At 44.5% G+C, this 47,292-nt stretch carries 32 protein-coding genes and 1 pseudogene; 22 read left to right on the top strand and 11 right to left on the bottom strand.

Annotated features, from left to right (window positions below):
* Positions 1 to 79: 79 nt before the first annotated feature.
* From ACJB0T_RS19720 to ACJB0T_RS19670, 11 genes are all read left to right on the top strand, one after another.
* Complete coding sequence (locus ACJB0T_RS19720; RefSeq protein ID WP_479290642.1) at positions 80 to 1,033, top strand: DNA/RNA helicase domain-containing protein; 954 nt, start codon at positions 80 to 82, stop codon at positions 1,031 to 1,033.
* A 46-nt stretch (positions 1,034 to 1,079) separates the two neighbouring features.
* On the top strand, positions 1,080 to 2,333 hold the full coding sequence (locus ACJB0T_RS19715; RefSeq protein ID WP_479290641.1) for a DUF6361 family protein: 1,254 nt from the start codon (positions 1,080 to 1,082) through the stop codon (positions 2,331 to 2,333).
* Positions 2,317 to 4,140, top strand: coding sequence for a phospholipase D family protein (locus tag ACJB0T_RS19710; RefSeq protein WP_479290640.1), 1,824 nt, complete (start codon positions 2,317 to 2,319; stop codon positions 4,138 to 4,140). The genes ACJB0T_RS19715 and ACJB0T_RS19710 overlap by 17 nt, the downstream gene beginning before the upstream one ends.
* Before the next feature lie 38 nt (positions 4,141 to 4,178).
* Complete coding sequence (locus ACJB0T_RS19705) at positions 4,179 to 7,421, top strand: C-terminal helicase domain-containing protein (protein ID WP_479290639.1); 3,243 nt, start codon at positions 4,179 to 4,181, stop codon at positions 7,419 to 7,421.
* A 153-nt stretch (positions 7,422 to 7,574) separates the two neighbouring features.
* The gene (gene mads1, locus ACJB0T_RS19700; protein ID WP_039469248.1) at positions 7,575 to 7,751 is read left to right on the top strand and encodes a methylation-associated defense system helix-turn-helix domain-containing protein MAD1; all 177 of its coding nucleotides are present in this window, start codon (positions 7,575 to 7,577) and stop codon (positions 7,749 to 7,751) included.
* A 131-nt stretch (positions 7,752 to 7,882) separates the two neighbouring features.
* Positions 7,883 to 9,880 (top strand): type I restriction-modification system subunit M, encoded by a 1,998-nt coding sequence (locus ACJB0T_RS19695; protein ID WP_479290638.1) that lies wholly within the window; start codon positions 7,883 to 7,885, stop codon positions 9,878 to 9,880.
* The gene (locus ACJB0T_RS19690) at positions 9,877 to 11,181 is read left to right on the top strand and encodes a restriction endonuclease subunit S (RefSeq protein WP_479290637.1); all 1,305 of its coding nucleotides are present in this window, start codon (positions 9,877 to 9,879) and stop codon (positions 11,179 to 11,181) included. Before ACJB0T_RS19695 ends, ACJB0T_RS19690 begins: the two co-directional genes overlap by 4 nt.
* Complete coding sequence (locus ACJB0T_RS19685) at positions 11,181 to 14,396, top strand: type I restriction endonuclease subunit R (RefSeq protein WP_479290636.1); 3,216 nt, start codon at positions 11,181 to 11,183, stop codon at positions 14,394 to 14,396. The genes ACJB0T_RS19690 and ACJB0T_RS19685 overlap by 1 nt, the downstream gene beginning before the upstream one ends.
* Before the next feature lie 57 nt (positions 14,397 to 14,453).
* Positions 14,454 to 16,994 carry an N-6 DNA methylase gene (locus tag ACJB0T_RS19680; RefSeq protein WP_479290635.1) on the top strand — a complete coding sequence of 847 codons (2,541 nt, stop codon included), beginning with the start codon at positions 14,454 to 14,456 and terminating at the stop codon, positions 16,992 to 16,994.
* Entirely contained in the window at positions 16,978 to 17,775 is a 798-nt protein-coding gene (locus tag ACJB0T_RS19675) for a retron system putative HNH endonuclease (RefSeq protein WP_479290634.1), read from the top strand. Before ACJB0T_RS19680 ends, ACJB0T_RS19675 begins: the two co-directional genes overlap by 17 nt.
* A 264-nt stretch (positions 17,776 to 18,039) precedes the next feature.
* Positions 18,040 to 18,615, top strand: a complete 576-nt coding sequence (locus ACJB0T_RS19670) for a site-specific integrase (protein WP_479290633.1) — start codon at positions 18,040 to 18,042, stop codon at positions 18,613 to 18,615.
* 3 nt (positions 18,616 to 18,618) lie between these two features.
* On the opposite strand, the gene ACJB0T_RS19665 is transcribed toward ACJB0T_RS19670, so the two are convergent.
* Positions 18,619 to 19,790, bottom strand: a protein-coding gene (locus tag ACJB0T_RS19665; RefSeq protein ID WP_479290632.1) for an IS3 family transposase whose coding sequence is annotated in 2 segments (ribosomal slippage) — positions 18,619 to 19,514 and positions 19,514 to 19,790 — 1,173 coding nt in all. Because the reading frame shifts where the segments join, the coding sequence is not laid out codon by codon here.
* A gap of 641 nt (positions 19,791 to 20,431) precedes the next feature.
* Positions 20,432 to 21,364 carry a LysR family transcriptional regulator gene (locus tag ACJB0T_RS19660; protein WP_479290631.1) on the bottom strand — a complete coding sequence of 311 codons (933 nt, stop codon included), beginning with the start codon at positions 21,362 to 21,364 and terminating at the stop codon, positions 20,432 to 20,434.
* Between the two features lie 111 nt (positions 21,365 to 21,475).
* Here ACJB0T_RS19660 and ACJB0T_RS19655 point away from each other — a divergent pair, with 111 nt between their 5' ends.
* From ACJB0T_RS19655 to ACJB0T_RS19645, 3 genes are all read left to right on the top strand, one after another.
* The gene (locus ACJB0T_RS19655) at positions 21,476 to 23,209 is read left to right on the top strand and encodes an amidohydrolase (protein ID WP_479290630.1); all 1,734 of its coding nucleotides are present in this window, start codon (positions 21,476 to 21,478) and stop codon (positions 23,207 to 23,209) included.
* Between the two features lie 286 nt (positions 23,210 to 23,495).
* Positions 23,496 to 25,229, top strand: a complete 1,734-nt coding sequence (locus ACJB0T_RS19650; RefSeq protein WP_479290629.1) for an amidohydrolase — start codon at positions 23,496 to 23,498, stop codon at positions 25,227 to 25,229.
* Positions 25,230 to 25,367: 138 nt separating this feature from the next.
* The gene (locus ACJB0T_RS19645; protein WP_495292926.1) at positions 25,368 to 25,754 is read left to right on the top strand and encodes a hypothetical protein; all 387 of its coding nucleotides are present in this window, start codon (positions 25,368 to 25,370) and stop codon (positions 25,752 to 25,754) included.
* A gap of 108 nt (positions 25,755 to 25,862) precedes the next feature.
* Here ACJB0T_RS19645 and ACJB0T_RS19640 read toward each other — a convergent pair.
* The 5 genes and pseudogenes from ACJB0T_RS19640 to ACJB0T_RS19620 form a co-directional block, all read right to left on the bottom strand.
* Positions 25,863 to 26,317 (bottom strand): annotated as a pseudogene (locus tag ACJB0T_RS19640) (septal ring lytic transglycosylase RlpA family protein).
* A gap of 465 nt (positions 26,318 to 26,782) precedes the next feature.
* A complete protein-coding gene (locus tag ACJB0T_RS19635) occupies positions 26,783 to 28,420 on the bottom strand; it encodes an MFS transporter (RefSeq protein ID WP_479290627.1) in 1,638 nt (545 codons plus the stop codon).
* Positions 28,421 to 28,500: 80 nt separating this feature from the next.
* The gene (locus tag ACJB0T_RS19630) at positions 28,501 to 30,120 is read right to left on the bottom strand and encodes an MFS transporter (protein ID WP_479290626.1); all 1,620 of its coding nucleotides are present in this window, start codon (positions 30,118 to 30,120) and stop codon (positions 28,501 to 28,503) included.
* A gap of 171 nt (positions 30,121 to 30,291) precedes the next feature.
* The gene (locus ACJB0T_RS19625; RefSeq protein WP_479290625.1) at positions 30,292 to 30,774 is read right to left on the bottom strand and encodes a hypothetical protein; all 483 of its coding nucleotides are present in this window, start codon (positions 30,772 to 30,774) and stop codon (positions 30,292 to 30,294) included.
* Positions 30,756 to 31,478, bottom strand: coding sequence for a winged helix-turn-helix domain-containing protein (locus ACJB0T_RS19620; protein WP_479290624.1), 723 nt, complete (start codon positions 31,476 to 31,478; stop codon positions 30,756 to 30,758). The genes ACJB0T_RS19625 and ACJB0T_RS19620 overlap by 19 nt, the downstream gene beginning before the upstream one ends.
* Positions 31,479 to 31,968: 490 nt before the next feature.
* On the opposite strand from ACJB0T_RS19620, the gene ACJB0T_RS19615 reads away from it, so the two are divergent.
* From ACJB0T_RS19615 to ACJB0T_RS19580, 8 genes are all read left to right on the top strand, one after another.
* The gene (locus ACJB0T_RS19615) at positions 31,969 to 32,814 is read left to right on the top strand and encodes a hypothetical protein (protein WP_479290623.1); all 846 of its coding nucleotides are present in this window, start codon (positions 31,969 to 31,971) and stop codon (positions 32,812 to 32,814) included.
* 272 nt (positions 32,815 to 33,086) lie between these two features.
* Positions 33,087 to 33,368 (top strand): IS66 family insertion sequence element accessory protein TnpA, encoded by a 282-nt coding sequence (gene tnpA / locus ACJB0T_RS19610; RefSeq protein ID WP_479290622.1) that lies wholly within the window; start codon positions 33,087 to 33,089, stop codon positions 33,366 to 33,368.
* On the top strand, positions 33,368 to 33,703 hold the full coding sequence (tnpB, locus tag ACJB0T_RS19605) for an IS66 family insertion sequence element accessory protein TnpB (RefSeq protein ID WP_479290621.1): 336 nt from the start codon (positions 33,368 to 33,370) through the stop codon (positions 33,701 to 33,703). Before tnpA ends, tnpB begins: the two co-directional genes overlap by 1 nt.
* A 65-nt stretch (positions 33,704 to 33,768) precedes the next feature.
* On the top strand, positions 33,769 to 35,286 hold the full coding sequence (tnpC, locus tag ACJB0T_RS19600; RefSeq protein ID WP_479290620.1) for an IS66 family transposase: 1,518 nt from the start codon (positions 33,769 to 33,771) through the stop codon (positions 35,284 to 35,286).
* Between the two features lie 389 nt (positions 35,287 to 35,675).
* Complete coding sequence (locus tag ACJB0T_RS19595; protein ID WP_479290619.1) at positions 35,676 to 36,953, top strand: MksB family condensin complex protein; 1,278 nt, start codon at positions 35,676 to 35,678, stop codon at positions 36,951 to 36,953.
* Positions 36,943 to 37,512 (top strand): condensin complex protein MksE, encoded by a 570-nt coding sequence (locus ACJB0T_RS19590; protein WP_479290618.1) that lies wholly within the window; start codon positions 36,943 to 36,945, stop codon positions 37,510 to 37,512. The genes ACJB0T_RS19595 and ACJB0T_RS19590 overlap by 11 nt, the downstream gene beginning before the upstream one ends.
* Positions 37,506 to 40,295 (top strand): Mks condensin complex protein MksF, encoded by a 2,790-nt coding sequence (locus tag ACJB0T_RS19585; RefSeq protein ID WP_479290617.1) that lies wholly within the window; start codon positions 37,506 to 37,508, stop codon positions 40,293 to 40,295. The genes ACJB0T_RS19590 and ACJB0T_RS19585 overlap by 7 nt, the downstream gene beginning before the upstream one ends.
* Positions 40,292 to 41,209 (top strand): DUF7281 domain-containing protein, encoded by a 918-nt coding sequence (locus ACJB0T_RS19580; protein ID WP_479290616.1) that lies wholly within the window; start codon positions 40,292 to 40,294, stop codon positions 41,207 to 41,209. The genes ACJB0T_RS19585 and ACJB0T_RS19580 overlap by 4 nt, the downstream gene beginning before the upstream one ends.
* 74 nt (positions 41,210 to 41,283) lie before the next feature.
* Here the strand turns inward: ACJB0T_RS19580 and ACJB0T_RS19575 are convergent, their stop codons facing one another.
* From ACJB0T_RS19575 to rplI, 4 genes are all read right to left on the bottom strand, one after another.
* Positions 41,284 to 44,190, bottom strand: a complete 2,907-nt coding sequence (locus ACJB0T_RS19575) for a DEAD/DEAH box helicase family protein (RefSeq protein WP_479290615.1) — start codon at positions 44,188 to 44,190, stop codon at positions 41,284 to 41,286.
* Positions 44,191 to 44,211: 21 nt separating this feature from the next.
* Positions 44,212 to 44,793 (bottom strand): class I SAM-dependent DNA methyltransferase, encoded by a 582-nt coding sequence (locus tag ACJB0T_RS19570; protein ID WP_479292279.1) that lies wholly within the window; start codon positions 44,791 to 44,793, stop codon positions 44,212 to 44,214.
* A 231-nt stretch (positions 44,794 to 45,024) separates the two neighbouring features.
* The gene (locus ACJB0T_RS19565; RefSeq protein ID WP_479290614.1) at positions 45,025 to 46,704 is read right to left on the bottom strand and encodes a pseudouridine synthase; all 1,680 of its coding nucleotides are present in this window, start codon (positions 46,702 to 46,704) and stop codon (positions 45,025 to 45,027) included.
* A 175-nt stretch (positions 46,705 to 46,879) separates the two neighbouring features.
* The coding region (rplI, locus tag ACJB0T_RS19560; protein ID WP_495292925.1) for a 50S ribosomal protein L9 at positions 46,880 to 47,292 on the bottom strand (413 nt) is incomplete at its 5' end.

Here is a 47,292-nt window from a genome sequence, read left to right as displayed (position 1 = left end):
CTTCGGCTAGAGCCACCTCGACATGCTTACGCAAGCTATGCTCCCGTAAGCTCACGATAAGGTCATTGATGGTCGAGTGATGCTCCAAGACCTGCTCCCTTTCAAGAAGGATCTGAAGCGCTCACTAAATTCACGCAGAGAGACTTTTGTCGTATTTGATGAAGCACAGCGAGCGTGGGACAAAGCAAGCCCTAGAGAATCACAATCACCGTCTGAGTTAATGTTGTTTTGTAACTGGCTTGCTTGTCAACCGTTTGGAGTGTTGGTGCTTTTGGTAGGAGATGGTCAAGCGATCCATCGCAATGAGATGCAGTTAGATCAGATGCTAGCAGACCTAGATGCAGCAATAAGAGCGCAAAACGGCAAAGTCATCCCTATTATGCCATCGCTGCACGCCAGTAAAATGCAACTCGTTACGCCAATTAAGAAAGACGTGTATAACCTTAAAACGCCCATTCGGCAGGCCTATACAGAGAGTTTAGACAAGTGGATTGAAGCGGTTCTGTCTAACAATTCTGACCAAGCTCAAAAAGTCGCTTTAGATATTCAGGCTTACTACCCATTGCGACTGACTCAAAACCAGCAAACTGCTGAAACTTATGCTCTGGGTGTACAACAAACTATGCACGAAGGAAACAAGCTTCAAGATGCCTTTAGAACAGGCTGGTTGATGTCCAGCCAAGGTGGCAAGTTTATTGAGGAAGTCCAGAAAGACAAATACAAACCAGGTAAACATATTGGCCCTTGGTACGTTGAGCCGCCAAGTTCTGCAAATTCATGTTGTCAATTTGAAGCGGCTTGTACTGAGTTTAGTTGTCAAGGTTTAGAACTATCACTTGCTCTGTTTAACTGGGGACAGGATATGGTCTATCGCAATGGAAAGCTGGTGGCTGAAGACCGGCGCCAGTACGAACATTTCACAGAGGGTAGTTATAGAGTATTGCTCAGTCGTGGGCGTAGTGGTTTGGTCATAAAGTGTGATGACCAGGAAACGTTCGAATACCTGAAACAATGTGGTATGCAGGAACTTTAAGTGACTGTTGCTAGACAAAAAATTAATATAAAGATGTGAGCGAGTAGTGAGCCGAAAAAAAAGTCTAATTGGCTGGATAGATTTTTCATCCACAGAGCGAGAGCGTGTATCTCAAGTGTTATCCATGTTACAAGAGAAAGGTACACTTGATGAGTTGGGTATAGGACAAATCAGGGATGCCTTTGCCGATCAGCTTTTTCCGGGTTTTTCTACTATCCAAACCCGCGCTAAGTACTTTGTCACTATCCCATATATCTTTCATGACTACCGTAAGTTAGAGCCTAATGAACGGCCTCTTCTGGCTGAATACATTAGCCAGCAAGAAGATAAATTAGCTAGGTGCTTAGTCGAAAACCATCGACATGATATGCCTGATGGGATCATTGGAAAAGAAAGCCTAGAGAAAGGAGTAGCTCGTAAGCCTTCTTCCGTCTACTGGAATGGACTGCGCCAGTTATCCATCGCTAAAACAGAACTGTCGTTAAGAGAGTTTGTTAATCAGTACCAAGAGCTAGCAAACAATAAGAGCGAAGCCCATATCGATGACGATGGACAGCATTCTGATATTGCGCAATTGATGACGAAACCCGATGGTTACAGTGAATCTTGGTTAAACCAAGTATCAATAAAGCTTACACGTAAAGAAGCTGAATTCCTTAAAAATAAACTACAGCTATCGAGTAAGATTGAACATAGTGTCCCCGCTCAGTTGTTTAAGCACAACCTTGTTGGTGAAGCTTTGCAAGTGGCTGATATGGATGTTCATAATGGTTGGCAGGCCGAAGCCCTTTATGAAAAATTAAAAGACTCTCCTATTTCCGAGCAAACGAAAACATGTTTTGAAAACGCGCTGGAATTTAGTTTTGTTCTTGAAGGCGCGCATATTCGTTACAACATCCTCATCGCCCAACGAGCCAAAAATATCGAACAGATTGAACAATGGAATGAAGAGTTTGATGTTTGGTTGAACCAAGCTCATAAACAGCCGACGAGCTTTGAACAGCATAGCATCGATAACTGGTATGAGTTTGCTTTTGGACCACATAAAAGCGCAAACAATCGCACACGTCAGTTTATCGAAAACTGGTGTAGCTTGATTCGCGAGAATGCCTCTGCAGATAAGATGGATGCATGTGTTAAGCAGCAAGCGATAGCGAATAAAGGGGCACGGTGTTTGCTGAAAAAAGCCCTCAGTGAAAACCAAAAGTGGGTTGGAATGCGCAAACTAGAATTTCGTTGGCCTTCTGCCAGAGTCATTTTACAAGATATCCAGGAGGGGCTAGATGTTAGTGCCGGATAAAAATCGCTTAGATTATGGCGAACAGCTTATCGTCCCTGAAGGTTATGAGCTCACTCATGCTATTGCCACGACGTATAGCTTGGACTTGAATACTTTACTGACAGTGCCTATTGCCATGTGTTTTGGCCATACCTTAGAAGGTTCGGTTGAGCACATGAGAATCGCGCTGTTGGAAGCGTTAGGAATGCTGGGAGATAAACTCACAGTTTTCTACCAACAAGGCAATATTAAGTTGCCAGATAAGTACAACAGCTTATTTGGCTTGTTGGAACGCAGCCTCGTGCCCGTAGTTCCAAACGCAGGAGAGTCAAATTCAGCGTTTTCGTCGTTTCACCCGAAATTGTGGTTACTGCGATTCGAAAGCCCAGATGAATACAAAAATGTGAAATACCGTTTGATAGTGTTGTCACGTAACTTAACGTTTGACCGCAGTTGGGATCTCAGCGCTGTCATTAACGGAGAATCAAGAGGGAAGCGCAAGCCAGCCAATCGTCCATTGATTGACTTTTTTGATGAGGTTTACCGTGGTTCTTCAACGCTTTCATTTGGTGATGTAATTGATCCAGAAGAGCTAGTTAGGGTGCATTGGGATAAACCAGATAACATCACTGAACTTGGTTTTCTCTCTACTGTTTTTGATAATGACAATAAACGACTGCATCCAATTCGTTTAGAGCATGGTAATCAAGCCATGCTTGCCGTATCACCTTTTATTCGAGGAGGTGGCAAAGTTGGTGCTTTAGATTGGCTTAGTAACTTTGCTCCTGATGACCAACGTTACTTATTTAGCCGCAAAGAAGAGCTTGATATGGCGGGCGAGAAAGCGTTGGAGGGTTGGCACTGTTATGCACTTAACGAACACCTCATCGATGCAGAAGAAAATGAGGAAATGGACCAGTCCCCATTTGTAGAAAACGACCTCAACTTGCATGCAAAGTTATTGGTTGTCGATGAAACTGATTCCACTTCTAGCTGGCACCTTGGTTCTGCGAATACAACTCAAGCAGCGATGGGAGACGTCTCCAATAGCCCGAGAAATAGTGAATTCATGCTTCGTTTAACGGGCTCTAAAGATCACATTGGTGTTCATTCACTGATTAAGCAATGGGTTAATGAGCATGGCACAGGCTTATTTACAAAACATGAGTTCAGCGAATTAGAAGAAACTGAAGGTGAAGGCTCTGATCGAGCACTTCGTCTATTAGAGTTCAGCCTAATTAGTACAGATTGGAAGCTCAACGTTGATATATGTGGTGATGATGAATATCAGCTGACCTTAAATGGGGCTCTGGTTGAGACTCCGGAGAGGTTTGACGTTAAGGTTTCGACATTGAGTGCATTACAGCCCCGAGCTCTAACTCCAGAGGTTATCTGGGATAGCCTTAAACCCTCCCAAATTAGTGCGCTAATCCACTTCGAAATATCTGAAAAGGATTCAGTGGTTAAGAATTTAGTCGTTCAAGCTGAAATAAAATTTAACTGTGAATTAGACCGTGGAAAGGCAATAACCAATGAATTGCTCGAGAATCGCTCGCAGTTTATGAGTTATATCGCCATGCTGTTACATATCGACCCAAGTAAGCAAGATTTGATGAACAATGCGGGCAAGGGAGACGGTGAGGGGGCTGGTGGTGTGTTCTTCACCAAAGACAGTGTGATCTACGAAAAGTTGATGCGAGCGGCTGCGTTAAGTCCGGATTTGTTAGAAAGAATTGATCGTTTACAGGCGCAAGTCGATGAAAAGATCATTCCAGATGAATTCAAGACATTATGGGGCGTCTTCTCGTCATTTGTACCATCCAAGTAGTTAATAAATAGTTGTAAAAATAAGAAGAACACGAAGTAATGACACAAGCGATCCGAGAGCAACTAAACGGTGTATTGACTGGCCTTAAAGATTTTCAAAAGGCAACGGTAGATCTCGTTATAGATAAGTATCAAATACCCGAACATAGCCACAGAATACTTGTAGCTGATGAAGTGGGGTTAGGAAAAACTATTGTCGCCAAAGGAGTCATCGCTCAATTACTGAAAAGACATGTAGGGTCCAACACGACTACACCGATGCGTGTCATCTATATCTGTTCCAACCTTGCATTGGCAGATGAGAATCGCCAAAAGCTGGCGCTATTTAATGGTGAAGATGCAAAGCGATGGGTGAAACCATCAACATTTGGGCGCTTGGTTGAACTGGCTCTAAAGCCGAAAAAATCTGAAATAAACGATGAGCACGTCATTGAAGTTTGTACGTTAACCCCTTCGACTTCTTTTACGTTGACTGCTGGATCGGGTAACTGCCGGGAAAGAGCGATCTTAGCGGTTCTATTGTCTCAAACGACGAACTTATGTGAAGTTGTGGAACCAATTCGTCAGCTATTCAAAACCAACCAGATTACCAAGGAGGGCCGATGGGAAAAAGAATTGGGGGAACTGGATAGGGATTTTGACACTGAACTGTCGGTGTTATTAGAGCTTGAAAGCAGCTTGAGCAAGCCTTGTGAATCTACTGTGTTAAGAGAACACTTTTCATCGCTTCAAGATGCAGCGCTCTACCTAGCTAATTGTTGGAACAATGACTCAGGCGAAACTGATAAGACTAGCCATCTATTTTACCATTTTAGAGTGGAGATTCGTCGACTGGTGGCGCGCTGTTGTGCTGGAAGCTTGCAAGCAGACTTGTTCATCCTAGACGAGTTCCAACGCTTTCAGTCTTTAACAGATCAAAGCTCCGATTCCGAAGAGTCGTTAATTGCTAGGCAGGTATTTAGTGATAAGGACAAAGTCAAAAAAGCAAAATCCAAAGTACTTTTGTTGTCGGCAACGCCTTTTAAAGCGATGACGACAATTAACGATGAGGACGATCAAAGCAGTCATCATGAACAATTGCATAAGTTACTCGATTTTCTATCGCACAATGACGTGGACTTTGTTTCTCAATACGAAATGAATCGTAATCTGCTTCATGGGGATATGTTAACCCTGTCGTCCGGCAATGCAGATTTTAAGTCTATCAGCGATACCAATGCGCGTTCAGTCGAAAAGTTACTGCGAGAATACATTGCCAGAACTGAGCGGAGCCAAATTAGCAAAGGCTTTGAGCAGCTTATTCATTCCAATGAACTATGTTGTGGTTCTGATTTTAGTGTTGAAGAAGTTCAAGGTTACCGAGCGATCGAAGCGTTAAACGCAGTGCTGCCTAAAGGGCGTGGAGGTGTGTCTCTTATCGAGTTCGCTAAGTCAGCACCTTGGGCTATCTCTTTCCTTAATGGTTATGCTTTTAAGGAACTGTACCACCGTAATATCAATAACCCTGATGTACGTAAGCTACTTGGAAAGCACCGAAGCAGAGAGCACACTCACGCTTGGCTCTCTCATGCGAACATTCAAAACTATAGATTGAACGTTGAACAAAGTGCCCCGAATGCAAAGATCAAAGCGTTAAGTAAAGTGATTTTCGAAGGTTCGCCAGAGAACTTGCTTTGGTCCCCACCTTGCAAACCTTACTACAAGTTTGACGGTGTATTTAAAGGGAATGAGAATTTTACCAAGACGCTGCTATTTTCATCGTGGGCGCTTGTGCCAAAGGCTTTAAGTTGCCTGTGGTCTTATGAGGCTGAACGTCGAGTAATAAAAGGGAAGGGTAAGAGGCCGCAGTACCATAATGATAAAAACGCTTCACCTTTACTTCGATTTGAAGGGAAATCAACTCTCAACGTATGGCATTTACTTTATCCTTGTAAATCGCTAGCTGAGGTGTCGTATTTGGGTGAGAGCCTAGATGAGGTATTGGCTCAACAAAGCATGTTAATCCAGAGTAAATTAGCTTGTTTAAAGCAATATGAAAGTGAAGAAAGGACCAGTAGCGATTGGTACGTGCTTGCTCCTATGCTGCTGGATCGACAAGCTGGGAAGACAGATCATTTCAAGAATTGGTTAGAGGTGATTGAGTCTCGCTTGAACACAGAAGGCCGTATTAAGCATTTTGCCAAAATTAAGCAGTACTTTGAGGGGAGTGAGCCATTATCTCTAGGTAAAATGCCAGATGACTTAGCCAGAGTGCTGGCATATTCAAGCGTAGCGAATCCTGCTACCTGCGCAATGAGGACCATTCAAACTCTATGGTCAGCTGGCATCTCTGAAGTCGACTTGGTGAGTTACTCTGTTCAGTTTGCTGAGCTTACAACCAGGCTGTTTAATCATGAATACACTATTCCCATTGTGAAACGTAACGTTAAACACACTCTGCTATCTGGACAGACGGCTTCACCGGCTTGGTATAAGGTCTTGGTCTATTGCGCACATGGTAACTACCAATCAATGCTGGATGAATACTGTCACTTACTTGCGACATCAGGCAGCGATGTTCATGCCGCAACAAGTAAGCTAGAGCATGCCATGGGAATACGAAGTTCATCCGAGCAGGTTCACTTCTGGGAGAATAGAACAAAAGCGAAAGATAAATGTTCATCGTCTATGCGTTGTCATTTTGCTGTCCCGCTCGGTAATCAAAAACTCAATGATGATAGCGGCTTGAAACGAGTAGTGAGCGTACGTGACGCGTTTAACTCCCCATTTCGACCATTTGTGTTGAGTTCGACATCAATAGGTCAAGAAGGGCTCGATTTTCATTGGTATTGCCGTCGAGTCGTTCATTGGAACTTACCCAACAACCCTATCGATATTGAGCAACGAGAAGGGCGGGTGAACAGGTATAAGTCGCTTGTTGTTCGTCAACGTATAGCAGAAAACCACACTCCAGATTTTGGCAACAAAGCGGATGTTTGGGAGCAGCTATTCGCACAAGCAGCCAATGATGATGCGAATAAAACGAGTGACTTAGAGCCGTTCTGGTTTACTCCTAATGGGAAGGCTCAAATTGAACGAATTGTGCCGACTTACCCAATGAGTAAGGAAGTTGCAAAATATGCGGAAGTGAAAAAAATACTGGTGCTCTATCGTTTAGCGTTTGGACAACCGAGACAGCAAGAGCTCTTGGAAAGCTTCACAGCCTGCGATATAGAAAGTGAAGAATTTAATCGAGTGAAGGACTCGTTGATCATCGACCTTGCCCCTTTGAATGCTATCTGATTTATCCCCACCAGCGAAAGCTGGTGGGGATGTGTATTTTTTCTATGCACTCAGTCTTGTATTGAGTTATCTCACATTGCCGATTCCTCAATTTTCTCATATTCTCTCACTATCGATTCTGACGAATAAAACCAATATGAGATAACACTCTGAATGGTAGACCAAATTTTAACCTTGAAAGAGGTGGCTGCTTACCTAAAGTTGGCCGAAAAAACAGCATATAGATTAGCAAGCGAAGGAAAGCTTCCTGGTTTCAAAGTCGGCGGTTCTTGGCGTTTCAAACGTGAAGACCTTGAGGCTTGGATCGAAAGTCAAAAGCCCAAAAACTAACTAGCGTGATCTGCAAATGCTGTGTCAGGTGATGTTTATTTTCCAGCGAATCAACTCATTGCAGACTGCACACAAATTAATATATTTCACCGCATGGCGGTGAGTCACATCAAAAATTTTCAGGTACCACAATGAAATTACAAGACAAAGAACAAAGCGCCAAACTATCCAGTGCTATTTGGCGTATGGCAGATGACCTATGGGGTGATTTCAAACACACCGATTTTGCACGCATCATACTGCCCTTTTTGCTACTGCGTCGTATTGAATGCGTGTTGGAACTCACTCGTGAAGAAGTACGCAAGTTCTATCTGGCCGAAAAACAATCGGGCATTGACCTTGGTTTAGTGTTGCCAGAAGTCGCGGGATTCGCCTTTTACAACACCAGTGAATACAGCCTGGAAACCTTAGGTGCGTCAGATACAGGCGACAACCTAGAGCGCTACATCAGCCAGTTCAGTAAAAACGTACGCACCATCTTTGATGAGTTTAAATTTGGTCAAACCATTGCCGATCTTGAAAAAGCCAAGCTGATCTACCGCATGGTGAGCTACTTTGCCAATCTCGACCTGCATCCTGATGTGGTCTCTGATCGCGTATTGTCCGACGCCTATGAAGAGCTAATCTTCAAGTTCGCTAGTTCGGTGAATGAAAAGGCAGGGGAATTCATGACCCCACGCGATGCCGTGCGGCTTGCCACCAAACTGGTGCTGGCGGCGGATGAAGATATCTTTAGTGAAAAGGGCGTGATCCGCACCATCTATGATCCAACCTGTGGTACGGGCGGCTTCCTTTCCGATGCGATCAGCCAAATTGAAGAGATGGGCAGCAGCGCCAAAGTGGTGCCTTTTGGTCAAGAGCTCGACCCCGCGACTCATGCTATGGCGCTGACCAACATGATGATCCGTGGCTTTGATGCCAACAACATCAAGCAAGGTAATACCCTATCAGACGATCAGTTGCGTGCCGACAAGTTCCACTATGGCCTTGCCAACCCTCCTTTTGGCATTAAGTGGGATAAAGCCAAAACCGAGGTGACTAAAGAACACAAAAACCTTGGCTACGCTGGTCGTTTTGGCCCCGGTTTACCAAGTATCTCTGATGGCTCCATGCTGTTTTTGCTGCACCTGGTTTCCAAAATGGAAGCACCAGAAAACGGGGGTGGCCGCGTCGGTATCGTGCTCTCTGGCTCGCCACTGTTTAACGGAGATGCAGGCTCAGGCCCATCAGAAATCCGTCGCTGGCTGCTCGAACAAGACTTGGTCGAAGCAATTGTTGCTCTGCCAACCGATATGTTCTTCAACACGGGCATTGGCACCTACATCTGGATTTTGTCCAACCATAAAGAACCAAGACGTAAGGATCAGGTGCAACTGATTAACTTGGCAGACATCTGGACGCCAATGCGTAAATCGCAAGGCAGCAAGCGCAAATATCTCAGTGATGTGCAGATCGACGATATTGTCCGTGCCTACGATAGCTTTGAAGCCAGTGACAACGGCCCTGTTTTTGAAAGCAAAGTGTTTAGCACCACCGATTTTGCCTACCGCAAAGTGACCATTCAGCGTCCGCTGCGCGCCAAACTCAATATTACTGAGAATGGTATCGCCCAGCTGAAAGACTTAGTGGCATTTCAAAAGCTCAAGCCAGAGCAACAAACCGCTTGGGTACAATACCTCACCGATAACCTTGGCCTTCAGCCTTATGAATGGGCTCATTTGGCAGCGAAACAAAATCACAACAAAGGAGACTTTGGTAAGTGCCCGAAAGCACTGGCTACGGCCTTAACTGCGTACTTTGTCAAAATTGATCCGCAATTCGAGCCTGCACTGGATGAAAAAGGCCAAGTAATCGCCGACCCGAAACTCAAAGACACTGAAAGCATTCCCTTTGATCGTGATGTTGAGGATTACTTTGCGCAAGAAGTACTGCCACATGTGCCCGATGCCTTTATTGATCACTCGGTGCGTGATGAAAAAGATGGTGAAGTGGGCATTGTCGGCTATGAAATTAACTTTAACCGCTATTTCTACCAGTACGTGCCACCACGCGAGTTGAGTGCGATTGACGGTGAGCTAAAAGCATGTGAAGCGCGCATTCAGGCACTGCTCAATGAGGTGGCGGAATGATGCGTCCGTACACTGAGTATCAGCAAAGTGATATTAGTTGGTTAGGTAAGGTTCCTAAGCATTGGACCAAGAACAAATTCAAGTTCCTACTAAACGAAAAAACGAAGACACAAAATTTAGAGCTACCTTGTGGTTCTATTAGTTTTGGGAACGTAGTGTTCAAAGATTCAGAACGTTTAAGCGAAGATACAAAGGCTGCATACCAAGAGGTATTGACTGGTGAGTTTCTCGTCAACCCTCTGAATCTGAACTATGACTTGAAGAGTTTGCGAACAGCGTTGGCAGATATTAACGTTATCGTTAGTTCAGGCTATATTGTCCTCAAATCGTTAGAAGTTGTTGATAAAGCCTATCTCAGATGGTTGCTTTATCTGTTTGATGTGCGCCATATGAAGACATTGGGTGCAGGGATCAGACAAACCATTTCTTTCAAAGATATCGCAGATTGTGCTGTTTACATCCCAAACGATTCAGAACAAAGAGCCATTGCGACATTCCTTGATCGCGAAACCCAGCGCATCGACAGTCTGATCGAAGAAAAACAGAACTTTATCAAGCTGCTCAAAGAAAAACGCCAAGCGCTGATCAGCCATGTGGTCACTAAGGGGCTTAACCCCGATGTGGAAATGCAGGATTCTGGTATCGAGTGGATTGGGCAAGTGCCGAAGCATTGGAAGTTAATTACTCACAACTATGTAATTAACAAAATAGAACAAGGCTGGAGTCCTCAAGCAGATAGTCGTCCTCCATCAGGGGCACAATGGGGAGTTACAAAGCTAAGCTCTGTAAAATCAGGAACTTTCTACCCTGATGAATGTAAAGCTCTTCTTGATGGGGACGATCCATCCAAAGGGTTAAAAGTTCAGGCTGATGACTTCTTAATTTCTCGGGCAAATACACCAGAGCTTGTTGGGGATGTTTGCGTCGTAGGAGATATTGGTGATAGGAATATTATCTTATGTGATTTGATCTACAAAGTATCCTACTCAGATGAAGTTTCTAATCGCTACATGATGTATTGGTTCTTGAGCTCTTCCGCAAGAGCTCAGATTAAATTGGATGCTAGAGGTTCTAGCATGACAATGGCGAAGATTTCTCAATCCCATATAAAGGCTTGGAAAATACCACTTCCAACATTATCTGAACAAGAATCCAGTGTGATTTACCTTGACAAGTCGCTTAGCAAAATAGACGAAGTATCTGTCGAAGTAGAACACTCAGTATCTTTGCTCAAAGAACGCCGTACATCACTGATCAGCGCAGCGGTAACAGGGAAAATCGACGTCAGGGAGGCGGTGTAATGGCAGCACATCATGAAGTGCATTTTGAACGATATATTACCGAGCAGTTGGTGAACAATGGCTGGAAAGAAGGCCACTCCAGCCACTATGACCAGCAACGCGCCATTTACCCGCAAGATGTTATGGACTGGGTACAGGCTACCCAACCTGATGCCTGGCACAAGCTGGATAAACTGCATGGCGCGAATATCGAGCAGGTGCTACTGGAGCGTTTAGAAAAAGCACTTGCCAGTAAAACAGGTGGCACCATTAATGTGTTGCGCAAAGGGTTTACCATTGCAGGTTGCGGCACCATTGCCATGGGCCAACGCAAACCCGAAGATGCGCGCAATGAAGAGCGTATTGCCCGTTATGAGCACAACATTTTGCGCGTGGTGCGCCAGCTAAAATATTGTCCGACCCACGAGTGGGAAATTGACTTGGTGTTCTTTATCAACGGCCTACCCGTAGCCACCGCCGAGCTAAAAACCGATTTCACCCAGTCGATAGAATCGGCTATTGCGCAGTACAAGCAAGACCGTTTGCCCGTTGATCCAAAAACCAAGCGCAAAGAGCCGCTGTTAACCTTTAAACGCGGTGCCGTGGTGCACTTTGCCATGTCAGATACTGAAATTGCCATGGCGACCAGACTGGCGGGCGAAAACACCTATTTTCTGCCCTTCAATAAAGGTCATGACGGCTCTATCTCTGATTTACCCGTGCACATCAACTTGCCAAGTGAAGATGGAGAGTACCCGGTCAGCTATTTCTGGCAAGAAATCGCCCAAAAAGATAACTGGCTGCGTATCTTCTATAGCTTTGTGTATGTCGAAACCAAAGAAGTCGCCGATAGCAATGGCAAAGTTCAGCGTAAAGAGACGCAGATTTTCCCCCGTTACCATCAGCTTGATGCGGTAAACAAGATGATTGACGATGCCCGCCAGAACGGTGCAGGCATGCAGTATCTTTGCGAGCACAGCGCAGGCTCAGGCAAAACCTCGACCATTGCGTGGACAGCCCATGATTTGATTCGTTTACGCAGCACCGATGGTAAAGCGGTCTTTAAATCCGTAATCATTGTGACTGACCGCACCGTGCTGGATTCGCAGTTGCAAGATGCGGTGCAACAGCTCGATCATCAATATGGGGTGATCAAGGCCATTGACCGCGAAAAGAGCAGCGAGTCGAAATCAAAACAGCTGACAGAAGCACTGCTAACAGGCACGCCGATCATTGTGGTGACGATTCAAACCTTCCCGTATGCGCTAGAAGCGATTCTGACCAATCAATCTTTGGCACAAAGTAACTTTGCGGTGATCATCGATGAGGCGCACACCTCACAAACTGGCTCTACCGCCAAAGGTTTACGCGCAGCGCTTACGTTAAACCTTAGCCCGGGGGAGTTGGAGCAAATGAGTATTGAGGACATTCTTACTAAGGTGCAAGAAGCGCGTGCCATGCCCAAGAACGTCTCGCACTTTGCTTTTACGGCAACACCCAAGCACAGCACTAAGATGTTATTTGGTCGCCCGAAAGACCCTAGCCAACCCGTGTCAGATGAAAACAAACCAGAATCGTTCCACCTCTATACCCAACGTCAGGCCATTGATGAAGGCTTTATTCTCGATGTGTTGGAGAATTACACCCACTACGATACGGCCTATAAAATTGGTGAGAACAACCTGGATGAGAAGCGCGTAGACAGCAAGCAAGCTCGTCGTGCATTGGCACGCTGGATGTCACTGCACCCAACCACGGTCAGCCAAAAAGTCGAATTCATTATTGAGCACTTCAAGGCCAATATCGCCCACCTTCTGGAAGGTGAAGCCAAAGCCATGGTGGTCACATCTGGCAGGCCGCAGGCGGTGAAATACAAGCTTGCCTTTGATAAGTACATCAAAAAGCATGGTATCGAAGGTATTCAAGCCTTGGTTGCCTTCTCAGGCAAAGTGCCCGGAAAAGATTTGGGTGATGAAGACAACCAAGACCCACTAGGGATTGATTTCGACAAAGAGTACACCGAGTACAACTTAAATCCCGACACACATGGGGCAGATCTGCGCCACGAGTTCGAGAAAGCCGAATATCGCGTCATGCTAGTCGCCAACAAGTTCCAAACAGGCTTTAACCAACCAAAGCTGGTTGCCATGTATTTGGATAAGAAGATCTCAGATGTAGAAGCGGTGCAAACCCTATCGCGCTTAAACCGCACCTACCCAGGCAAAAACACCACTTACGTGATTGATTTTGCTAATGAGCCGCAGACCATTCTCAATGCGTTCAAAAAGTACGACAAAGGCGCGCAGCTCAACGAAGTGCAAGATGTGAACGTCATCTATGACATCAAAGAGATTCTGGATGAGCAAAGCATCTACAACCATCAAGATTTAGAGTTGTTTAAACAAGCACGTGGTAAATCGATTCTCGGCCAGGCACCCGACAAAAAGTCACACGCACACAAAAAGCTGCTTGCTGCCACACAACGGCCTACCGATGTGTTCAATGTTAAGCTCAAAGAGCTGGTTGATGCTGCAAACCATTGGGATCAGCAATACAACAAAGCGCACCTTGCGGGTGATGAGAAAGCGGCGAACTACGCAGAATCGCAACGCAGTGAGTTCACCAAGCAGCGTGAAGCACTGATGCGTTTTAAGTCAGACTTGGCTCGATTTGTTAAGCACTACAGCTACATGGCGCAATTGATTGAGTTTGGTGATCCTGAACTGGAAAACTTTGCCGCGTTTGCCCACTTGCTATCACGTCGATTGAAAGGCGTAACACCAGAAAACATCGACCTCAGTGCACTGGTACTAGAAAAGTTCAAGATAAAGCCTTCTAAAGACGAGCATCCAGATGGCATCGCTTTACCGCTGACTCCGATTAAGCCAAACACTATTGATCCTAGCGACAGAGAGAAGGCATTTCTCGCAGATATTATCAAACGGTTAAATGAGCTGTTTGGCGATGTTGGCGATGAGCCTGGGCGTCGCAACTTTGCCAACGGCACAATTACCCGTGTCACTGAAAACCCGACTGTGGTAGAGCAGGTAGAAAAGCATGAGAAGTCGATTGCCCTCAAAGGCGACTTACCACAAGCGGTGAAGCAAGCCGTTGTGCAAGCTCTGCTGAAAGAAGGCGATATTGCTCGAACGCTACTCAAAGACCCACAGGTAATGGCAAGTTATGTTGAGCTGATTTTTGACATGATGAAGCAAAATAGCAGCGTGAATGAATAAAGAAAGCTTGGTTTACTAAGAGCTCTATACGTTAAACGTTAAGTAATGAGATAAAAAATGACATATCGTGATGAAGACCTGAAATTAGCTAAAGCCCAGGCTAGAGAAATATGGAAGATACTTGATTATGTTCGAGGGGCATCTCCTATATCGAACTATCGTTCATTAGCCTATTCAATTTTCTTCATACGTTATCTCCAATCAAACACTGGTCAGCATTTTGATGCACCAAGGTTTGATTCATTTAATGCTATTGCCCAATATTCTTACGAACTTATAAATCATGCTGTCCATCTAGGATTAATTCATCGTGATGTATCCAATTTTCTGTGTGATTACTTAGAAAACACATTACGTTCATTCGACAACATTGATGAGTCTTTTGTTCGTCATGCAATCAGAGACGGGCAATTAAATAGAAGTTCTTCCATAGCGTCACTTTCGCTATCTGAACTAGACTTACTCTTTGCTGAAAATGAAGGTAAATCAGGAAGTGAGTTTTACACTCCCAAAGATGTGAACCATTTGGTCACTGCGCTTGGATTGCGCTATCAACCAAAGTTAGTGTGCGACCCATTTGCAGGAGCTGGGAACACGGCATTTTCTTTTTCCAATGTAAGTGAAGAAAGAGTTTGTATAGATACTCAAGAAGTCAACAAGGACGCTTATTTTCAGCTAATAATAAGCCGAGTAATCAGGGGAATAAAAGGTAGAGACATTTTTGGTGATTCCTTATCGCAGCCTTTCTATCAGGAAAATGAATACGATCTAATTGTTTCCTTTCCTCCTTTTGGAATGAAAATCCCCAAATCATCTCGGGAAAATATCTACTATTCAATGCGTAATGAGTGGCTAGACGTAGCCAGAATTTTGCCAGAAAGTAGAAGTGATTGGTTTATAACGCTATCAATGCTGTCTGCCCTTACTGAGAGCGGTAAGCTTTTAGTCGGAATGTCTCTAGGTGCTTTAACGAGAACAGGCTCTGAAGCCAAAGTTCGCGAGTATTTAGTGTCTCAAGGAGTTATTGAACAGGTCATTTTATTACCTAAAAATATCCATTACTCGACTTCAATTCCGACAGTGCTTCTTGTTCTCAATTCAGGATTAGAAAATCATAACAACAGAAGCGTCAAGTTTGTCGATGCTTCGTTGTTTTATGAACCAGCTCGAGGTCGAAATATTCTTTCAGCCGACAATATAGATGCGATTGTTGAGGCTTGTGACAATGACGGCCGATTTAGTGTTAGCTTGCCCCCTCGGCAGATAGCAGAAAGACAATTTAACCTAGATCCTTCGCTTTACGTACGAAAAGACCTAAAAGTTAGCGAAGTCACTGTCAGCAACTTTAGGGGATACACGGATTTTAGAGTGCCAATGCATTCTTCTCTGAATGTCTTGGTTGGTGAAAATGGTGCCGGTAAAACTTCAATTTTAGAAGCGGTGGCTTGTGGTCTTGGTCCTTTTCTTACCGCTATGCCTGATGCAAAGGGAAAGCTGATAAAAAAATCGGATATTCATGTTAGTTCGAACGGGGTTGCGAGCCATGCTCGTATAGCGATTGAGACAACATCAAGTTTGAGCTGGGACCTTGTAGCTAAAGGGGCGGGGACTTCAGAGCCTCCGAAGATAGGAACGGCAGCATTAACTGGCTATGCCAGTCAGTTGGTTGATAGCCAATCTGAGTTTCCATTGATCGCCTACTATGGAACAAGTCGCGCCCTCACCCCAACAAGTTCTAAAGTAGCAATAAACCCCTTCGAAAAAGATATTCGTGGCGAAGGTTATGACTCTGCTCTAGATGCTAAGGTGAACTACGGCATTATAAAAAACTGGTTCTCGAAAATTGAAGTAGATGAACTTCGAAAGCGTGATGAGCTAAAACAACACAAGTTTATCCACCCGGCAAAGAAACTTGTCTCTGAAGCTGTTTATCAGATCGTAGAGCGAGCAACGAGCATAGAATTTGATAAAAACAGCAATGATGTTGTGGTGCATTGGAAAAATGAGAAGGATGAGTGTGTACAGCTTACCTTAGAGCAACTAAGCGAAGGCTATAGAAATATGGTTGCTTTAACAATCGACTTAATACGACGTGCCTATTTACTCAATCCCACTAGCAATGACCCATTAGCAGTGAATGGGATTGTTCTAATTGATGAGATTGAGCTCCACCTGCATCCGAGATGGCAACAGAAAGTTCTAAACGATCTGACCAGCTTGTTTAAGAACGTCCAATTTATTGTTACTACGCATAGCCCTCAAGTACTGACAACCGTTAATGTTGATTGTATTCGTATCGTGTCTGCCGATGCGAAAGAAGCAAAGCAATTAACCGGAACTAGCACTTATGGATCTGAAAGCTCACGAATGTTGGAAGATGTGTTAGGCGGTACTATTCGACCTCAACACCTTGAAATTGTCCAAAACTTAAATCGCTATACTGAGCTAGTCGAGTCTGACCAGTGGGACACTGAAGAAGCGTTAGAACTAAAAGAAGTGCTCTATAGGTGGGGCGGACAAACAGAAGCTGAGCTTCAAAAATTGGAAACTGAAATTCGAATTCGTGAGTTTGAGCGAGACAATGAAAACGATCAATAAAGGAGTAGAGCCGAATCGGCTAGGTGTATTTAGAGCGGCAAACCCTGACGCTTTATGGGAAAAAGATAAGAAAAATGATGAATTGATTGAAGAAGCTTTTCGTTGCTGCGGCGCAAGGTATCAGGAAACACAACAACAGTTACGGACAGATCAAGGCAATTTATGCGCATATTGTGAGCAAGACTTACTGTCTGGAACCAACGGTTCTTTGGATGACTGTCGTATTGAGCATTTTCATCCAAAATCGAAACGTGATCTGGGAGAACCTAACTGGGGGTTGACGTGGGATAACTTATTAGCCGTTTGTTGCGGTGGAAATCAAAGCGAAGTTGTTGAGCCAGATAAGAGATTTGATACTGAACCTGAAAACTATTCTTGTGATGTACCTAAAGGTGACAAAATTCTGGATGCGATTATCTTCAACCCGTTACATTTACCAGATGTCAATATTTGGAAGTTTTACCGTTCGACAGGTTTGATTGATGTAAACGAAAGGGTTTGTGAAGCTCAAGGGCTAGACGCTGAAATGGCGCGCCAAACAATTAAAGAACTAAATTTAAACTCTCCTCGGTTAATGAGGGCTCGAAAAGTGATTCTTGAAGACCTCAATAGGCGAATAACAGAAAGAGTAGGACGTGGTCTATCGATAGAGCAAGCTCGTAGCTCGTTAGCCGCATCTGTGCTTAGGAAAAATAGGGCTGGGGACTGGCCATCGTTTTTTAGTGCAACTCGCTCCTATTTAGGTCGTTCGGCAGAGGCTGTTTTAACTCAGCCTCTTTAAATACTCTTGAACTGCTTAGTTCCAGCAATATGAAATCCATCTGCTTTATTACATAGGCTTAAAGTTCAAGAGATTTCTGTAAGCAATACCTATGGTAATACTTTGTTGGTTTATTTTCATTTAACTTATCTAATATCAATGGGTTAATTGGTTAAGTCTGCTGTCTCACTCCCGCCACATTCTAAGAGGTCTGATTTATCAGGCCTTTTTTCATATCTGCACAAAAGCAATGCATCTCTGGAAGTACACAAAAGAGTACACACGATGCAAGCACCACTCTATCGAAAAGCCAATTATTTAGTTCTTTCTAATACCGGTATCTATACCTTCCGTTGGAGTCTAAGAGCGGATAACAAGCACTATCAGCCCAAACTAAGTCTCAAAACTCGCAACTACTTGGAAGCGATGAAGCAGGCATCAGTGTTAGCTATTCAAATCTCATCTCTACACAATCCTACCATTGAAGATATTAGGGCAATCTATAGCGATTTTTCTGGTAAACAGAAGAAGCAAAGCACCTTGTTAAAGGGGATTGATATCACCAACTACTTGTCTGATTTAAGCGTTAAGAGCCAAGCAGAGTATCGAAATTGCTGGGTTAGCTTTGTCTCTAGTCTATCTCATTCATCGACTTTAGAGAGTATCAGGCAAGCTCATATCGAGCAGTGGAAAGAAACTCAAACCTGTAGCCTTACTACTATGAAGAAAAAGCTACGTCTTATATCTAGCTGTTTTAGTAAGTTAGGTCAGAAGGTTGACCAAGATTGGTTTAAATTGAAGGTGGAGAAGAAGCCAGTTAGACCAAAGAGAGCCTTAAGCGATACCGAGCTGAAACTGTAGTGGTCAACAAATTCCGGACACTAATTTAAGCCGATTTTCGGCAGTAACTGGCGACAGCCCATCATTTGCTTGATGAGGCCGTTGCCTATTGTAGTAATCCATCAAGTAATAGCTGATATCCCTCTTTGCCTGATTTTGGGTCAAGTACCCCGTTGCTGGTATCCATTCGGTTTTCAGGCTTCTAAATAGCCTTTCCATAGGAGCATTGTCCCAGCAGTTACCTCGACGACTCATGCTCTGAGTGAAGCGATATCGCCAAAGCCTTTGACGGTATTTTAGGCTGCTGTATTGGCTTCCTTGGTCTGAGTGGAACATCACGTCGTTAGGTTGGCCTCGTTGTTCCCAAGCCATATCCAAGGCTTTGCAGGTCAACTCTGCATTCGGTTTGTCTGATAGTGCCCAACCAACTACACGGCGGCTAAATAAGTCGAGCACAACAGCTAGATAACTCCACTTTGAACCGGACCAGATGTAAGTAATATCACCACACCAAACTTCATTTGGTGTGGTAACAGAGAACTCACGCTTCAATCTATTGGGGATATCTGGTCGCTCTAACTTAGCCTGCTTATAGCGATGCGAGCCTGGTTGTTTGCTTATCAGTTCGGCTTCTTGCATAAGTTTGCGTACTTTAAAGCGTCCGACATCGAAGCCTTCAGACTGCAGCATAGAAGCAAGAGTCCGGCTACCAGCAGCGCCACGACTCATGTTAAAGAGCTGCTTAACTCGGCTGACTAACCGAATGCGACTCGCATCCGGCTTTCGTTTTTTAAACTCGTAGTAGCAGGAAGACGCGACATCAAACAGCTCACAAAGAATTTTGACCGGTTCATGCTCCCTCAACTGGTCAATTAGCGAGAACGTTCGAGTTCGTCCGACATTAAGAGAGCTGTAGCTTATTTTAGTATGGATTTTTCTCTTTCTAAGCGATTAATCCTAGCTTCTAACTCTTGGATCTTCTGCTGTTCTGGCGTCAGAGCTTTGACCGTTGGCGTTTCTCCGCCACGCTCAATCTTGAGTTGATCGACCCAGCGTCGTAAGGCCGTATCACCGATGTCTAGAGAACGTGCCGCCTCAGATATTGAGTAACCTTGATCAAGAACTAAGCTTGCGGCATCTACTTTGAACTCAGAAGAAAATGTACGTCGTTGTCGTTTTGTCGTTGAACACCTCATGTATGGTGGAGACTTTACCACCTAATTTGGTGTCCGGGATCATTAAACCACTACAGTCTGAACCTAAGCATATAGAAATCAGCTAGCTCTTAAAGGCCTAAAGCAATTTAGGCCTCTATTATCGAGGCTCTTCTCAATAAATCCCTGCATTTCACAACACACTTAAACCGTATTTTCTAACGATTTTATGGCGAAGAAATATGATAAAAAGTGAAATTTGACGTAAGTTGCTAGTGTATCAATATAGAAAACCGACAACTTTAGTACATTTGTAAGCCAGTTATTAACCGTTTTTAATAAGGAACTAATAATGGCTTTGAATAATAGAAAGACCCTAGTAGTTATAGTCGGCTCTGTGCTCCTAACTGTGCTTTTCACTGCTCGCGCGATTAGTCATCGAATAGAGACAATCCCCGTAGATGACATTGAACAGTTTCCGGTGGGATCATTTGAAGTTCATGCATTTCTCGAACAACATAATGGTGGCTAACCTATTGTAAAATAGGCTCTGTCAGGTATGATTTTAGAGTTTTTTAGTTAGTGCTCCCGCTAGGGTGAAGGCAATTTTTTAACTATTTATTTTCACTTTTCATTCTAGCGCTCAGCCACCAACGCTTACTTTTTATGTAATGGTGAACTCTTCACGGAGATGTGTAAAACCCGCCTTTACTGATAATGTCTAAGCTCAATTCAATGATGAGTCCGCGTAAAAACTTATGAGCAAGATCATGATGAGACCGTTGATGCCAAAAACAGTGGACGGGTATCGTCGGTAACTCATCAAGCTGCTTGCAGAAAAATCTAGTTTGGTCCAATTGCAACGCGGTTCCTGTTGGGAATACGCCTACGTTATCCGACTCTTTTATTATTGAAGATAAAACGGAAAAGGTAGCGCCAGATGCTATGATCCTTCTTCTCTTCTTTAGCTTTAAAGCAAGCTCATCAACACGCCCTTCACCAAGTGCTGCGGGCTCTACCCGTACATGTGGAAAATCAAAGATATCTTCAATCTTATATTCACTTGTTGCCAGCACGTGATCTTTTCGAGTCACGAGACTCAGAGACATATCACCGAGTTGATAACCATATAATTGAGAGCTGAGATTGACGATAGCGTTGATGGCGATGTCAATCTCACCTTGATGTACCTTCTGTTCAGCGTTAACTGGCCAACTGACGATTTGTATCGTGATATTTGGGGCAACTTTAGCCAATTGATTCACCAGTTTAGGTATGAGTATTTCTGCACTAACATCTTGAATCGCAATGCGAAATTGTTGGTTAATGCTGGCTGGTTCAAAAGGAGTTGAATGGACGATGTCATCAATATTGTCAAACAGCTTGGAAAGTTTAGGGATTAAAGCCGTTGCCCTTTGAGTGGGGAGCATTTTATTTCCAACTTGGACGAACAGGGGATCACTTAAACTTTCACGAAGTTTGTTTAAGTGATAAGTGACGCTAGGCGGTTGCATGGCCATTTGTTGGGCGACAGCAGTGATGCTTGGGTTTTTAAGCAAAAGCGAAAGTATCTTCAACGACTTAATTTCTAGATGGGAATTGAGCACTTTTTCCATAACAACCTTTAGAATTTTTCTAATGCAAGTTTAGTTTAATTCAAATATTACTAAAGATCACTGAGCCCTATCATGAGAACAGAATTTAGTCCTCATAACGTGGAGTCAAAAATGACAACTCAACCATTCTTAAAGCCAGCCATCGCAGTAAGCAAAGAAGCGGTGTTATATACAGGTAATTTCATCACAGTGAATAAAGATCAGCCAGCGGCGTCAGCTGTTGTTGTACAAGAAGGGAAAATCACCTTTGTTGGCACAGTTGATCAAGCCGAAACCTTTCTCACGAATGAGTCAATTCAATACACGTTAAATGAAGAGTTTAAAGATAAAACAATAGTACCAGGCTTTATCGAAGCACATATGCACCCGGTGGGGGCGGCTCTATTTAGCGCGTTATTTGGTTATGTAGGGCAAATTGAGCGAATTGCTGGCGGTGGCGACATATTATCAGCAAGCCTTACCAAAGAAGCTCTAGAAGAGAAGATTAGGGGGTTTGTTGCGGCGCACAATGCCGCTGGAAAGCAAGGGGAGTGGCTTAACTTGTGGGGATTAGACCCGCTGCTTATGTCTGATGATACGATTGTCGATCGTGATTTCTTAGATGCACTGTGTCCAGATTCTCCAATTCTTCTTATGCACGCATCTTGCCACGTCAGTGTGCAAAACTCAGCGGCGATTGAGAAAGTCGGATACAGCCTAGAGGATGATCCAGCATTCGTATTCCGTAAAGATGGACGTTTAACGGGTGAAATTGCTGAAATGCCTTATGTGTTAAAAGCTATTGCCGCTGGTGCTTACGATATGGGTACACCAGAAGATGCTGTGGCTGCCATGATTGGTTATGCAAACAGTGCGAGCCGTTTAGGAGTGACCACATTATCTGATTGCGGTATGGGTGTACCATCTAACCCATACCCACTGCTACAAGCATTAGCGAAAATGCCAGAATTTCGAGCTAGAGTAGCTGCTTACCCATTGGTACCTAACTTTAATATCGAACAGCTTAAAGAGTTCAAAGAGCAAAGTAATGATCGCTTGTGGGCAACGAAAGTTAAATACCTCCATACTGATGGTTCAATTCAAGGTTTTACCGCACTTCTTAAAAAAGGTGACAAGTACTACAATGGCAATGCAAATGGACACCTTTCATTTTCTCAAGACAAGATGTTTGAAGATGTATTCTATGCTCATCAACAAGGCTACAGCATTTCATTTCACTGTAATGGTGAAGGTTGTACTGATGAGTTACTTGATCTCATTGAACGCATGCAAACCGAGTGTCCACAGCCTGCTGTTCGCCACTGTCTAGAACACAACCAAATGGTCAACCCAGAGCAAATGGATCGCATGAAAAAATTAGGTGTGGTTCATAATTTATTTGGGACGCACATTCCGTACTGGGGCGACGTTCATGCCACGCAAACCGTTGGTCCTGAGCGCGTCAAAACGCTAAATCCGTTCCAAACATCTATCAAGAAAGGCATTCCATTCTCGATCCACTGTGATGACGTTGTGACTCAAGTCAATCCTTTGTTCATGATGTGGGGCGCAATGAACCGTCAGTGTGTTTTCTCGGGCAAGGTATACGGTAAAGAAGAGTGCCTTACCGCTGAGCAAGCCTTACATGCTGTGACGATGGGAGCTGCATACCTAATGGAGCAAGAGCACATGATTGGCTCTATCGAGGTTGGCAAACTTGCAGATATGGCCATTCTTGATGAAAACATCCTTGATGTTGACAAAATGTCGGTGAAAGACGTGAAAGTACATGCAACCATGCTAGGGGGTGAGGTTTCTATTCACACTTGCGCCCAAGCTGTTAGTGAAGAAGCAATGCCAGCTTAGATTTAACTAACACCGCAAATTAGTAAAAGTGCTCCTCATCATGGGGAGCACTTATCTACCCTTCTCTCAAGCGTAACTGTCTTCTCAAAAAATCAAATTGCCCTATGCTAAAATCAATTTAAAGTCTTGTTTTATTTGGTTGTTTATTTTTTTTTAGCTTTCGGGTTGCCTTTTGATTTGTGTGATTTTTTGATGATTTAATTTCACTTTTTAATTCTAGCCCTCGGTTATGACTTTGGGCATCTTGGATTCATCCGATACAGATAACCCTACACAGGAGTTTCCAATGACAACTAAAATATTCCATAAACCAGGACTAGAATATAGCTCAGACGCTGTTTTATACACTGGCCAATTTATTACGGTGAATGAAGCGCAACCAAAAGCGAATGCAACAGTCGTTAAAGATGGAAAAATTCTTTTTGTTGGAACCAAAGATCAAGCAGAGACTTTCTTAACAAACGAAAACATTGAGTACCGCCTAGATACTCAGTTCGAAGGCAAGACAATTGTTCCTGGGTTCATTGAAGCTCACATGCACGCACTAACTGCGGCACTATTTACTTCTCGTTTTGGCTACGCAGGTCAAATCGAGCGCACAGCAGAAGGCGGCCGCATACTTCCAGCTAGCGTGACAAAAGACGCGCTCATCGAAACCATTTCTCGCTACGTTGAAGAACACAACGCTGCAGGTAAACAAGGCGAATGGCTTAACCTATGGGGCCTAGACCCATTACTACTTGAAGGCGATGTTGCTGTAGACCGCGATTTCCTAGACGCAATCTGTGCTGACAGTCCAATTTTCATTATGCACACGTCTTGTCACGTTGCAGCTTTCAATTCACTAGCGATTGAAAAAGCTGGCTTTAGCCTAGATGACAACCCTGCGTTCGTATTTCGTAAAGACGACCGCCTAACAGGCGAAGTTGCTGAGCTTCCAGACATGATGCGCGCTGTTCAAGCGGGTGCATTTGACATGGGTACGCCACAAGATGCAATCGTAGCAATGGTATCGTACTCAGATAGCTGCTCTCGCTTAGGTATTACAACTATGTCAGATTGTGGCATGGGTGTTCCTGCAAACCCATACCCACTACTGCAAGCGCTTTCTGCAATGCCTGCATTTAAAGCGCGTATGGCTGCTTACCCAATTGTTCCTAAGTTTAATGAAGAAGAACTAGCTGACTTTAAAGCGCAAAGTAACGATCGTTTATTTGCTACAAAAGTGAAGCACATCGCTACAGATGGTTCTATCCAAGGTTTTACAGCAGTACTTAAAGAAGGTGAGAAGTACTACAACGGTCGCGAGAATGGTCACTTCCAGTACAGCGCAGAAACGACATTTGAAAGTTGCTTCTACGCACACAAATTAGGTTACAGCATCTCTTTCCACTGTAACGGCGAAGGTTGTACTGACAGACTGCTAGATCTGATTGAGCGTATGCAAACCGAGTGTCCACAGCCAAATGTACGTCACTGTTTAGAGCACAACCAAATGGTTACCCCGGAGCAGATGGACCGCATGAACAAGCTGGGTGTGGTTCACAACCTGTTTGCTACGCACATTCCATTCTGGGGTGATGTACACGCAACTCAAACTGTGGGCCCTGTTCGCGTAAATACGCTAAACCCATTCCAAACTTCGGTTAAGAAAGGTGTACCTTTCTCAATCCACAGTGATGACCAAGTAACTCAAGCTAACCCACTGTTCATGATGTGGGGCGCAATGAACCGTCAGTGTATATTCTCTGGAAAAGTTTACGGAGAAGACGAGTGTCTAACGGCTGAACAAGCGCTACACGCAGTTACACTAGGCGCGGCTTACCTAATGGAAAAAGAGCACATGATTGGCTCTATCGAAGTTGGCAAGCTTGCTGATATGGCAATTCTTGATGCGAATATCCTGGATATCGACAAGATGGCAGTTAAAGACGTCAAGGTACTCGCGACGATGCTAGGTGGTGACGTTTATGTTCACGAAAGTGCAACAGCGATTAACGAAGAAGCGATGCCTGCTTAATTAGTGGTGATTTGCTTTAAATAAATAGAGTGCTCCTAGCAATTAGGAGCATTTTTTTTAATCTTCTAGAAAAAGAGTAACAGTGAAATGAAGACGGTCAATGAACTTATCTTATGTAGCTTGATCGGAACCTTTGCAATGCTTGGTTACGGTGCTGTTTGGAATTGGGTTTCTGTGGATGGCGTTTTTATGGCATTGGTGTCAGCAATTATTATGGCGATAGTACTCAAAAGCTCGGTTGCTTTTGAAAAATTTGCAGCGGCCTTTTGTCTTAAACAATCAACTTTGCCTAAAATTAAACGTTTTTTCTCATCGTGGTTCATTTTGATCGGCTCTAAAGTGGTTGCAATGGGCGCGATTGTTCTTTTATTTGATGAGCAAGTCCAGTTCTCTGGTCCAGCGGGTGGCGTTGTGGCTTTCTACATTACGATTATTTCGATTGTGATCTTAGAGTCTTTATTCCTTAAGACGGTGAATAAAAAAGCGCAAAAGAAGCAACCCCAGCTTAGTCTCTGCATTCAGTAGAACTCACTCCCCTTATAGTCTTAAAAGCCTCACTACCTTAGTGAGGCTTTTGTATTCAGTGAAAACCGCGCCCCAATGAATAGATTCATTGGAGAAGGCACCAGCGTTCTAGTGCTTGTACCTAAAGGTATTACGGTCATCAATAATTTCAATTTTGATCGACGCTAACCCTTTGTTGATATCACCTATTTGTTCAAATGATTTTTTAGAAAGGTCAATGATCGAGGGCCTTTCACAAAAGGCCCTCGATCATTGATTTTAACATCCACCGATTTGCTATTGGTTGTATTGGTAACCCGTACGATAGTTCCAAAAGGTAGAGTTCTATGAGCCGCAGTGTAGGCTCTCTTGTTATAACGCTCACCACTTGCTGTGAGCTTTCCATAGTATTTACGTCCATACCATGACGCTTGACCGACAAGCTCGTGTGATCTTGCGTAACTCCTTGTTTTTTGATCATCGGCAACCGAAGTAGAGGAGCAGCCAACGAGCAGAGAAAGGAGTAAAGCGGAAAAAGCGAGGTTTAGTTTATTCATACGAGTTGAGTATTCCATTTTCTTAATGTCATGTTTGTCGTTTTGGATGGATTGCTGGTTCAGTAACATTATCTAGAATGTTGGTAGAAATAGCGTGTTTATCATCCGAACAGATTCTGAAATTTTTCCATGAACGACAGTGTCTTTGGTCATAGCTAAGAAAGGTTTTTGAAGAGAAAACAACAGCGTTACTAATATCTGAGTCGTAGAATGAGTCTCTCAAATAAACTATTCGGGCCGATATGTGAATAAACATTCCTAAAGCCTCTGCTCATCGACATATTCATCGCTGATCACAAGATAAAGTGATTTCAGCTTACAGCGGGCATAGAGGGATTATCAAACATTGAAGGGGCAGAACTCATTCTAGCTATGTTGCAAAAGAGCTGAGAAGTGCACTTAAAAGAAAAGCGCAGTGCTGCTAAAGAACAATGCGCTTTCGATAGATTGTTTGGGCTATTTACCTTGTCGGTGATATTAGCCTCTTTACATTTAACAACTTGTTCTTGATGGCACTAGTGCAGCAGGCGTATCATCCTGACATTCCAACCTGGAACTAACAACAAACCCCATTAGCGCGGTCATGATTAAGGTTATCATCGTAAGATCAAATCCTTTTAAACGAGCATTAGCGTTTATTGCGATGAGGTTGTGTGTTTGTGCGCTATCGAATTCATACGATGTTACCGCGCTTGCTAACCTTGCGTTGTCTATATAAGGAATGTGCGATAGCTCATCGAGTTGCTCAACAAACGCAGCTGGAAATTGAGCTACGACTTCAGAATGGGACTGGATTTCGCTTTCTAGTCCCCACTGGTTAATACCACCAAATAAGCTAATCCCTATGACCATACCAATGTTTCGTAGCGTAGCTTGCAGTCCGCCGGACTGCTCCGCATCACGTTCACCCAGCGCACTCGTGATAATGACTGGACATTGTGATGCCAAAATGCCCATAGCCGCACCGAGTAATGCCATACCGAGGTAGAACGATACTAGGATGTGCTCAGCCGCGCTCGATAGCCAAAGGGTGCCACCAGAGAGAATCACCCCCAGAAATGCAATCTGGCAAAGCGTTTTAGGCTTGAGTTGTTTAAAAGCAACCGGCGTAATGATAGAAAAACCTATCATAAAGGCTGAGAAGAGCAAGATAATGCCACCAGAGTGCGCGGAAGACAGTGCCACTGCGACTTGAAGATAGGTCACTATCACAAAGCTACTGCCACCAAGAATGATGTACATTAGGGGTAAAATAACGAATCCCTTGCGCGATGAACGATTGGTCAGCCAGTGAATAGGTAGTAGGGCATGTCCGTGGCGCTTTTGAAATCTAAGTTGCTGGAAAATGAAGCATGAAAATAAGCTCATACCGACAACAATGAAAAGCAGTGCTGGGCTCAATGGAAGGATAAAACTCAGCCAATTTGGAATGCTAGCCCCTTGCAGAGCGTATAGTCCGCCCCAGTAAGGCAATTTTATTAGACCAAAGCAAAGTACAGTGATACTAACGGCACCCAGGATTGAGCCTGTAATATCAAACTTAGCAGGTTGATTTGTGTGTATAGGCTCAATGCGGGTAATGGCACCCACTAGAGTAGCAAGGTAGCACAACGCGATGAGTGCAAAAGGCCATTGCCAGCTCACGTTGTCGTGAAGCCAGCCGCTTAGTAGTGGCATAACAGCGGCTGCAAGCCCCGTCGCGGCGGCCATTAAGCCAAACCCAAGTGCTCTGGATTTACCCGGGAAGTGAGCTACTACCAGAGCAAGAACGGCCGGTAGAATAAATGCAGAACCTACCCCAGCGAGAGGTCGAACAAATAGGGTAACTGAGTAGATATCTGGTATTAAGATAAAACCAAGAGTTGAAACAAAACCAAGTGTGGTGCCGATTATGAGCAAACGGCGCCAACCAATAATCAGTCCGAACATACTGGCTGACAGCATTAATGCTGCGCCAACGAGCGGTTGAATGATTCCGAGTATTTGAATGCTAGCAATGTCAGTATCAAAGACATTGACAAGTGTAGACGTAGAGATGGAAAGATTGGCTACATCAGCTGAAAGAGTAAACTGTGCTAAGCATAGTACCCAAAGTAAAAATCCTTTTTTGTTATCTAAGGCTTTGACCATAGCTGCCTCGCTCTATTTTAGGATTAGGGAAGTAAAAACAATAAAGCCTCGGTTAGAGCGAGGCTTATTAAAGGTGCCTGTTAACTATTCATTAACGAGCGTTTAGGTAGCTTCGAACAAAGTGCTAGACCACCCATCATCAACACGATTAGCGTGTAAAGTGCATATTGTACTGAAGACAAGCGAGACTCGGCCATTACAGCGACAACCGTTTCTTGCTCTTCTGCTGGGATTTCAGCTGAAATCATTAGTTCGCGAGCCATGTCGTTAGAAACAAACGGTAGAGCCGGAGTTTCAACGATGATTTGCTTAGTTTCAGCAGATAGAGTTTCGTGCTCTGCTACGCCGTTTTTGATCTCACCGGTTAGAGAGAACAGCATTACTGAACCAAGGATAGCAACACCAAACGCTTGACCGATGTTACGAGAAGTTGCTTGGATACCACCAGATTGCTGTGCTTCTTGCTCACTTAGGGCAGAAGTTACAACGATAGACGCTTGAGAAGCTAGTAGACCAGCACCAATACCAAACACAGTAAGTGAGATGTATTGCCAGAATGTGATGCCTTCAGCAGTGAAACCGAAGAACATTAGCGCTGTACCTGCTGCTGCAATGATGAAGCCAAGTTGACAGATGCGTTGGCAGCTTAGGTGACCAAGTTTAGCTGGTGCACCAAGTGAACCGATCATCATGCCTAGAGCAAAAGCACAAAGTGCCATACCAGAAGCGAACGCGCTCATACCAGCAACAAGCTGCATGTAAGATACGTTAATGAAGCCAGTTGCACCGAACAGTAGGAAGATAGTTGCACAAAGAACTAGACCAACAACTACTTGTGGGTTTTCAACGTAAGAACGTGGAAGAAGTGGAGTGTTACCAGCAGCTTCGAAGCGACGCTCCCAAACCATTAGACCCTTAAGAATTGCGCCACCAAGAGCAACTAGAGGTAGTGCCGGAGAAAGACCCATGATTGTGAAATCAGTTAGTGGAGCAACAAGACCCCAATCAGAGATTTTCAGTAGACCAGTAACGAAACATAGAAGACCAGCACCTGCTAGTACTACGCCAACAACGTCGAATTTACCTTTGAAAGTCGCTTTTGGTAGCTCAGGAAGTTTCATACTGCCTAGCATAACTAGCGCACAGTAAACACCTAGACCTGCGAATGCAACACGAAAGCTTGCAACGTCAAGGATGAAACCAAAAATAAGTGGCGTTAAAGCACTCGCTAAGCCAACAAGAGCTGCGATTGCAGAGAACGCGATTGCTTGGTCTTTACCTTTGTAGATACCCGCGATGTTCGCCAGTACTGCTGGGATAAGTAGACACGCACCAAGACCTGAACCTACACGAGCAACATAGTTTAGGATTTCCATGTTCGGAGCGAATGCAGCACCGAAAGATGCAACTGACAATAGACCAGCACCGATAATCATTTGGCGTTTCCAGCCGATGATTAGACCAATCAGACCACCCGCGATCATACCTGCACCCGCAATAAGTGGGTACATAGCGTTAGCCATTTGGATGTCAGACATAGTTGCGCCGTGCAATGCAATTAGCGCTTCTGTTGAAATAGCCAAACCTGAGTTATCGGCCATTGTCGAGAATTGAGCGGCAAGAAGTACAATTAGAGGGAACCATTTGGCTAACCCTACCTTCTCTTCTGGTGTAGGAACCGAAGTAGCGGATACCGTCATTGTTAGATACCTTTTATGTTGAAGAGCAAAAGCTCTGTGGTTTTAGTTGTAAACACGTTTATCGGGAGTCATTAAACCGCGTTTGAGAGCTTTTGCTCCAACCAAAAAAAGTATCTTTCAGGGAAAAAAAATTGTATTTCTAAAATGACAGATAAAAAAACATAAAACTCATCACATGTCGTCTTCTTTAGTCAAAATAAACGAAGCATTATTGTTGTTAGATAGCTGAATATTAAGGAAAATTTGCCCGCCATCTACCCTCCAGGCATCAACTCTAAATAGGGTACCGTAAGAAGGTACGTGAATGCCCGTATCTTTAATAAATTCTTCCAGTCCATTGACGCTTCGTTCGGTAACTTCAAGATGGTTACGTTCATGATTTAACTTCTTATAAGCTAAGTTGACATCGTAGGTGTAGTTATACTCACCGTAATGATTCTCTACGGACAGTCGGGCACTTTTTCTTTCAATAATAAGCGTAGCGAAGCTGTTAACTTGTTTGTCTGAAAAGGCAATTTGCCCTTGTCCATACCAAACTCCCTGGTATAAACGAAGGGGGTCATTAAGGTATTGATAAGTGTGGTACCCGATAAAATACGATACAGAAAGAATCAAAAGGACAACGGTGCTTTGCTTTAGTCGGCGAGTTGACATTGAATGGTTCCTTCTGTCTTTTTACATACTCGGTATTCATTATTGGTTTTCAACACATAATGTGGCGTTGAAAGTTGCTCTAAGTTAAGGCGCTCCAGTTCTCCTTCTTCGGGCACAAACAAAATCCAGTGTCCTTTGTATAAGAAGCTGGTACGCTCGGGAGGATTCATAAAGACACCTGATGCCGAAATGGCAAATGCAATGACGCCACAAGCCAAAACCAGCACCCATTGGTTGATGCTAAACAGTGAAAGAAGAGTCACCGAGCTTTCTTTCTTAGTGTTGAGGTCGGTCGACTGGTCTTGCGTTTTACTATCAGACGTTAAAGCGTTTTCGTTAGCTTCTGATAGCGGAGTTTGGCCAGATAACTCTTCTTCGACCACCAGCGGCTTTGTGGCCAGTACGTAACCTTGTTTTGGGATGGTGCGAATCAGAGTGCGCTGCTCGTCATTTAAAGAAAAGCGCAGTGCTTTAATTGTTTGGTTAATCGTTGCGTTAGTTGCGTAAGAATCTTTCCATAATTGCTCTTCGATTTCCTTTCTGGATAAAACTTCGGGAAAACTCTCTATCAGAGCGTGAAACAAATTGGCTTCTCTTGCTCGTAACCGGCTGATTTCACCTTGTTTTTCGATAGCGCCTGAGGTGGGTGAATAGAGGATATCACCTACTTGATACACAGGTGGCTCAAGAGAGAGTAGTGACATATAAGATCTCTTCATTTCCTAGTATTTAGTAATAGTAGCAAACAATAACATTGAGTTCGTCTATCGAAACATAGCGTTATAATGATTATTGCCAATTATTACGGATGGTGTCGGAGTCTAAGATTGGCTGAAAAGACTATGGCCAGTTGCCTTAGATACATGCGCTTATGCTAATGGAAGCGTTATTGATATTGTTTTGATCTATAGTCAATATTATTCCCAGAAACAGTCCGCAAGCCCCCAAAATGCCGTTGATAGCACAGTGAATTTAGAACTTTATATAATTTAAATCATTTGTATAAGGTAGGCTAGTGCGATGTTTTTTTTCGGCATTTCAAAAGCTGTTGAGGGGGCTACTTTTTACTATTTATTTTCACTTATTGTTTTTTAATTTAGTTATCGCTCAATAACACGATTTTTTACAGTGTATGCGTTCGCTGGCTAGCTTTGTAGTCGGCATATCCAATAACAAATTTAATAGGTTTGTACCATGGCAGCACTTAAAAAATTATCACTAGCTTGCGCGTTAGCCCTTGCATCATCAGTAACTTATGCAGATGAACACGTTGAACCAACCGATGCTCCTGATCCAGGTGACCACACTAAAGTTTCAACAGTAGTTAGTGCGACGTATGGAAAACAAAGCTTGGGTGAAAATGACAATGATTTTATGCAACTGGTTGGTCAGGCGTCAGGCAGTAAGGCTAATGGTAACTTGTTTTTAGGGCAACTTACTCTAGAAGCGCAAGAGGACAAAGACCATCTGAGCGCTATCAATCCTTCAGCTAGCGAAGACTTAAAAATGTCTAAGCTTCGCGCACGATACTTCGAAGTGTCTCGTACCGATTGGGAGATGGCACCAATGATGGGTATCTCTCTTGACTACATTGAAACGAGCTTTGCAGAAGACCCTATCTCTGATCGCTTGTTCGCGGTTGGTGGTTTGGTGCGCATGACCACACCTTTTAAAAACTGGTTGTCTTTCCCAATTTTAGCAGTTGCTGTAGGTCAAAATAACAGTGATTACATAGATGCAGGCATTGTTGATGACTATGCGTACGGCGTACAGTTTAACTTCCTAAACTCGATTTACCTGAGCGAAAACGGCACTCACATCCAATTCAACCCACAATTTAGCTCTATTGAGATGGGCGGAATGCTAGGCACAGTGAATACCCTTCAGCTAGATACTGCTTTCCAGATGCCACTTTCTAAGAATCGTAAGCACTGGGGTAAACTGACTTACACAGAATACTTCGATAACACGGGTGACAGTGGATTTGCTCATAACAAGAACAACACTGAATTGAAATTTACTTATAGCTACTATCTATAAACTTAACTTAGTGTATCTAAGCCGCCACCGAGTAGCCCTTGGTGGCGGCTTTTTGTCATGTTTATATGACCTAGTGAGAAAGCTGCCGCACTAATCCAGTTCAATCCACGTAGATTTGATTTCGGTGTACTTATCTAAAGCATGTAACGACTTGTCTCGGCCATTTCCGCTTTATTGGTATCCACCAAATGTAACCGGTCATTTTAGGGCGTATTTAACCTAGCAAAATTACTCTTTATTCTGGTACTCATTCTAATCAAGGAGCATCAGATATGACCTCACGACGCACGCCTGATGACTGGCAAGCTATCATCGACCAATTTCAAACGAGCGGACTAAAAGCGAGTGAGTTTTGCAGACAAAACAACATCACCGCTTCTAATTTCTACGTATGGCGCAAAAAATTGCCGGGACAAACCACTACGGAGCAAACAGCGACTAACTTGCCTGACTCTGACCACTGGCAGTTAATCTCACCCTCTCAAGAACCCCAGCCATGGGACCTTGAACTCTCGTTGCCAGGAGGAGTGACATTGCGCATGCGGCACAACTAATGCTCATTCAAAATCCAGATTTCAAGATTTGGCTATACACTGAGCCAGTCGACATGAGAAAGCAGTTTGACGGGCTGTCTGCACTGGTTCAATCTAAGTTCGGAGTACGAGCCAATAACGGAGAGCTGTTTGTTTTCATTAACCGCAAGCGCACCATGATGAAAATCCTTTATTACAGCAAAGGTGGATTCTGTTTATGGAGCAAGCGATTGGAGCGAGGGCTCTATCAACAACTGGGCTCCCCAACACAAAAACACCCTCTGACTTGGACGCAACTTCAATGCTTAATTGATGGCATTGATTGGCAAAAATCCCCCCATAAAAAACGACTTTAAGTTGTTTTCATGGTATAATTTCAATCATGAAAACCAGTGATATCAGCCAGTTCAAAGCCTAAGAGATGGAAGAGCTCCTAGCTAAGCAAGCGGAGGAACTGGCTGCACTTAAAAATCAACTCTCTTGGTTCCAGCGCCAGCTTTTTGGGCGAAAATCTGAAAAACAACTCCAGATAGACCCTCAACAAGCGTCCTTGTTTGAGAAGAAACCAGAGCCGTCACTCGACCAAGAGGATGGCATCACTATCCCATCATACAAACGTCGCAATAAGACTCAACGCTCAGGGGATGAGGTGAACGACACCGGTCTACGCTTTGACGAATCTGTACCACGCAAAGTTATCGAACTCTCCGCTCCAGAACTAGAAGGGGAAGAAGCCGATAACTACGAGGTGATTGATTACAAAGAAACGACTCGCCTTGCCCAGCGCCCTGGTAGTTATGTGGTACTTGTCTATCGACGTCCTGTGGTGCGTCATAAGCAAGAGCACACCTTATCGAATATCCCAGCCCCGGCGAATGTTCTCGAGGGTTGCTATGCGGATGTGTCTTTACTGGCTGGCTTAATGGTGGATAAAGCGGTCTACCACCTGCCACTTTACAGACAACATCAACGCTTATTGGACAGTGGCATTAAGCTCAGCCGCGCCACCCTCATTAACTACATACAGAAAGCCATTGGACTTCTTGAGCCGATTTATCAGGCACAACGTGACCATATCTTGCAAAGTAAAGTGTTGGCGATGGATGAAGTACCCATGAAAGCCGGTCGCAAATCAAAGGGGAAAATGCAGCAAACTTACTTCTGGCCAATCTATGGTGAAGAAAATGAAGTCGCGTTCACTTGGTCAAAAAGCCGAGGAACACAGTTCGCTGTTGACCAACTAAAAGGGTTTTCGGGCACGTTATTGAGTGATGGTTACACTGCGTATACCAAAGCGGTGAAACAGCTCAATGAACACGATGAGAAAGTCACGCACGCCACCTGCTGGGCACATACTCGCCGTTACTTCGAGCAAGCTTTAGATATCGAACCTCAATTGGCTCAACACGCCCTCGACTTAATAGCTCAGCTGTACCAGCATGAAAAGCATATCCGAAATACTCAGTTACCGGCGGATAAAGCGTTGGAGTATCGACAAAAAAACAGCGAGCCGATAGTCACTCAATTTTTTGAGTGGGTTTACGAGCATAGACAAAATCCGGAATACTTGTCCTCGAATAAACTTCTTAAAGCATTGAACTATGCCGGTGAACGCTGCAATGAACTCAAAGTGTTCCTCACGAACCCACATCTTCAAATTGACACGAACCATCTTGAACGAGCTTTGCGCGTTATTTCAATGGGAAGAAAGAACTTCTTGTTCTGTTGGACGGAGTTGGGTGCTGAGCAGTTAGGTGTGCTCCAAAGCTTAATGGTGACTTGTCGACTTCATAATATCAATCCTTACCATTACCTTGTTGATGTTTTACAGCGAGTGGCGGTCCATCCAGCCGCTGACGTTGCAGAGCTGACGCCACTTCAGTGGAAAAAGAAGTTCGCAGAGAATTTTTTAACATCAGATGTCGCAGAAATGGGGTGATCCGGCCTTAGAATGATCGCTTACGCAATAAACCTCAAACAGCGTCGCATGTACTGTACGGTTTCGTTTTAAAATTATCGAATACGTGATTAGGTATTAATGCTCTTGCTGCCTTGTTGGGTTAGGTACTGCTAACAGAAATCGACATTAACAACATAAAGTTCTTGTTGCATAATATTCAGTGTCGAATGATTACCTCTTATAAAGCTGCTAGGGGCGATTACGCTCTCTATGCCGCTATCAGTCGTGAAATATTGGGGAACATAATAGGTAGCGCGTACACAGTGTTTACCTCTTGTGGACGACGCCATACCATTGCGGAAATATATAAGGTTCAACGTATAGTAAGGTACATTGGATCTTTAACTCTACAGATAAGGTAAGCACAGATGGCAGCACCTAAAAGTCTCGCCTTTCAGCTACACCAACATTGGGAAGTGGTTGAGCAGTTAACTCGGCTTTCGAGAGAGTTTCCTGCGTTTGAGCTCAGGCTGCTTGAGCAAGTGATCAATCAATATAAAAACAAGAACACCGAGAGCAACTCCGTTCTCACCAGCCTTGTCAATGCCGATATACTTCAGCCTATCAACCGCAGTAGCGATTATCAGTTAAACACCTTAGTGGTGGACTTTGTCAGAGGTTTAACTCAAGAGCATGAGTTAGGTTTATCTGCAGTACTGAAAGCGCGAGTGGATGCAATTAAAGATGCCACCAGCCAAGTGTTAGAGGGGTTGGATACGTCGGATAACGATCTGCTTCGTACTGGTGCTAACAGGCTGTCAGAGTTAGTAAGAAAGATTATTCAGCAGCTTACACAAGACAAGCAAGCCATTTTTGAAATCGCAGAAGTAGCAAAGTCAGCGGATACCAGTGTGCCGATAGAACGTCGTTACCGAGAGGTGCTACAAGTCTACGATCAGTACGTGGAGCCTATGAACGAAATGATGGATAGCGGTCTGGGCGGCAGTTTCTACCCCTTATTAGAAAAGGCCGAAGAAGCACTCGATACAGCTGTTGATATACTCTCTATGCGCGGCTCTTTATATCAACAAAGGCTGGCAATGCGCCAGATAGCTTATCAAGTTAAAGACCTGCGATACCAAGGTCGAGTGATAGCCCTACAATGTGCTGACACCTTGTTGCCATTGAGAGAAGAAGCTAGGCAGCATAATCAGTTGTCTGCGGTGATCAGCAAACAGCTTAGCCAAGTTCGTAAAAAAGGATTAGCGCGTGGGCTCAGTGCTAACGGTTTACCGATGTGGAAAAGCAGCCGCGTTACCAAGATCCAACTGGGTAATGAGGTTCGTGAATTAATGGCAGAATTCAAGGACTTTGAGCCAAGCTCTATCCCTTTTCCAGATGAAGAGAAAGCGCCGACAAATCCAACAATAATCTGGGTTGACGAAGAGGTTTTACGACAACGACTTGCCGATGCACTTCCAATTACAAACCTAATGATGTGGCTCAGAGAAAACTATCTGGATTTACCCGATGCCGAGCTATTGAGGCTTTATCACGAGCTTGTTCGCGATCCTCAATGGCAGAGCACGCTAGGGGACAGCGAAAAAACCACAGAGCTGACGACAATAGCGGTCACTTACTACCCTCACGAACTAAAGACGTTGACTCGCTCAACAAATGCAAAGGATGTTGATAATGCAAACTAGCAAAATCGATTTGAATGAGCTGGCTCACTTAACCGATCTATTTAATCTATTTAATTCTGGTCGTCACCTAAATCGCTCGACGGATGCTTCCCTATGGCATGAACTCGAACAACAATCAGAGCAGTATCAACATTTATTTTCTAGCTTAGGTTTTGAGTTACGGATTGATGGGCGTGGCTTTGCATGGTTTCATGATGATGAAGCTAACGCGAACATCAATAAACAATCACGGCAGCTCGCCCTGCTGCTGATGGTGATCTTTGATCACCAAGCTGATAATGGTCGCTCCCTTGGTCAGTTTTACCAATGGAAGATTGATCATGCTCTACTAGAAGAGGTTTACGAAAAGCACCAAGGGCTGTTAGATGCAGAAGAGCTCGACCAAGATGCGCTCGTTAAGATACTCGACAACGCTGTGCGAAAAGGCTTTGCAACTCAAGATAACAATCAATGGCGCTTGCTGCCTTCGGTATATCGTTACCTCGACCACTTTGAATTCATCACTGAACAAGCATCGGAAAGTGATGTCGCTGCTAAAGAGGAAGAACAATCATGCTAACTTTCGGTTTTCAACGTTTAGCATTAATTGGCAGTGCAGGCTACCAGCGAGCGGAACTTCCCCTCGATGATTCTGTGTCGTTAATTGCCCCAAATAACCATGGCAAAACAAGTTTGATCAACGCGCTCCAGTTTCTGCTCATCATCGACCAAAGACGGATGGATTTTGGGTCACATACGTTAGAGAAAGCTCGCCGCTTCTACTTTCCAAACAACAGCGCTTATATCTTATTGGAAGTCATCCTACCGCAAACAGGCACTGTGGTGTTTGGTTGTGTTGGTAAAGGGGTAGGTTATGACTACGAGTATTTCGCATACAAAGGTGAATTGAACCTCGATGACTTCCGCCTTGAAGACGGGAACATCGTGTCCCAACCAAAGCTCGTCAATCACTTAGCGACTAAGAAACATCGAGTCTACAAATTCAATGATAAAGAGTTTCGTCATTCAATCTATGGCGGTGCAAAAAGCAAAAAAAGCAGCGACATCGACTTTACCGTTTTCAAGCTGGAACATGTCAGCGATGCTCGCTCATTCCAGCAGGTACTCACCAAAACACTTAGGCTCGACAAACTTAATTCCAGCGATGTGAAAGACTATTTGTTAAAAATATTCAGTCGAGAGTTACCCAATGCCAGTATTGATTTTAAGCAGGAATGGGAAAAAGCGTTTCAAGACATCAACCTAGAGCGTGAACAGTATCTTGCTGCGGTGAATAACCTAGAGACGATAGGTGGTTTAGAGAAAAAGTTTGAGCGCACTTTGGCACTGCGAGGAAAAATCGCGGCATACCAACCTAAAGTGAATGCGTTGCTACAAGACTGGCATGGCCATGTTCAAACAACGACGGAAAGCCTATCAGTACAAAAGAACAAGCTTGAGCAATCGCAACGAGAGCTAAGAAGCCAAGACATTACTCGCGCTGGTGAAAGCAAAGACTTAACCAATAAGTTGGCGGATCTAAACCGTATCGACAAGCAGCAACAAGATCTGGAACAGCGCTTTAGCTTAATTCCAGATCAATCGTTTTTAGAGAGTCAACTAAAATCTGCCGAGCAAAGCTATGATGATCAGGCAGCATTGTGTGTTCAATCGCAGCGAACTTCTTCATCCGCTTTGAGTAAGCAGCTCAAAGAAAGAGAACAACAGCTACAAAGACTCAAGGCTCAACACCAAACACTTGGCGATAATTTGTATCTTCACCTTTCTAAAGTGCTTAACGCACTAGAATTGGAAAAGCTGAACAAAGTCCTTAGTCAACAAGTGATGCAACTGTCACCTGACCAGTACACATTTGATATAAACCAGCTTAGAAGTGTGCTCAATGCTGGTGACAAGCCGCTTTCGCTTGCTGGTCTAACGCTGTCGCTCGGTGAGTTAATCCCCCAACATGTACAGAAAACAGAGCAGGAACTGTTGGAGGAAATTGATAGTGCCAAAGGGCAAATCCATGAGCTCAACGCACTGGTGGAAGCTAGCCGAGAGATTGAGGCTGCTGAAAGGAGAAAGAGAGAACTAAAGGGTGTAGTCAAACAGTGTGAACAGGACTTAAAAGACTACCAACTACTGCAACAGCTCAAAAAGGATCTGCCACAGCGAGTACAGCAAAGACAAGCATTTGAAACTCAGCTAATAGAGATAACTACCGCGCTGGAGAATGCAGAAAAAACGCACAATGAATTGGTGCAGAAAATTGGAGAAATTACGGATAAGTTGAGTCAGCTGTCTTCGGATGATGACAGTGTTGAGAGGTTAAAAAAGCAGAGAATTGATGATCAAACTCTGTTTAGCAGCCTGTCGCAGCAACCCCACACACCGTGGATAATGGCAGGTGAGTGGTCTTTAGATTCTTTACCAGTGCATCTTGAGCAGTTCATAGATGACTGTAAAGAACTCGATAAGCTGTCCAGAGAAATGTACCAACTAAAAAGTGCTCTGAATCAAAAAGGTCTTACCAAATTTCAAATGGCGCAAACTCAGGATGAAGAGTTAAAAGGCATCATTCAATTTAGTCATTGTTTAGATGATGAAAAGAGAGCGCTGGAAAGGCGTGCTCGCTCGGCGGTGGTCAATGTTACTGCGAGCCTTAGAGAGCTGCGAAGTGGCCTCTATGCACTGCAAAGCAAGATGAAGGAGTTCAATCGCTTAATCAGCCGTAGACAGTTATCAGATCTCAAGACGTTCAAAATCGAGCCAATGGAAGAGAGCCAGCTTGTTGATGCGATGAATGTGCTAATACAGCAAGCAGAGCAAACTGAGAGTGGACAGAGTTTTGAGTTATTTGATCAAGGTAGCATCCTTGACGACGTTGAGTTAGATCGAGCCAAGAGCCTGCTGATAGAAGAAGGTAATGCACGCCAAGGCCTAAGAGTGGCAGACTTATTCAGACTGGAGTTTGTTGTCGCTAAGCAAGGACAGCAACAAGAGTCATTCGAAGACATTGATAGTGCAGCTTCTAACGGCACGGTACTGATGGCAAAGCTAGTGACTGGCCTTGCCATGCTGCATCTAATGCAAGACAAACGACACCAAATGAAAGCGGTATGTTATTTGGACGAGGCATTGGCACTGGATACTAAAAACCAAGCTAACTTGATTGAGATTGCCGAGCAATTTGGTTTTGCGTTGATTTTTGCCTCTCCAGCACCGTTAACGACTGCTCGTTATTGCGTGCCAATCCATCAAGCGCACGGTAAAAACCATATTAGTCGTAATAGTTGGCAAATTTTTGAACGCAAGGAGAGTGAAGAGTTATCACAGGTACAAGTGGAGAGTCTGCTATGAGCCAAGCATTGGCTAAAGCATTGGCTAAAGCATTAACGCGGCTCGTCGAGGCTTATCCTGACTCTGTCGCCGCAAGTACATTGTCGTTATCCCAAAAAAGGCAGCTTGAAGAATTCAGTCGCACCTCTCAGGGGGTACAAGTTATCCCTCAAGGGCGCGGTGTTGTTTTTAGCATCTTAGACATGGATGTTGTTAACGTGACTTTGGAGCAGTTGGCACCGAATGAAAATGTGTCTTCGAATATCCCACAAAGAGCTATAAACATTGCCGGTACTCGCAGCAGCAAACTAGGAATCGTAGGTCACGATGTCACCTACGTTCTGGCTAAAACCGTTGCAAACCCGATTTGGGAGTCGTCTGGAGTGCAAACAGGTCACTTGCAGGAAGCCACTGAACAGTTTGGTGTTTTTGCGCTCGAAGTGGGTGGTGAAAGAAACAAGGATCTTCATACTCAACACTCTATTTGGTTGGTGGAAAACCAAGCACTCTTTGACAGGCTTGATTGGTTACCGAGCAGTGAACCCACGACCGTCATTTGGTTCCGAGGACAACTTCACAACAAGCTGATTGATTGGCTTTCGATACTTGATAGAGCGCCGAAGGTCTATTTTTTTGCTGACTATGATGGAGTTGGCCTGAATAACTACCGCCGCCTGCAAGAGAAGCTACCAGAAAGATCCGAGTTTTGGTTGATGCCGAATTGGAAAGAGTTATTGGTACGTTATGGACTAAACCAGCTTTGGGTTGATACAGCTCGCGAGTTTGACTCTTTCGAGCGTAACAGCCCAAGTCTATTAGAGCAGTCTCCAAGGCTTCTTGATCTAGTGAAAGAAATGAAAAAACAAGGTTTAGCTTTGGAGCAAGAAGCTATTTGGTTGAGTGATTTTGTGCACCCAGATAACTCTGAAGCTTAGGTCTGTTAAATCAGGCGTGTTCACCTGTTCAAGGCGACACGCCATACGGTCTTATGCCGAAGAACACAGTTTCATCACTCAACAATCACCTGCTTCAACCTAGCAAGCGTCCGCATAGACTCATTCGCCAACATCAACTCATAATCAGGATTATTTGCCTTTAACCAATACTGGCCTTGCTTATCCTTCTGCACTACTCGCAGCAAATACTGGTTGTCACCTGACTCATCTTGAATTTCTACGGCCATTGTCTTACCAGTAATCGAGCCGGCTGACGTTGAAGTCACAAATTCAAATAATAGTAGATCACCATCTATAATCGGCGTTTTACCCCCATTCATTGAGTTGCCCGATGCCCGTGCTAAAAAGTACTTTTCCGGATTGAGGTTGGGAAGATCGATAGCCATCGACTCCACTTCATCATGAGTACCGGTTTTAAAGTGGCCGCAGGCAATTTTTAGGTTCGGGAAATAGGGGAGGAGAGTACCCTCATTGGCCGCTGGAAGCGGAGCTTCGGTTTGAACCGTCACCTGCTCGTCATTTAGGCGAGCTCGTTCAGCGTATTTTGCTAAATGAAAATCGATGAGCTCCTTGATGAAGTCATGAAATGCGTCTTGAAGTGATGGTTCCACGGCGAAGTTAGCCGTTAGCTTACCGTCAACTTCTGTAAACCAGCTGTCGGCCTTTTTACTATTCCCGCCAACAAACGCGTTGATAGGGTTATCACGCCAGTATTTTATCCATTTAGTAGAGTTTGGCGCTAGTTCTTGATGTGTTTTGGAAAGATCTGCCGCTTTTAAGTGTGGGTACCTTGCGAGCACGTGCCAGCTTTTTTCTGCTAGAACTTCGACGGTTGGAGGGTTGTTAAAGCCATCGAGCTCCAAATAGGCTTCGAGCAGTATCGCCTTAAAGGACTTGCTCATGCTCATTTTCTGGATGGCATCGAAAAAGAATTTGCCGTGTGGTGCGATTAATTGTTGAAGGCTTGAGTCATCCTCGATATTTGCAACGAGTTCCAGCCAACTACCATGTTGCTTGTTGACCTTTGAGAAGTCATACCCAGCTCGAAAGTACTCTACTGCTCTTGGTCGATGGCCGAGGTGGTTGGTCAGTTGGTCGAACTCTTCTTTTGCGCTCAGACGCATTTGCTTAGATATCTGTTGCCAGAAGTCGATGATTTCTGGGTCCAAGTTGACAAAGCAGCCTTCACCTAGGCTTGGTGTTTGAACATCCTTTCCTCCTTGTCCGTCAATAGACTGCGGGGAGGTAATGCCTAGCACTTCTTGCTTGTTTAGAAATGAGCGATGATTACCAATAAAGTCTAAAACGACTAGGTGAGTTTTGTTCTCATGTCTGCGTAGCCCACGCCCTAGTTGTTGAAGAAAGATAATGTTCGACTCGGTTGGACGGAGCATCAATACCGTGTCGATTGAAGGTAGATCCGTTCCCTCATTGAACAAATCGACCGAGAACAGAACTTGAACCTCACCTTTATCGAGTTGAGTCAATGCTTCATTGCGGCGGACTGAGGAGTCACTGTGTACAGAGAGCGCTTTTAGACCTTGGGATTCATAGGTTTTGTTAAACTGCTCAGCCATGAAATCGGCATGCTTTTTCGAGACACAGAATGCCAGCGTTCGCGATTGCTGCTTTTGTTGCCAGTGATTGAAAACGTGTTTTGCTCTTTGTGCGGTGGCAAACTGGGCATCGAGAGCGGCAGGATCAAACTTACCATTGCGCCAAGGGATTTCTTGGTAGTTGACCGAGTCATCCCAAATTCCGTTGTAGTGGAATGGGGTTAGGATTCCACCATCAATCCCGTGTACTAAATTGCGCTCAAAAACCAAGTTGTCGTGACACAGAGACAGAATGTTGGCTTGGTCGGTACGCTCTGGAGTCGCTGTTAACCCAAGTAGAAACTTAGGGTCAAAGTAGTTGAGAATGTTTAAGTAAGTTTTTGCGCTCGCATGATGAAATTCATCTACCACGATGTAGTCAAAATAGTCCGGTTCAAAGTTTTTGAGGTGTTGTTGTTTACCCAGGCTTTGTACCGAGGCAAACAGCATTTCCTTAGACTTGTCTTTGCTCTTGCCGTGATAGTAGCCGGCAGATTTTTCTGGCCATAGCTTGGCAAAGGTGTTTAATGCTTGAGTCAAAATCTCTTCTCGGTGCGCTACGAACAGAATTCGCGCAGCATTAAGCTGCTTGGCGTCGAAGGCTGATAGCCAAGTTTTACCCATGCCTGTGCCCATAACAACGAGTCCGCGAACGTTGCCTTGTTCTCGTGTTGCATTGAGCGCACTCAGTGCCTCTAGTTGTGCAGAGTTTGGAGAGTATTCGTCATCATCAAGTAGAGAGGAATCGCCAACGGCAGCGAGTTTTGGTGGTTGTCTGCGCTTGATATAAGCATCAATCCATCCGTCGTTAAGCAGCATCGCTGATGGATGGTGAAATAGCTTATCGAATTCATAGCGAATGCTTTGAAACTGCTTCGCTTGAGTGGAGTCTTTAGGCTGCTGATAGTCGAGCCTCAAACACCATTCATGGGCATCGGTAAGTGCTGATTTGCTGATGTTGTTTGAGCCAACAAAAGCGGTGCCTCGGAAATAGGATTGAGCCTCGTCGCTGCGAACAAAAATGTAGGACTTTAAGTGGAAGCTTCGGTTTTGAGCTTCAAATATTTTTACTTCGACGCCTTCTCCTTCTAGCTCAACCAACGAACGCAACGCGATAGGGTGGGTGATGTGAAGGTAATCTGACGTTAAGATCCTTAGCTTTAATGGACGCTCTTGGTGAAGGCCTCGCTCAATCGCCTCATGGATACACGGAAGCAGCAAGTCCAACCCTGATGGCTGGATGAAAGAGACCGCAATTTCGATCTCTGTTGCGTGGTTTATCGCATGAATGAGTTGTGGTAGAAGCGGGTCGTCGCCTCCGGTGGTCAGAAGGTTGTCTTTCAGTGTCAGTGATTGATGAGGCATATTTGATCTCCGAGCTAGGGGTCAGGCTTTAATCAGAATGGCGTTTAACCACTTTTCCGATTCTCTGCCTGGTCTCGCATCAGAGGTTTTCCACGTACTATCAATACTCAGCCCTGTCTGCGACAGCACTCCTTCTAGTTTATCCTCATTCATATCCGTGAAGTAACGACCATTGCGAACGAGCGCTGACTCACCGTACTTGAATGAACAATAAAATACACCATCGGCCTTAAGTAGTTTGCCTAGATGAACGAACACGCTTGGTAGATTCTCAGCCTCAACATGTAAAAGAGAAGCACAAGCCCATATTCCATCAAAGCTATTGGGTTCGCCTGTGAAGGTATCAAACCTGGCGAGAGTGACAGGCTGTCCTAGGTGAGTGGATGCAAGACTTACCAGTGACTCATTGGCGTCAAAAGCACAAACCTGATAGCCGAGGTCGAGAAAGTGTTTACTGTCACGGCCAGAGCCACACCCCGCATCTAGAATCTTACCTTGCACTTTTACCTGAGGTAGAAACTGCTCATACAGCTTTTGAACATCAACACCAACGGTTGAATCAAAGAAATCTTGGGCGTGTTCGGTGTAGTAGTGGTTGGTGATGTTCATGGAAAGACTCGGTGATTGTCGTTAGCACTAGTGTGCATTATCTCTGTTTCTAGGTCTACTGTTGCGGACAATGATGCTATTCTAACTGATTGTTTTTATGGGATTCATCGTTGGTAGTTATTGTTAACTCTAGTTCATGGCGATTATTTATATTGAAGGGAATAGTCATAAAAAGAATGGAGAGAACGTTTAAACAATCTCTATGCTCTCTCTCCTTCAAGTTAGTTAAAACTCACTATCAACCTGAAACACCAATCGCTCCTTACTATAAGGATGATCAAGCTCCAACCGCTCCGCATGCAGATGCAATCGGTCAGCCTTCTCCCCATACAGCGTGTCGCCAACCATCGCCATGTTCAAACCAAGGTGATGAGCACTATGAACGCGTAGCTGGTGAGTTCGGCCTGTTTTAGGGTACATGTAGACCTTGCTTCGGCCATCACGCACTTCAATCAACTCCCAGTGAGTTTCTGCTGGCTTGCCATGTTCGTAACACACCAGCTGTCTTGGGCGATCGTCTGGGTCGCCACGCATGGGTAGTGTAATGTCGCCCTCACTCTGAGTAAGCTCGCCTTCTAGCAGGGCGACATAGCGTTTTTGTACGCCACGGGTAATAAACTGTTTTTGCAGACTTTTGTTGGCGCGCTTAGTTAAGGCGAACACGAGCAACCCAGATGTCGCCATGTCTAGGCGGTGAATTACATAGGGGCCTTCAACTTCTGGGAATAGGCCTTGCAGGCGCGTGTAAGCAGAGTCTTTAATGGTTTTGCCTGGTACAGACAGCAAGCCCGACGGTTTATTGATGACCACCATAGCTTCATCCTGGAACACAATTTCCAGTTCTTTATCTTCCGCCCAGTTCTGCTCGAGTGGATTTGGCTCGACGTTTAGGCCCTGCAGCATGTGGCCTAAGATAGGTTGGCACTTGTTGTTACAAGATGGGTAGAAACCACCGTGCTTGCGGATCTCTGACTTAGGCGATACGCCCCACCAAAATTCGGCCAAAGCCAAGGGTTTCAAACCGTGTTTGTAGGCGTAGTGCAGTAACTTTGGCGCGGCGCATTCGCCAGCACCGGCTGGTGGAATCGGGGTTTTGGTTGCCGCGAAGATATCAACCAAGTCACGCGTCTCGCCAAGCTGATTTAGAAAACGATATTGCTTGTGAAGCTTGTGCTGCAAAGCGTTGGATAGCGCTTTATGGTGTTCTCTAAGCTCTGCAAGATGGGTCTCTAGTTCTGCTAGGCGCTGCTCTTTAATGGAGAGCTTATCTTCCCATTTGAGCTTTAGGTATTTGAGGGTGTTTTTTTCTGCAACGCTTTGCTTGCCTAGGTCGTTGAGCAAGGTTTTAAGCACGTCACCAGTAAGTGTTTGTTGTGCTTGTTCTCGCTGCAATTTGCGAGCGGCACGCCCTTGAATCATGATGTCGCGATGCGCTTGTTCTTCTTTTTGGTAGGCAGCTCGCTCGCTAGCGATTTGCTCTTTGAGTTCTGCAATTTCTGGCGCGTTGGCGAAGGTTTTGTAGGTTGCGAGCGCTTGGGTAATGGCGTCGGTATCTTCTCGGAAAAAGCCGTCTTCAGTGAGCATATCGAAAACCGGTGGCACAAAACCTGGCAGAAGGTTTTGGTCTGCAATTTTGCCAGAAAAGGCACTCAAAAAGCCGATTTCGCCTTGCGTGTTTTGTACCAGCAAAACGCCAAACATCTTGCCTCGACCTTGGTTTTCATCGTCTATCCCAAAATCATGACTGAAGTCTGTTTGCGTTTGTAGATACTGCTGCAGCTGGTTTGCCGCTAATACGCACAGCGGGTGCGGCGTGTAGTAGAACGGAAACGTAAATTGTTCTGGTAACTCGTAGCCTTCGATAGCAACATCAAATCGGTTAAAGCAGTGTTGGGGTGAGTGCATATTAAAGGCCGTAGGGTCATAGAAATTTGAGCCCGGATTGTACCTTGTTTGGGGGGAATTTCCATGACTAGTCAGTATCGGCGTTAGTCGTTCTTGGGGAAGGCGATGGAACCTTTACCTACAGGCAAAAAAAACACCAGCCGAAGCTGGTGTTTTTCGCGTTCTTACAACTGAATTACTCAGCAGCAACAACTTGTAGTGCGATTTGAGCGAAAACTTCAGAGTGAAGTTGAACGCTGATCTCGAACTCGCCAGTTGTACGTAGAGCGCCTTCAGGAAGACGAACTTCGCTTTTAGCAACTTCAACGCCTGCCGCAGTGATTGCGTCAGCGATGTCACGAGTACCGATAGAACCGAACAGTTTGCCTTCGTCACCCGCTTTAGAAGCGATAACAACTGCTTCTAGAGCGTTAACTTTCTCAGCACGTGCTTCAGCAGCAGTTAGTTGCTCAGCAACTTTAGCTTCTAGTTCAGCGCGACGAGCTTCGAACATTTCAACGTTGTTCTTAGTTGCCATTACAGCCTTACCTTGTGGGATAAGGAAGTTACGAGCGTAACCAGATTTAACGTTAACTGTATCGCCAAGAC

The organism is Vibrio sp. CB1-5 (genome assembly GCF_059412285.1).
The sequence above is the reverse complement of the archived record's forward strand: the minus strand, read 5'-3'. Positions and strand labels throughout refer to the sequence as shown.

Bases quoted from the DNA above. Each gene is read 5' to 3' on its own strand.
- ACJB0T_RS19720 (WP_479290642.1), top strand. From the start codon at position 80: ATGCTCCAAGACCTGCTCCCTTTCAAGAAGGATCTGAAGCGCTCACTA.
- ACJB0T_RS19710 (WP_479290640.1), top strand. From the start codon at position 2,317: ATGTTAGTGCCGGATAAAAATCGCTTAGATTATGGCGAACAGCTTATC.
- ACJB0T_RS19705 (WP_479290639.1), top strand. From the start codon at position 4,179: ATGACACAAGCGATCCGAGAGCAACTAAACGGTGTATTGACTGGCCTT.
- mads1 (WP_039469248.1), top strand. From the start codon at position 7,575: ATGGTAGACCAAATTTTAACCTTGAAAGAGGTGGCTGCTTACCTAAAG.
- ACJB0T_RS19695 (WP_479290638.1), top strand. From the start codon at position 7,883: ATGAAATTACAAGACAAAGAACAAAGCGCCAAACTATCCAGTGCTATT.
- ACJB0T_RS19690 (WP_479290637.1), top strand. From the start codon at position 9,877: ATGATGCGTCCGTACACTGAGTATCAGCAAAGTGATATTAGTTGGTTA.
- ACJB0T_RS19685 (WP_479290636.1), top strand. From the start codon at position 11,181: ATGGCAGCACATCATGAAGTGCATTTTGAACGATATATTACCGAGCAG.
- ACJB0T_RS19680 (WP_479290635.1), top strand. From the start codon at position 14,454: ATGACATATCGTGATGAAGACCTGAAATTAGCTAAAGCCCAGGCTAGA.
- ACJB0T_RS19675 (WP_479290634.1), top strand. From the start codon at position 16,978: ATGAAAACGATCAATAAAGGAGTAGAGCCGAATCGGCTAGGTGTATTT.
- ACJB0T_RS19670 (WP_479290633.1), top strand. From the start codon at position 18,040: ATGCAAGCACCACTCTATCGAAAAGCCAATTATTTAGTTCTTTCTAAT.
- ACJB0T_RS19660 (WP_479290631.1), bottom strand. From the start codon at position 21,364: ATGGAAAAAGTGCTCAATTCCCATCTAGAAATTAAGTCGTTGAAGATA.
- ACJB0T_RS19655 (WP_479290630.1), top strand. From the start codon at position 21,476: ATGACAACTCAACCATTCTTAAAGCCAGCCATCGCAGTAAGCAAAGAA.
- ACJB0T_RS19650 (WP_479290629.1), top strand. From the start codon at position 23,496: ATGACAACTAAAATATTCCATAAACCAGGACTAGAATATAGCTCAGAC.
- ACJB0T_RS19645 (WP_495292926.1), top strand. From the start codon at position 25,368: ATGCTTGGTTACGGTGCTGTTTGGAATTGGGTTTCTGTGGATGGCGTT.
- ACJB0T_RS19635 (WP_479290627.1), bottom strand. From the start codon at position 28,420: ATGGTCAAAGCCTTAGATAACAAAAAAGGATTTTTACTTTGGGTACTA.
- ACJB0T_RS19630 (WP_479290626.1), bottom strand. From the start codon at position 30,120: ATGACGGTATCCGCTACTTCGGTTCCTACACCAGAAGAGAAGGTAGGG.
- ACJB0T_RS19625 (WP_479290625.1), bottom strand. From the start codon at position 30,774: ATGTCAACTCGCCGACTAAAGCAAAGCACCGTTGTCCTTTTGATTCTT.
- ACJB0T_RS19620 (WP_479290624.1), bottom strand. From the start codon at position 31,478: ATGTCACTACTCTCTCTTGAGCCACCTGTGTATCAAGTAGGTGATATC.
- ACJB0T_RS19615 (WP_479290623.1), top strand. From the start codon at position 31,969: ATGGCAGCACTTAAAAAATTATCACTAGCTTGCGCGTTAGCCCTTGCA.
- tnpA (WP_479290622.1), top strand. From the start codon at position 33,087: ATGACCTCACGACGCACGCCTGATGACTGGCAAGCTATCATCGACCAA.
- tnpB (WP_479290621.1), top strand. From the start codon at position 33,368: ATGCTCATTCAAAATCCAGATTTCAAGATTTGGCTATACACTGAGCCA.
- tnpC (WP_479290620.1), top strand. From the start codon at position 33,769: ATGGAAGAGCTCCTAGCTAAGCAAGCGGAGGAACTGGCTGCACTTAAA.
- ACJB0T_RS19595 (WP_479290619.1), top strand. From the start codon at position 35,676: ATGGCAGCACCTAAAAGTCTCGCCTTTCAGCTACACCAACATTGGGAA.
- ACJB0T_RS19590 (WP_479290618.1), top strand. From the start codon at position 36,943: ATGCAAACTAGCAAAATCGATTTGAATGAGCTGGCTCACTTAACCGAT.
- ACJB0T_RS19585 (WP_479290617.1), top strand. From the start codon at position 37,506: ATGCTAACTTTCGGTTTTCAACGTTTAGCATTAATTGGCAGTGCAGGC.
- ACJB0T_RS19580 (WP_479290616.1), top strand. From the start codon at position 40,292: ATGAGCCAAGCATTGGCTAAAGCATTGGCTAAAGCATTAACGCGGCTC.
- ACJB0T_RS19575 (WP_479290615.1), bottom strand. From the start codon at position 44,190: ATGCCTCATCAATCACTGACACTGAAAGACAACCTTCTGACCACCGGA.
- ACJB0T_RS19565 (WP_479290614.1), bottom strand. From the start codon at position 46,704: ATGCACTCACCCCAACACTGCTTTAACCGATTTGATGTTGCTATCGAA.